Here is a 55,639-nt window from a genome sequence, read left to right as displayed (position 1 = left end):
CAGCGAGTGATCACCTGCCCGGCCCTTGGCAATGTCGTGGAGCAGCACGGCGAGATAGAGCACCCGGCGCGAGATGACTTCCTTGACCACCTGGCTGGCGATCGGCGCCTCATCCTTGAGCTCGCCGCTTTCGATGCGGGTCAAGATGCCGATGGCAAAGAGCGTATGCTCGTCGACCGTGTAGGAGTGGTACATGTCGTATTGCATCTGCGCCACGACACGGCCGAAATCGGGGATGAACCGCCCCAGTACGCCGACTTCGCTCAGGCGTCGCAAGGTCTGCTCGGGGCCTTTTTCAGATGTCAGCATATCGAGGAACAGGGCATTGGCTGCCGGATCGTCGCGGATCCGGTCCACCAGGCGCAGGGAATGTGACATCGCCGTCATCGCCGTGGGGTGAATCTCGACGTCGTGCCTTTGTGAAACGGCGAATATGCGCAGCAGGTCGCCGGGGTGTTGCGAGAAATGATCCGCACGCGGAATGGTCAGGCGCCCGCCCTCGATCGGAAATCCGCCCAGTTCCTTCTTCAGAATGCCCAGGGCCGGCAGGCGCAACATGGGCTTCTTGATGAATTGTGCCTCGATCGCGGCGCAGACATAGCGCGTCAGGCCACCCACTGATTTTGCGATGAGGAAATAATGCTTCATCAGTCGCTCGACACCCTTGGTGCCCGCGTGATCGGTATAGCCAAGGCGCCGAGCGATCTCGGGCTGCAGGTCGAAGGTCAGTCGCTCCTCACCGCGGCCGGTCAGATAGTGGAGGTGATAGCGCAGGGTCCAATAGAAATTGAGCGCCTTGTCGAATGTGGCGCGCTCGGCCGCGGTCAGCATGCCGCTCTTGACCAGATCCTGCATGCTGCTGGCGCCGCAGCAGAAGCGTGCCAGCCACAGCAATGTCTGCAGGTCGCGGAGGCCGCCTTTGCCTTCCTTGATATTGGGTTCCAGCGTATAGCGCGAGCCACCGTGCTTGTGGTGCCGCGCATTCCGTTCCGCGAGCTTCCCTTGGTAGAAGGGTTCGGCATGGCCCTTGACGATCTGTTTGGCAAAACGCTTCTGGAATTCGTCGTAGAGCCCCTGGTCACCCCAGATGTAGCGCGCCTCAAGAAGATTGGTCCGGATGGTGAGGTCCGAATCCGCCTGGCGCATGCATTCTTCGACCGATCGCGCCGCCTGGCCGACTTTCAGCCCCAAATCCCACAGGCGATAGAGCATGAACTCCACCACCTGTTCGCAATAGGGCGCCATCTTGTAGGGCAGCAGGAACAGGAGGTCGATGTCGGAATAGGGCGCCAGTTCACCGCGGCCGTAGCCGCCCACGGCAATGAGGGTCAGCCTCTCGGCGACCGTCGGGTTCCCCAGTGGAAAGGCTCTCTGGGTCGTGAAATCGAACAAGCCGCGCAGCAACTGGTCGACCAGAAAGCTCGCCTCATGCGCGCTGGTAAGCCCAGCCTGGGCGCCGCGACTGTTGCCAAGGAACCGGCGCTGGATCTGGTCGCGTCCCGCCTGAAGATGGCGCTTAAGAATCTCGACCAGCTCCGGCCCGGGATTGGACGGGTCGGAAACCCGCTCCGCCAGGGCATTGAGTTCCGCCATGAGGGCCCGGCGGTCGAGAATGGCCCGCTGATTGTCGATTTCGAACATGGTGCAATTTAGCAGGCGGCAGGCGGCGGCGAAAGCCAGCCGACCGCCGATCTGGGTTCAGGGGAAATCAATCAGCTTCAGGGCCTTATAGACTTGGTCGCGATTGCCGGTGCGGCTGCAGCCGAAACCGACGATATGACGGCGCCAGCCGCCCCATTGATCGCGCGAGGTATACTTCTGGAAACCCACGCAGGCCGACGGAACGGTCTTGTACTCGCTGTCGAATTCCGACGTGGTGAGGCCCTGTTCACCACTGCCGCCGCGCCAATGCTCAAAGGTCAACTCCGAGAACACGTCGCCCAAGGATTCGCGCAGGCCCCTTGTGTCGAAGATGTAGCCGTAATTCGTGTGGAGATCGGCGACGACCAAGAAATGGCTGCCATCGGTCGAATTTGCTTCGAGCGTTTCGATCGTTACGTCCGACACGGTTTCTTCACCGCAGATCGTGTCGAAGCCACCGTCCTGCATCTGGATCTTGATGGAATTGCATTCGACTTCGTTGTCGGCAGCCAGGCTCGCCCGTGTGCCGCTGAGCGTCAGCCCAAGGCCGATGACAGCCAAGGCGCCGAGGAAAAGCATCTGTCGCTGCGCGCCGGAGGCAAAGGCCAAAATCATTGAGGTTTTTCCCGATTCAGTTGCTGGTAGGACCCTCCCGACTTTGGCCGACGCCAGGGGGGCGCGTCAAATGCAGACTGCCAGCCGCTGTGGGTCAGGTGATCGGCCGCGATTTTTCTTGGCGATCCGCCGGAAAGTGGGGTTAACTCGTCGAAAGATTGGGCTAAGGCGGCTCTTTTCAAGATCAGCCGGCCCGCCAAAGCGACAGGGCAAGGGGGCTAAAATGGCGCAATTTGCGCTTCAGGTTGAGGATCTGCACAAGCGATTCGGCGAGCTCGAGGTTCTGAAAGGCGTCTCGGTAACCGCCCATACGGGTGATGTCATCGCCATGATCGGCTCGTCGGGATCTGGCAAGAGCACGCTTTTGCGCTGTATCAATCTGTTGGAGACGCCCGATTCCGGCAAAGTCACGGTGAGCGGTGAACTCATCCGCATGCGGGCACTCAAAAATGGGCATGCCACGCCAGAGGATTGGAAGCAGGTCGACCGCATTCGCTCGACCCTCGGCATGGTGTTCCAGAGTTTCAATCTGTGGTCGCACATGACGATCCTTGAGAACGTCATCGAGGCGCCGGTCCATGTGCTCAAGCTGCCGAAAAAGGAAGCGATCGAGCGCGCTGAAAAGCTTCTTGCCAAGGTCGGCATTGCCGACAAGCGCAACCACTATCCCAGCCACCTCTCCGGCGGCCAGCAACAGCGTGCGGCGATTGCGCGGGCGCTGGCGATGGAGCCCAAGGTGATGCTGTTCGACGAGCCGACTTCGGCGCTCGATCCGGAGCTGGTTGGCGAAGTGCTGCGCGTGATGCGGCAACTCGCCGAAGAAGGCCGCACGATGCTGGTCGTGACGCATGAAATGGGCTTCGCCCGTGAGGTTGCCAACAAGGTCATTTTCCTGCACCAGGGCCGGATCGAGGAAGAAGGCAACCCGCGCGAGGTCTTTGCCAATCCGCGTTCCGACCGCTTGCGGGGATTCCTGCAGACTGCGCATCACAAGTGATCGCATAGACGCAACCTAAGTTGTCCCAGTCGTTCGACAATCCCGTCTCGTGAAGGCTTTGTTAACCAATCTGCCGGACACTCGCCGCCGATAGGCGTGCGGTGGCTATGACAGCCGCTGCCGGGACAGCAGGGCAGTGAGCGGCCGCGTGACGCAAAGACCAAGGACAGGGGAAGACAGGGTACGGCCAGGCCGCGACCTTGGTGCGGCAATAGCCTTTGCGCTCAATCTAGGCGGTTTGCTTGTTGTTGGCTGCCTGTTCGCGCTGGAGCAGGGCAATTTGCGCGTTCTCAGCGCGATCGCCGGCCTGACACTGATCGCCAATCTTTTCTTTACGTGGCATGCGTGGCGTCGTCGTGCACGCGGCCCGGCCTATGCCGAGGCATTCATGTCGCTGGTCCTCGATTCCGTCGATGCCGCGATCACTGTCTATGATGCCAAGGGTCGCCTGCTGCGCGCCAACAAGGGTGCGGAGCAACTTTCCGGCTTCAGCGAAGCCGAACTGCTCGACCCGGCGACCTGGCGTCACATCCTGCCGGAAATGGACTATGACCGGGTCGTCGAGATCGTCAGTGGCCGCCGCGCCGATGAGTACCCGGTCATCAATGAGAACTACTGGGTGCATCGTTCCGGTGAGAAACGCCTGCTGCGCTGGTCCAATGTGGCGCTGAAGGACGCCAAGGGCCGCATCTCGCTCATCGTTTGCATCGGCTTCGACATCACCGAGCAGCGTCGCTTCGAAGGCGACTTGATTACCGCGAAAAACGATGCCGAGATCGCCAATCGCGCGAAATCGGAGTTCCTGGCCAATATGAGCCATGAACTGCGCACGCCGCTCAACGCCATTCTCGGTTTTGCGGAAGTCATCCGAGACCAGCGCCTGGCGACGGATCTGGAGGTGATGCGCCGTTACGCGACCGACATTTACGACAGCGGTCATCTGCTGTTGCAGCTCATCAACGATATTCTCGACATGGCCAAGCTCGAATCCGGTCGGATCGATTTGGAGGAACGGGAACTTGATGTTCCCGCCATCATCGCCAGCAGCCGCCGCTTGGTGGAACAGAAGGCAGTCGCAGGTGGTGTTGAATTGCAAACGGAGATCGCGCCAGGTCTGCCGCCATTGATGGGCGGCGAGCGCGCGTTGAAGCAGATCGTCCTCAATCTGCTGTCCAATGCGGTGAAGTTCACGCCGCAAAATGGGACGACGCGCATCACTGCAGGGCTCAATAAACAAGGCGGTATGGAGATCGCCGTCAGCGATAGCGGCATCGGCATTGCTGCGGCATCGCTAGAAAAGCTGTTCCAGCCCTTCTATCAGGTCGACGCGAAGGTTTCGCGTCGCTACGGCGGCACGGGACTGGGCCTCGCCATCACCAAGAAGCTGGTAGATGCACACAACGGCCAGATTGCCGTCAGTTCGTCTCCCAACCAGGGGACCAAGGTGACCGTCACATTCCCGCCGAGCCGCACGCTGCATGCATTGCGGGCAACGAGGGAATCCCAGCCGGAGCCAGGATCCCTAGCATTCTAAAGTTACGGACGCAATTACTCGGTCGCCGCCGGCGCAGGCGCGCTCGCCGGTGCCGGCGGCTGCGCCGGCTGCTGTGACTGCATCTGTTGCGCCTCGGATTCCGCCTGTTGCGCCTCCTGGGTCTTGAAAGTCGGCGCTGCCTCCAGCTGTTCTTCGGTGTAGTTCACCTGCAGCAGCTTAGGCTCCGGCTGGACGTCGACTTCATCCCAGGTGAGGCCGACGGATTTGGCGCCAAGGCCCATGATACCGCCAACCGACAGCACCAGTCCGGTCGCCTTGCCGCTGGTATCGAACAGGATATCCTTCACCACCCCGACCTTCTCCCCTTCGGGACTGAAGACGGTGGTCCCGATCAGGTTCTCGGCCCGCACCTCATTGGCGCGCTGCGCGGGAATGACGGCTTCGGCAGGTGGTGGGGCCGCCGCCGGTTCGGCAGCGATTGTGCCGACGCCTTCGCCGCTTGGCGTGGTCGGGGCGACGCCTTGATCGGTCGGTGCCGGTGGTAGTGTCGTTGCGTCATCGGCTATTGCGGGCAGGGTCAGGGCATACCCCATCGGCAGGGACGCCACGGTGGCCGCCAGCAGAATACGCTTCATCATGACCTCTCTCCTTGCTCAGTTTTAATTCGTCGTCGCGGGCATGCGTTGACGCATCCGCACATCATAAAAATGTGTGCAGAGAGGGATCGTTCCATGCTGTCGGTGACAAGGATGTGAGCGTCGATTTGACTTCTCACGATCATGTCACCAGTGGCGAAATGTCCGAAACATCGCTAGTGTCTGCGCGTCACCAATGTCGGAGGTTTGTCATGGGTTGGATTAGTTGGATCGTGTTCGGACTCGTTGCCGGCATCATTGCCAAATGGATCATGCCAGGACGTGACCCAGGCGGCTTCATCATCACGACGGTCATCGGCATCGTCGGCGCGATGCTTGGTGGCTGGCTAGCCACCATGTTCGGCCTCGGCGACATCACCGGCTTCGATATCAAGAGCTTCATCATCGCGGTCATCGGGTCGCTGTTGCTGCTCTTCATCTATCGTCGCATTCGCGCCTGAGGCCGAGGCCCTATGTCCCGCCCCAATATCCTGTTCGTTATGTTCGACCAGCTGGCAGCGCTCTCGCTGCCGGCCTACGGCCACAAGCTGGTCAAGACACCGCATATCGATGCCTTGGCGGCGCGCGGGACATTGTTCGAGAATGCCTATTGTGCGGCGCCGCTCTGCTCGCCGTCGCGTTTCGGTATGCTGAGCGGCCTGCTGCCCTCGCGCTTCGGCGCCTTCGACAATGCCAGTGAACTGCCATCCAGCATGCCAACTTTCCTGCATGTGCTGCGCCGTGCCGGCTATCGCACCTGCCTGTCGGGCAAGATGGATTTCACGGGCGCGGACCAGTTGCACGGTTATGAGGAGCGGCTTACGACCGATCTGTCGCCGTCCGATCTCGGCTGGACGCCGGATTGGGATCATGGCGGCGATGCTCAACCCTGGTACCACACGCTGCAAAGCGTCGCCGAGGCGGGTCCTTGCGATTATTCGCTGTCGCTGCAATATGACGAGGACGCGACCTTCAAGGCGCGGCAATGGCTCCATCAGCATGCCGGCGCCAAGGATGGCCGGCCCTTCATGCTGACGCTTTCGGTCATGCATCCGCACGACCCTTATCTCGCATTGCGCCCATTCTGGGATATGTACGCGCACGACGCGATAGATATGCCGGTGGTGCCACGACAGGACGATGCCGCCGGCCGGCGCATGTACCAGCTCTATGATCGCGGCGAGATTCCTCTCACCTCCGAACAGATCCGCCGCGCCCGCCATGCCTATTACGGCATGATCTCCTATTGCGATGCGCTGCTCGGCCGCCTCGTCGATACGCTGAAGTCGCTTGGCCAACTCGACAACACAATCGTCATTGTGACCTCGGATCACGGCGACATGCTGGGCGAGCGCGGCATGTGGTACAAGATGACGTTCTTCGACCGCGCGATCCGCGTGCCGCTGGTCTTTGCTGGCCCCGGTATCAAGGAGGGACAGCGCGTCGCGCCGCCGGTTTCGCATCTCGATCTCATGTCGACTTTCGCGGACATGGTGGGTGGTGGCCTGGATGGGCTTTTGCAGGACGGTCAATCCCTGCTGCCGGTGCTTGCCGGCAAAGCCCAGCCGCAAGGCAGGATCGCCGCCGAGTACATGGGCGAGGGTTACGAACAACCGGCGATCATGCTGCGGGTGGGATCGCTGAAATTCACCTATGCGCCCGACGACGGCCCGACGCTTTATGACCTTGCCGCCGATCCGCGCGAGCTCAAGAATCTCGCAGCCGATCCGGCCCACGCCGCTGACGTTGCCTCTTTCACCGAGGCCGCCAATGCGCGCTGGAACTTCGCTCATCTGCGTGACGCGGTCCTTGCCAGCCAGCGCCGCCGCCGCCTGGTGCATGACGCCCTGGTGAAGGGACGCCTGGCGCCGTGGGATTTCGAACCGCGTCAGGATGCGGCATCGACCTATTACCGAAATTGGGGCGTCGATCTTCCCGATCCAGACGCGGCGCTGCGACTGCCCCGCAGAGGTTGAGACCAGCCTCAGAGCCGGTCGCGCACGTCTTCCTTGCGCAATGAGACCGAGAGATAACATCCGAATTCATTCGGAAAATCGGCGCCGACCCGGGCATGCACCTTTCCCTGGCGACCGAAGAAGCGGAAGCTGTCATTCACCGGGCATAGCGCCTCGTGCCAGATGCCGGGATGTATGTAGAGCCCCGTGCCACCCTCCGAATAGAAGGCAACGAAGCTATCCGGCGTGATGTCGTCGCCCGGCAAGGCAAGCGTGGTGACAAAAGGTCCAGGCTCCAGCGGAAAGAACAGCTGGCCCCCATCGGGATGGTAATTGCAGCGCCACAACAGCAACGCGTCGCGGGGCGCCGTCTGGCGATCCTCCCGCGCCTGGCTGGGCTGGCAGGTCCAGCCCAATACGTAATCGTCGTCGACGGCTTCGTTGCGCGCGCGCAGAACGTCCCCGTGCCATTGGAAGCGGAACAGGCCCTCGGTCGTGCCGCCCTGGTCGCCGGTCCCCGGTTCAACCTGCCGCCAGCCCAGCGACGGCCAGCGCACGATCTCGACCTTCCTGGCGTCGGCTTGGGTGATGATCTCGCCATAACCTTGGAGGTTCTCCGGCGTCGCCTTGATGAGCGGGATGCGGTGCACGGGCTTGTCAGGCATCGCCGAGGCGAGCGGCTTCAGGTTGGGTGCGTTCTGGATCGGGGATGTAACAGTCACGGGTGAAACCCTCCGGCTGAAGGAAATGGCCCGTCAGTTTCCGCGTCCTGATGACATAAATCCAATTTGATATGCTGGCATATAATATTATTAAAACTTATACTGTCATCATGAGCTACAGCCAATTGCGGGCGTTTGATGCCGTGGCCCGATCCGGAAGTTTCTCGCGCGCCGCCGACATGCTGGGGGTGACGCAGCCTGCCGTTTCGCTGCAGGTGGCGGCCCTCGAACGGGCCTACCGTACCGATCTCCTGACGCGCAAAGGTGCGACGGTCAGCCTGACGGCGGATGGCGCTACGCTGTTCGGCCTGACGCGCCAGATGTTCGGGGTCGAGGCCGAGATCGAGGATTTCCTCGGCAGTTCCTTGAAGCTGCAGCGCGGCCATCTGCGCTTTGCCGCCGATGGGCCGCATCTCGCGCTTGACCTGCTCGCCGCCTTCCGCGCCAGTCACCCTGGCGTTACGGTCGAGCTCATTCTGGGAAATGCGACGGAGACATGGAATGCCTTGCTGCAATCAGCGGCGGACATTGCCATGTTGGCCAATCCGCCCGAGGATCCGCGCGTTGCAGCACTCCCGGTCGCCGTTCAGGACATGATGCTGCTGGTACCGCGCGGCCATGCGCTGGCAAAACGTGGCGAGGTTGCCTTGAAGGATATCGTTGCCGAAAAGGTCGTCTTCCGTGAGCACGGGTCCAATACCCAGCGCACGCTGGAGCGCGCCTTGCGCAAGCAACGCCTGCATCTTTTCCCTGTGCTCACCGTGGGCAGCCGCGAAGCGATGATCGAGGCTGTGTCGCGTCGCATTGGCGTTGGCTTTGTTTTTGATCGCGAGAAGAACGCTGATCCGCGCAGCGTCGCCGTGCCGATCCGCGAACTGAGGGGATCAAACCGCAACATGCTGGTCTATCTTAAGCCGCGCCGCCGGCGCCGCACCGTCGCCGCTCTGATCGAGATCGCGTCTAAGCAGCCAGTCGCTGCGCAATAAGGTCGCGGATGCGCGGGTCGTGGTAATCCTTCACCGCCACATGGGCGCCGTGACCCTGCATCGTTTCCGGCGGCAGCGAGGTGGCAAGCCCCACCAGCGTCAACCCGGCACCAAGCGCCGCCTGCATGCCGGAAGGTGAATCCTCGAAGGCGACAGATTTGCGGGCATCGGCTCCCAGTCGTTCCAGGCCAGTTAGGTAGGGCAGGGGATGGGGTTTCGCCTGTGCCAGTTCATCGCCGATCACCAGTGTCTCAAAGCGGTGGGCGAGACCGAGGCCCTCCAGCACCAGTTCGGCATTGGCGCGCGGCGCATTGGTGACGACGCCGCAGGGAATCCCTTCTGCCTTCACCCAGTCGAGCAGGTCGATGAGGCCGGCGATGGGCGTGAGATCCCGCACCATGCCGCGATAGGCTTCTTCCTTGCGCGACAGCAATGCCAGCGCCGCGTCGCGGCCCAGATGCGGCAGGAAGGTTTCGGCAATCCCCGCATTGGGCTGGCCCATGATCTTGGCGGTGTAGGTTGGCCGATCAACCTGGAAGCCGTGCTCGGCGAACAGGCGGTTGAAGGCGTCAAGGTGCAGGTGATCGGTGTCGACCAGGGTTCCATCGAGGTCGAACAGCAAGGCGGCTTTCATCGAAAATCCTGAAATGGGGGAAAAATGAGCCGGCCGCGGGGCGTTGCCGCCTCACCAGGCCCGTGAGAAATCGTCACTTGTCGTTCTACCCGAGGGCAGTCGACCATGGTGCCGTTATTTGCGGGCACCAGACCCGAGCGATTCGAATAACGGGGAAACTGTGACGCGAAAGGCACAGAAGGGGGCGGTGGCCCCGCGCCGCATGGATCTGACACCTGCATTGGTGGCTCGTGTTCATCGCGTGCTGGCCGACGAAGGGCCGGATCCGATGCTCTCCTACCACAGCGATGCCGACTATGCGGCGATCGCTGCGGAAATGCTGGCCGATCTCCAGCCCGGTACGCCCTGCTGGCTTTTCGCCTACGGCTCGCTCATCTGGAAGCCTGAGGTGCCGCATGTGGATGAGATGCGCGGCACGGCGCTGGGGTTCCACCGCGATTTCTGCTTCCGCGTTGTGCGCTTCCGCGGCACGCGCGCGACGCCGGGTCTGATGATGGCGCTCGATCGCGGCGGGCGGTGCACCGGCATGCTCTATCGTCTGCCGGATGACGGCCTTAGGGCACATGTCGAAAAGCTCTTCCGGCGTGAGTTCACCGTGAAGCCACCGAACTGTCGGCCTCGCTGGGTGAATGTTGCTATAGAAGGGGGCGCGCGGGTGAGGGCTATAGCCTTCGTCATGAACCGCAAGGCGCCGAGCTATATGGGAAAGCTGCCGCCGGACGAAATCGCCAATATCCTGGCCGAGGCCTGCGGTCACTGGGGATCCTGCGCCGAGTATCTCTATCAGACCGTGGCGCATCTCGAAGCCAAGGGAATCCACGACCGGCATCTGTGGCGTCTGCAGCAATTGGTGGCCGCACGTATCATGTCACGCCAGCCATAAAAGAAGAGCCCTGCCCGGTATGAACGGACAGGGCTCTTGGCGACGCCGACGTGCTATGGCGCGGCGGGGTTCGCGGCGCCGTTGTCCGGGCTACTTCCGTTGGGCTGCTGCAAGGTGTTGTTGTCATCGGGCGTCGTTTGCTCTGGGGGCGTCGTTTGCTCCGGCCCCGACTGGGTGTTGATATCGGAATCGTCCGGCTGTTCTGGCACCGTCGTATTCGGCTGATCTTGGCGCGGGCAGTTGGCTGGATCGCCGGGAAAGCCCGTGCAGGTGCCGCCACTAGGGGCGGTCGGATCGGTTGGCGTGTTTTGCTGTTCCTGCGCCAGGGCGGGGGCGGAACCGGCGACCATGGCAGCCAGGGCCACCATCGACAGGCTGAAGCGACGTGTCATCTCGCTCTCCTTATCTTCGGGGTGCACACTGCCAAGGAAATGGTTGCCGGCTCGCCCTGTTCCTCCGAATTGCCCCGTAATGGATGGGCGTCTTAGGAAATATGCGTATTAACAATAACTTAGATGTATCGCATCCGCATCAAGCCAATCGGAATCGGAGACTGGGCCTGTGACGGATCTCACATCTCCTCCGCTTTCCCTTGAACCCTTTCCGGTCCAGCCCACTTAGCAGAGCATCGCCGCGCCACGATGGCCCGCATCGAGCCCAACCGAGAAGCGACGGCATTTGACGGAGGCTTTCATGCCTGGTCCCGTAGATTACACAGACGTCCTGCAGCAAGCCGACGTCCATCACCACCCGATCAGCAGCGGCTGGACGTTCTTTGGCGCAATTGCGCTCCTGATCGTTGGCGCCTCGACGCTCGCACAGTTCTTCTAGGCAAGGCGAGGTTTGAGCCATCGCTTTCACAGGCGCGATTTGTTACCCCAGCAACTGCAAGCTCCCAAACGCCGCCAGCATGCTTGCTGACGGCGTTTGTCGAGTTGCCCGATCAGTCCTCGATTTCCTGGTACAGGATCAATTCCGCTTCGCGGTCCAGATCGCTGGGCAGCATGATGAAAGTCTCTCCCCAGCCGGCCAGCGTTTTGATCCACAAGAGATTGTTCCCGGCTTCGCCACGTGATGTCGTGGGGTCTAGTTGATAGGCGGAAATCACGGCGCCACGCGTATCGCAGGCAGCGCGGTTTTGTGATCGTATCGTCTCGGTAATCAGCCCATCATCGCCGGCACGATGCCGTTCCAGGCATGCCTTGATCCGGCTATCGAGTGCCGGTCGCTGTTCGATAGCGGTCAGCAACTCCGGCGAGATGAACAGATGGCCGGTGGGTATGGTTTTCTGGTTTGTAGACATCGGTAGCCCTTTCATGAAAACGAACACATGCCTCACTGCATGTGCTTTCCAGGGCTATCGATCGAAATGGCAAGCTTTGGTGGACCCGATCAGAATCGAACTGACGACCTCCTCATTGCGAACGAGGCGCTCTCCCAACTGAGCTACGGGCCCACCCGCTGGGGCATCCGGCGCATTGGCCGGAGCGGGCGGAATATGGTGGGGGGCGCGGGCGCTGTCAAGCCTGGGTTAATGCCTTGAATTCGGCGGAAAAAGAGCCATCTTCGACAGCGTTGGCGTAGGACGGGGCAGGGTGCGGGGCGAATCCCGCCGGTGTCAGCGTGATACGCTGGGTCGGGTGCTGCTTGATAGGCGGGTTGGGCTGGCTTAGCTTGCGGGTCGCTCAACGGGCAGCGTCGCCCGGCGGAATCGGGGCGGGACAACCAGCGGCGACGGATCAAACTATGCAATCCATTGGAATTCTGATCGATACGGTCATTTGGATCTTTACCTGGGTCCTCATCATCAACATTGCCCTGGGCTGGCTCATCCATTTCAACATCCTCAATCCGCGCCAGCAGCTGGTCCGCATGGTGGGCGAGGTGACCTACCGGGTTACCGAACCCGCCTTGCGGCCGATCCGTCGATACATCCCCAGTGTCGGCGGGCTCGATTTGTCGCCGATCGTCCTCATCTTGTTGCTGCAATTCCTGCGCAACCTGATGTGGGAATACGTCATCTATCGCTGATCTCCATCTGTGCTCCTGGGCCTGACATGCGCCGCACCTGTCACGAGGTGACGGCCGAGGGTATTCGCCTGCGCTTGCGGGTGACGCCTAAGTCGCGCCGCGAGGGGCCGCAGGGTTTCGTCGAGATGCCCGAGGGTGGCTGGGCCCTGAAGCTCGGCATCAATGCGGCTCCCGAGGATGGCAAGGCCAATGCCGCCATCGTGGCATTGCTCGCCAAGCATCTTCCTGTCGCAAAAGCGGCGATTTCGGTCGCCGCCGGGGCAAAAGACCGGCGCAAGCTGGTGGACATTCGGGGCCGGCCGCCGGAACTCGTGGCAGCGCTCGAGGCCTGGCTATCTCCCATTCTTGAATACGAGGCGTGAGGCATCATGAGCGAGCAGAAGATCATCGACGGCAAGGCCTTCGCCGAAAAGCTCCGCGGCAAGATCGCGGCCCAAGTTGCGACCCTGAAATCGAAGAACGGCTTCACGCCGGGTCTTGCGGTTGTGCTGGTCGGTGAAGATCCGGCCTCCAAAGTCTATGTGCGCAACAAGGGCGAGCAGACCAAGGCCTCGGGCATGAACAGCTTCGAGCACAAGCTCGATGCCTCGACCTCGCAGGAGACGCTGCTGAAGCTGATCGACCAGCTGAACAGAGATCCGCAGGTCAACGGCATCCTGGTGCAGCTACCGTTGCCCAAGCAGATCGATGCCCAGGCCGTCATCAACGCCATCGATCCCGATAAGGATGTCGACGGCTTTCATGTCGTGAATGCAGGCCGCTTGGCGACCGGCGGGCAAGGCCTGGTGCCCTGCACGCCCTATGGCTGCCTGCTGCTGCTCAAGGACCGACTGGGCGATCTTGCCGGCAAGCATGCCGTGGTCATCGGCCGCTCCAACATCGTTGGCAAGCCGATGGCGCAGTTGCTGCTCAATGAAAGCTGCACCGTCACCATCGCTCATTCGAAGACCAAGGATCTGCCGGCCGAAGTGCGCCGCGCCGACATCGTCATTGCCGCCGTCGGGCGGCCCGAAATGGTGAAGGGCGACTGGCTGAAGGATGGGGCCGTCGTTATCGATGTCGGCATCAACCGCATCGAGAAGGATGGCAAAGGCAAGTTGGTGGGCGACTGTGACTTCCAGTCCTGCCTGCCCAAGGCCTCGGCGATCACGCCGGTGCCGGGTGGCGTCGGGCCGATGACGATCGCCATGCTGCTTCATTCGACCCTGGTCGCCGCCTGCCGCCAGCATGGGGTCGCTCTGCCGGAATAGGCCCCGGATCGCCCCCTTCAGGGAGCAATCAGGGGCGCGCTGGCGTGGTGATCGATTACGGATGCATTTTTTGCTAGCTTCGGCGTCATGATCGAGATCACCAGCCGTATCCAACTCGACCCGCGAGAGATCCAGGAGAGCTTCATTCGCGCCTCCGGGCCGGGTGGACAGAATGTCAACAAGGTATCTTCTGCGGTCGAGCTACGCTTCGACGCGAAGAACTCACCCAGCCTGCCGGAAGGGGTGCGCGAGCGTTTGATGAAGCTCGCCGGGCGGCGGCTGACGCTGACCGGCGAGATTGTCATTACCGCCCAAAGCCACCGCAGCCAGGAGATGAACCGCGCCGACGCCCTGGAAAAGCTGGTCGACCTGATCCGCCAGGCGACTATTGTGCCCAAGGTGCGCCGCAAGACCAAGCCGACCCGGGCCTCCAAGGAAAAGCGCATGGACAGCAAATCGAAGCGCGGCAATGTCAAGAAGCTTCGCCAGGGAAAACCTGATTACTGAGTGTGGCGCATTACCGGTCCGGCTCGACTGTTTCCAGTGACGCCGCGGCAAGGTCGAGGACGACCTTGCCGACCTCTTCGAAATTGACCGTGACGCGGCTGCCCACAACGCTTTGGACCCGCCCCAGGCCCCATTCCGGACAGTTCGGGTTGCGCACGAAGCCGCCAGGGGCGAGAGTGGCCGGATCGGTAGATTCGCTCATGCCAGGGAACTTACATGAAAATTGACCTCGCCGTCCTCGAACTGACCTGCTCGCGCCTTTGCCACGACCTGATCAGCCCGATCGGCGCTGTCAATAACGGGTTGGAATTGCTGGAGGACGAGCAGGACCCGGAACTGGTGGCCGAGGCCCGGGCGCTGGCGGCAAGGTCTGCGCGGCGCGCTTCGATCCTGCTGCAGGCATATCGCTGTGCCCTGGGCAATGCCGGCAATCAGGCCAGTTTCGGCTTTGGCGAGGCCATAAAGCTCGCGCGCGACTACCTGGAGGGCGGGCGGGTGACGCTCTCGGGCGTGCCGGCCATGTCGCCCAGCGACTTGCCCGGCGGCTGGTCCAAACTGCTGCTGGTGGGGGTTATCCTGTTGTCCGAGACCCTGCCGCGGGGTGGCGACCTGGCCCTAAGCGTGACCGGCGAGGGGGAGGCCGCTCGCTTCACCATCACGGCCGAAGGTAGCCAGATCGTCTTTGCCGATGACGTGAAGATGCTGCTGTCCGGCGATTCGGGGGCGGCACCCCTCGATGCCCGCAATGTCCTGGCCTACCTCACCGGCCTGGTGGCGACCCGGCTGAAATTGAAGATCGAAGCCAGCCAGCACGGTGTCGGGCGTCTAGATTTCCGCATCCTCTAAAAGATCGGCCTCGATCGCCAGCGAGGTGTCGCTGTCGGACCCATCCAGGCGAAATTTGCCAATTTTTGGAAGAAGTTGCTGGTCGTTCGGTGGCTTCACGCAAAATTAATCCTTTTCGCCAAGGATTAGCTCGCGAAAACGGCTGCCAGGGTGATCCCACACTGGCCGCTCAATCGCTGGCCAAGATGATGGCAAACGGAGTGGGGCAGGCGCTATGGACGATCTGTTGAGCGAGTTTCTGACCGAAACCAACGAGAATCTCGCCGTACTCGATGTCGAGCTCGTGAAGCTCGAACAAAATCCCAACGATATCGACTTGCTGTCGAATATCTTCCGACTGGTGCATACGGTGAAAGGCACCTGCGGCTTCCTCGGCCTGCCGCGCCTCGAATCGGTGGCGCATGCGGGCGAGAACGTCCTCGGCAAGGTGCGCGATGGTGAGCTGGAAGTTACCGCCCAGGCGGTAACCCTCATTCTCGCCTGTCTGGACCGCATTCGCTCGATCATGGGTGATCTCGAAGCGACCGGCACCGAGCCGGAAGGCGATGACTCGGAACTGATCAAGAGCCTCAACGCCTTTGCCGACGGCAAGGCGGCAGCACCTGCCGCAGCAGCCGCGCCCGCCCCGGCGCCAGCAGCACCCGCAGCACCCGCCGCGGCGGAAGCCAAGTCCGGCGCGTCGATCTATGAGCAGATCGGCGGCATGGGCACGGTCGATGCCGTGGTCGAAGTGATGTTCAACCGCATCATGGGCGATCTCCGGCTGAAGACCGTGTTCGAAGGCGACAGCATCGATCACGTCCAAGGCTACATGCGCGACCACCTGGCACAGATGTGCGGTGGCCCAGCCACTACCGCGCCGCATCCAATCTCTGGCCGCGCCATGTCGGACGTGCAGTTTGATGCCCTCTGCGGCCATCTGCAGGCGGCGCTCAACACGCTGGAAGTGCCGCAACAGATCGCGGCGATGATCATGGGCATGGTCTATGCCATGCGCGAAGAAGCGACGGGCGTTGCCCCGGCCGCTGTCGAGGCGGCACCCGCCCCGGTCGAAGCCAAGCCCGTCAAGGCGGCTCCGGCCAAGAAGGAAACGGCCGATGCCGATACCAAGGAATCGGCGATCGCCAATCAAAGCATCCGCGTCAATGTCGAGTTGCTCGAGAATCTGATGACCATGGTCAGCGAACTTGTGCTGACCCGCAACCAGGTCCTGCAGATCTTGCGCAAGCACAAGGACAGCGAATTCGCGGCGCCATTGCAGCGCCTCAATCACGTAACGTCCGAGCTGCAGGAAGGCGTCATGAAGACGCGCATGCAGCCGATCGGCAATGCCTGGGCCAAGCTGCCGCGCATCATTCGCGACCTTAGCCACGAATTGAAGAAGAAGATCGACCTGGTCATGATCGGCCAGGAAACCGAACTCGACCGCCAGGTCCTTGAGATGATCAAGGATCCGCTCACCCACATGGTGCGCAATTCGGCCGACCACGCCATCGAGATTCCGGAAGAGCGCCGCCGCGCGGGCAAGCCGGAAACCGGCAAGATCACGCTCAACGCCTATCACGAAGGCGGCCACATCATCATCGAAGTGAATGATGACGGCAAAGGCCTCGCCCTCGACAAGATCAAGGCGAAGATTCTCCAGAACAACCTCGCTACCGAAGGCGAGCTGGAGAACATGTCGGATCAGCAGATCCAGCAGTATATCTTCAAGGCCGGCTTCTCGACTGCCGCTAAGGTGACCAGCGTCTCTGGTCGTGGCGTCGGCATGGATGTCGTGCGCACCAACATCGAAAAGATCGGCGGCACCATTGAGCTGCGCTCGGTCGAAGGCAAGGGCACCAGCTTCTCGATCAAGATTCCGCTGACCCTCGCGATCGTCTCGGCGCTGGTCGTCGAATGCGCCGCCGAGCGTTTCGCCATTCCGCAGATCAGCGTTGTCGAACTCGTCCGCGCATCGCCGACCGGCGAGCTGAAGGTCGAGCGCATCAACGACACGCCGATCCTGCGCCTTCGCAACAAGCTGTTGCCGCTGGTCTCGCTGCGCGAGAAATTGAAGCTGCAGGCGGAGACCGACCGCAGCAGCGACGATACTTTCATCGTCGTGACCCAGGTCGGCACCTATCAGTTCGGCATCATGGTCGACCGTGTGTTCGACACGGAAGAAATCGTTGTGAAGCCAGTGGCGCCGATCCTGCGCCATATCGAAGTGTTCTCCGGCAATACCATTCTGGGCGATGGCTCGGTCATCATGATCCTGGATCCGAACGGTATCGCTGCCGCATCGGGCCAGATCAGCATGGGCGATGCCGATGCCGCCGAGAAGCAGGCGCTGCGCAGCCGGGCGCATGGCGATGAAGCCGTGCCGCTGCTGTTGTTCCGTGCCGGCGAAGGTGCCCCAAAGGCCGTGCCATTGGCGCTGGTCGCGCGTCTCGAGGAAATCGAACGTACGGCGATCGAACGTTCGAACGATCGACTCGTCGTGCAGTATCGCGGCCAATTGATGCCGCTGGTGCCGCTCGAAGGCTATCCGGATATGAGTGGCAAGGAAGGCCGTCAGCCGGTCCTGGTCTTCTCTGACCGCGAGCATTCGATGGGGCTGATGGTCGATGAGATCGTCGACATCGTCGAAGCGAAGCTCAATGTCGATCTCGCCGCCGAGACTCCGGGCCGTATCGGTTCGGCGATCATCGCCGGCCAGGCCACCGACATCATCGATACCGGCTTCTTCCTGTCGCAGGCATTTGCCGATTGGTTCGGCTCGCGCCGCGAAGACTCGGTGGGCGACAAGGCGCGCCGCGTGCTGATGGTTGATGACAGTGCCTTCTTCCGCAATCTGCTGGCGCCGCAGCTGGCCGCGGCCGGTTTCTCGGTGACAGCGGTCGACAGCGGTGACAAGGCGATGGAACTGGCCGAAGCCGGTGAGGAATTCGATCTTATCATCTCGGACATCGAGATGCCGGGGATGGATGGCTTTGCCTTCTGCGAGGCCGTGAAGAAGAGCGGCCGCTGGCAGCAGACGCCGATCATCGCCCTGTCGTCCCATGCCAGCCCGAAAGAACTGGCCAAGGGCCGCGAAGTCGGGTTCGACGACTACGTCGCCAAGTATGATCGCGAAGGCCTGGTGCATATTCTCAACGAAGCTCTTTCTGAAGTGCGAGGTGCCGCATGAGCGGGATGACGAATGGCGCCGGGTCGGATTTCGGCGCAACTGTTTCGACCAACAATGGCGAACAGCGCGATTACGTGACCATGTCGATCGGCGACCAGATGTTCGGGATTCCGGTGCTGACCGTCCAGGACGTGCTCGGGCCACAGAACATCGCGCGTGTGCCGCTGGCGCCGCCCGAAGTGGCCGGCAGCCTCAATCTGCGCGGCCGCATCGTAACGGCGATCGACGTGCGACCGCGCCTTGGCCTGGCGACCCGCGAGGGCGGCAAGGCGGCGATGTCGGTGGTCGTCGAACACGACGGCGAACTCTACAGCCTGCTGGTCGACAGCGTCGGTGAGGTGTTGAGCCTCAATTCGCGCGACTACCAGCGCAACCCGCCGACCCTGAGCCCGCGCCTGCGCGAGTTCTCGGACGGAATCTATCGCCTCAACGGGTCGCTGCTGGTCGTCCTGAATGTCGGCTCCTTGCTGGACTTCGGTACGCGTTCGGACGTTGCCTAAGAAGAAAATCGCGAACCGGGGGGATTGTTCTTGGCCGAGAACGCCTTCCGCAAATAGATGAATTTCGGCTAAAAGTTCTGATACAGTAATTGACGGACCAAGCAGTTGCTGACTATTGCTAATGACGCGAAGGCACTGCCAGGCGTCGAAGTTTGGCAACGGTCCGGGTGCATACGTTCGGCGAACGGAGTTTCTGAATGAAGTCTTGCCTCGTGGTTGACGATTCCAAAGTCGTCCGCATGGTGGCCCGCAAGATTCTTGAGGGCCTCAACTTCCAGATCGTCGAAGCCGAAAACGGCAAACTCGCCATGGAAGAGTGCGTCAAGGAAATGCCTGACGCCATTCTGCTCGACTGGAACATGCCAGTCATGAGCGGGATCGAGTTCCTGCGCTTGCTGCGCAAGATGGATGGCGGCCAGACTCCTATCGTGGTGTTCTGCACGACGGAAAACGACATCCAGCACATCCAGGAGGCCATCACGGCGGGCGCCAACGAGTACATCATGAAGCCGTTCGACAGTGAGATCATCGAATCGAAGTTCTCCCAGGTCGGTTTGTTGTGAGCGAGGCAGCTGTGCGGCGACTTTCGAAAAGCCGCCCGCGCGGGCTGAATACTTAGACTGGGACAGGTTGGCGTAATGACACCCTTCAAAGCGGCAGCAGCGGGCGCCGGCGGTAAGGCCGGACCGTATCGCGTCATGGTGGTGGATGACTCCGCCGTCATTCGCGGCTTGCTGACCCGCGCATTGGAATCCGACCCGGCTATCAAAGTGGTCACCACGGTCGGCAACGGGCAGTTGGCCATCGACGCCCTGGCGCGCCCGGACAATGACATTGAAGTCATCGTGCTCGATATCGAGATGCCGGTGATGGATGGCCTGACGGCACTGCCGCGCCTGTTGCAAACGAAGCCTGGCGTCGCGGTGATCATGGCCTCGACGCTCACCCTCAAAGGGGCGTCGGTGTCGATGAAGGCGATGTCGCTGGGTGCTTCCGATTATGTGCCGAAGCCGACCACGACTGGCGCCATTTCTGCCGCCACCGATTTCAAGGCAGACCTCGTCGAGAAGGTGAAATCCTGGGCCCAGGCCGGCCGTCGCAAGCGCGGCATCGCGGCGCCTTCGCCGACAGGCGAGCCCGGGGCCGCGGCACCGACCGCACTGAAACGTCTTTACGGCTCGCAGCCGGTAAAACTGCGCGACATGCCGCCCTTGCTGAAGCCGGATTGCCTGGCTATCGGTTCATCAACAGGCGGCCCGCAGGCATTGTTCAAGGTGTTCCAGGCAGTCGGCAAGATCACGCATTTGCCGGTCTTTGTGACACAGCACATGCCGGCAACCTTTACCACCATTCTTGCTGAACATCTGGGCCAGGCGGCGGGCATGCCATCGGCTGAAGCCAAGGATGGCGAACCGGTTGTGGCAGGACGCATCTATGTGGCGCCCGGCGACTATCACATGGTTGTCGAAGGTACAGCGGTGCAGCGCGTCGTCCGACTTAACAAGAACCCACCTGAGAATTTCTGCCGCCCTGCGGTCGATCCCATGCTGCGTTCCATTGCCAAGGTTTACGGAGCCAAGACATTGTTTGTCATGCTCACGGGAATGGGGCAGGATGGTTTGAAGGGGGCACAGGAACTGACCAATGCTGGGGGAACTGTGATCGCCCAAGACGAACCAAGTTCTGTGGTGTGGGGTATGCCCGGCGCCGTGGCGACTGCGGGTCTTTGTTCAGCGGTTCTTCCGCTCGCCGATATCGGCCCATTCGTCAAAAAGACGATCTTCCGCAGCGGGACATGAGGCAACCGTCGATGACGATCACGGACTTCGACTTCATTTGCCAGATCCTGAAGACCCGGTCGGGCCTGTTGCTGACCAACGACAAGGCATATCTGTTGGAGAGCCGCCTGTTGCCGGTCGCGCGCAAGTGGAAGCTCGCAACCTTTGACGATCTCGTGCGTCTCATCCGGACCAAGAATGACGAAGCGGTCATCCGCGACGTGGTCGAGGCGATGACCACGAATGAGTCCTTCTTCTTCCGCGACACCAAGCCCTTCGATCAGTTCAAGCAGATTTGCCTGCCGGCGATGCTCAAGGCACGTGCCGCGCAGAAAACCCTTCGCATCTGGTCGGCTGCCTGCTCGTCGGGGCAGGAAGCCTATTCGCTGGCCATGATCCTGTCCGAGATGGGGGCGCAGCTCAATGGCTGGAAGATCGACATTGTTGGTACCGACCTGTCGCAGGAAATTCTCAACCGCGCCAAGGAAGGCATGTACTCTCAGTTCGAGGTGCAGCGCGGCCTGCCGATCACGCTGCTGGTGAAATATTTCCAGCAGACCGGCGATCGCTGGAAGCTTTCGGACACCATTCGCAACAAGGTGCAGTACCGCGAGTGGAACCTGCTCAATGACCCAGCGCCCTTGGGCAAGTTCGACATCGTCTATTGCCGCAACGTGCTGATCTATTTCGACCAGCCGACCAAGTCCAAGGTCCTTGCCGGTATCGCCAAGCAGATGCCCGATGATGGCTTTTTGTTTCTTGGCGGTGCCGAGACCGTGCTTGGCATCTCGGACAAGTTCCAGTTGCTGCCCGGCCAGCGCGGCATCTACGGGCTCACCGGCGGCATCAAGGCGCCGACCGCTTTCGGTGCGGCCCCGGCGACACCGCGGGCATAGCTTCCCTGCCACATGGCGGAAGGCGATGGCCGGGTCATGACCCGGCCGTTATCGTTTGGGGCTGCGGCTTCCCGCGCCGAAATGGAAAATGCCCGGGACTGGCCCGGGCATTCCTATGCAGCGATATGGCGCGAAAGCTCAGGCGCTCTCGGCCGTCTTGGCGGGCAGGGAGCTGTCTTCCGGGTCGCGTAGCACATAGCCGCGACCCCAGACCGTTTCGATATAGTTCTCGCCACCGGTCGCCGTGCTCAGCTTCTTCCTCAGCTTGCAGACGAAGACGTCGATGATCTTCAGTTCCGGCTCGTCCATGCCGCCATAGAGATGGTTGAGGAACATCTCCTTGGTCAGGGTCGTGCCCTTGCGCAGGGACAGCAGTTCGAGGATGCCGTATTCCTTGCCGGTCAGATGCAACGGTTGGCTCTCTACCTCGACGGTGCGGGTATCGAGATTAACCGTGAGGCGGCCGGTCTTGATGATTGAATCCGAGTGGCCTTTGGAGCGGCGCACGATCGCCTGCAGACGCGCGATCAGTTCGCGCCGGTCGAACGGCTTTGTCAGGTAATCGTCGGCACCGAAGCCCAGGCCCTTGATCTTGCTGTCGAGCTCGGAGAGGCCGGAAAGAATCAAGATCGGTGTGTTAATGCGCGCGGCGCGCAGCCGGCGCAAGACCTCGTAGCCGTCGATATCGGGCAACATCAGGTCAAGAATAATGATGTCGTAATCGTAGAGCTTACCGATCTCGAGTCCGTCTTCCCCGAGATTAGTTGTGTCAACGATATAGCCCTCGGCTTTCAGCATCAGCTCGATGCTTTGGGCGGTGTTGGAATCGTCTTCGACGACTAGCACGCGCATGGCAAGGACCTCATCCGGTTCTCGACCGTAGCCGATCGATCAATGAATCTTAACCATTAATAGCGGCCTGTGTAAAGCACTTGGCGTTAACTTTGATGACGGAGGGTGAGGAATTTTGGATCAGGAATAGGGGCCTAAATCCCAATAAGCCCAATGTCTTAACGACCGCGGCCCCGAATACTCGGCCATAAAGACTGCCTTAACCACTTATTTAATAGCCCCGCGTTAGGGTAACCTCAGGACCGGAGAACCACGTCGCGGTGGTCTCTGCAGTGTCCTCGGCATGAAAAGGAAGACCGCGGGGTGAGCGCCAAATTGCAGGATTTCGACGCGTTCTACCGCGAGCTCGCGCGCGTGCCCGAAATACGTATCTATGGGCGCGTCGCCGCCGTCGTCGGCATGCTGGTCGAGATCAGCGGCATGGAAAGCGCGCTTTCGATCGGCGCGCGTTGCGCGCTGGTGGACCGCAACCAGCGCCAGGTGCCGTGCGAAATCGTCGGCTTCCGCGAAGGCCTGGCACTCGCCATGACCTATGGCTCGCTGGAAGGCGTGGGACTGGGCAGCAAGGTTGTGTTGATCGACGGCGAGCCGGTCGTGCGTCCGACCCGTGCCTGGCTGGGCCGCGTGATCAATGCCTTCGGCGAACCGATCGATGGCAAGGGGCCTTTGCCGCAGGGGCCGGAACCCTGCCGGATCCGCAACCAACCGCCACCCGCCCATGCGCGTGTCCGTGTCGGGGGCAAGATCGACCTCGGCATCAAGGCCATCAACACCTTCACGAGCGTCTGCAAGGGGCAGCGCCTTGGCATCTTTGCGGCATCCGGCATCGGCAAGTCGGTGCTGATGTCGATGATGGCGCGCTATACCTCGCTCGACATCAACGTGATCGGGCTGATCGGTGAACGTGGCCGCGAAGTGCAGGAGTTCATCGAGGACGAATTGGGGCCGGAAGGCTTGGCCCGCAGCGTCGTCGTTGTCGCGACTTCGGATGAATCGCCGTTGCTCCGGCGCCAGGCGGCGCAGATGACGCTGGCACTGGCGGAACTCTTCCGCGATCAGGGCGAAGATGTTCTTTGCCTGATGGATTCCGTGACCCGCTTTGCCATGGCGATGCGCGAGATCGGCCTTTCGATCGGCGAGCCGCCTGCCTCCAAAGGCTACACACCATCGGTTTTTGCCGAGCTGCCGCGATTGTTGGAACGGGCAGGGCCTGGCGTGGCAGGATCCGGCTCGATCACCGGCCTCTTCACCGTGCTGGTCGAAGGCGACGATCATAACGAACCCATTGCCGATGCCTGCCGCGGAATCTTGGACGGGCATATCGTGCTGGAGCGCTCGATTGCCGAGCGCGGGCGCTATCCGGCAGTCAATATCCTGCGCTCGCTGTCGCGCACCATGCCCGGCTGCAACAACGAGTTCGAAAACAAGATCGTGCGTGAGGCGCGGCGCCATATGTCGGTCTATGAGGACATGGCCGAACTCATTCGCCTCGGCGCCTATAAACGCGGCACCGATCCGGCGGTCGACCAGGCATTGCTGCTATACCCGGAGATCGAACGGTTCCTTGGCCAGCGGCGCGAGGAGCAGTCGACGCTTGCCAGCGGCTACAGCACATTGGCAGGTATTCTAGGGCTTGTGGATGATACAGCCGTGACTGGCGACGAGGCTGCCAGCGAATGAATGGCCTCGACCAGCTGCTGCGTCTGCAGAAATGGACGCTCGACGAGAAGCGACGGCAGGCCGCAGATCTCACGGCGCTGATCGAGCGCTTGCAGGGTGATATTACGAAGCTCGATGCAGATGTCGCGCGCGAGATCGAGATCGCGCGCACTGACCTCGAAGCCAGCCGGCATTTGCCGGGCTATCGCGACATGATGTCCAAACGCCGCGAGCGGCTGGAGCAATCGGTTGCCGATGTCACCTTGGAGCTCGAGCGCGTGCGCGAGGAAATCGCCGAGACCTTCGGCGACATCAAGAAGACGGAGCAGACTATCCAGAACCGCCAGGAGCGTAAGCGCCAGGCGGCGGCACGGCGCGAGCAGATCGCGACCGATGAAATGGGCCTCGAACAGCATCGCCGCAAGATGAAGCGCGAGAGCTAGACCGTATAGGTTGGCCGGCCTTTTTTGAGGTCGTCGAGCGGGATCACTGGAAACTCATTGACCGTCTGAAATGCAATCGAGCCGGCAAAGCCGGTAAGGCCGCGCGTTTCCTCGTAGATGGCTTCGATCTCGCGGCGCATGCGCTCGGTCAGGCGCTGGCGGCTCCTGACCATGAGGTCAAAGCGCTGCGGGCGCATCAGGCCGTCGAGTTGGAATGGGCCAAGGCGCGAAAAGTCCGCCTCGACCACGAAACGCGTACCGCTGCCCCGTTCATTTGCCCCCGCCTCGCCTTTCTTTGAGCGACGATAGAAGAGGTTGATCTGGCTGATTTGGCCCTTGTCATCGATCACGGGCAGGAAAAGTGCGCGCCAATCCACCTCCGGCCGATCCTGCGCGAGTGCCGAAAGCTGCGCGAATTCGCCTTTGAGGCGCTTCACCAATTCTTCCTTGTCGCCGCCAATTCCTTTGCTGGCGAGCAGGGGCCCCAGTAGCTTGGCGAGGTCACCGCTGCGCAGCGCCGCCATGGCGCTCATGAGGCCAGCGCCGAGGCGAATGCCGGCATGCGGCAACATTGCCAGTGCCTGATGTGCCGTGTCCGCATCGATCGCAGCGCGCGTTGCCTCGGGGCTTGACCCCTGCAACAGGGCAACGAGATCAGCAAGCGTCGGCCAGCCTTGCGAGAGGGTGAGCAGTGCCTGTTGCGGTGTCTGCACGACAGGCGTCGGCAACGCCGGCGGACCGGCGCTTTCCAGCGTATCGATCGCAAGCGCCAGTTGTGCGCCCGGCACCAGGGCCGAACGGTGCTGCAGCATGATGTCGCCAATGGGCGTATGGATGACGGCATGCCCGGCCGGCGTCACGCTGACGACGCGACCAAAGATGACCTGACCCTGGGCGTCATGGGGATCGAGCGCGATGGGATCGAACGTTATCTGCTGCCCGGCCTGCATCTGGACTGCCAATACGCGCAGCTTCAATTCCGCGCCGAGCGGCAGTGGCTGACCGGGTGCGGTCGACCGCGTTCCGGCCGGCTTGATCTCGTCGACCGACAGATCCGGCATGGCGCCGGCCGCTGCAAATAACGCCAGGATGCGCTGCTTGGCACCGGCCGTGAGCGCGCTCTCAACCGGAATTCCGCCGATGGACGCCGCATTGGATTCAGGAAAGTCCGGCATGGGTGCCGCTGCCACGCCGTCACGCACTGCAACCTGCGACAATGATGCCGACGGGGCAGGGGTGCCGACGCTGGTGACGCTCGTCCGGTCCTTTTTCTCGGCACCCGCGGCAAGCAGTGCCGCTTGCACTGTCGCGGCGCTGGTCAACGTGGCTGCGGGTATGATCTCCACCAAGATGGGGCCGACGGGTATGCTCGGTGCTGGGGTGCCGCCGGCGGCGGCCAGGATCGGCGCCGACGGCAGCGTTACGTTGCCTCCGACAGGCAGTGGCAGCTCCCCACTCTGCCCTGTGGGAGGCGGCGCTGGCGGCAACGTTGTGGTTGTCGCGCCAGGTACGGGTATCCCAGCACCAGTTCCGCTTTGGGGCGGTGCAGTTGGTGGAATACCGGCTGGCGCAGCTGCCGGCGGCGAAGCCGGCGCAGGCGAAGGTGGTGTGGGTGTGGGCGCTGGCGGTGCCGGTGATGGTGCTTGCGGCGATTGCACCTGTGGAAATTGGGCCGGCGTAGATGGGGCCGGCGGAGATGGGGCTGGGGTTGACGGGACTGGTGCCGATTGAACTGGCGTAGATTGAGCTGGCGTAGATTGAGCCGGCGCGGGCCCTGGCTGCGGCGGTTGAACCGGGGGAGGTTGGACTGCCGCCGGTGAGGATGGGGGCGGCGCGGGCGGCACCTGCGGCAAGGCTGTTGCAGGCAAGGGTGAAGATGCAGCAGGGGCCGGCTCACGGACCACCACGGCGCGCAAATTGGACCCGACGAACTCGATGCTGGGCTCGACGCGTGGCGGCGGTGCCGGCGCTGGCGCGCTCGCCCCCGGACGCACATCGGTGCTGCCGGCCTGGGTGCCCCCCGCCGGCACAGGTGTCGCTGTGGGGGGGCTTGTTCCGGTGGTCTGGGCCGTGGTCGGTGGTGCCGGGCGCGCGAGCAAATCGTTCGACAGGATGAGGACCTGCAGGCGGTCACCGGCCGGTCGGACCTCAAGCGTCACATGGGCGCCTGCTGGCAGAGTGACGTTGGCGGCGACACGGACCGTACCCTTGTCGGTGGCGATGGCGGTAAGGCCGTCACTTTCCCGCCCGAGTACAACGCCCTTGATGATCGTGCCCGGGTCGACTTGGCGCAGGCCCCGCGGCGGATCGGCGACCGTCCCCAACACCGAGGTCGTCGCCACCGTGCCCGAAGGCCCGACGAAGCGGCCGCCCAGCGGGTTAAGGATGTCGCTCATGTGAGGTTGATGAGCGGGATCTGCCCGGCCAGCGCCTCCACATCCTGCGCGGCGATGCTGCCGGGATGGCGTGTGAGCAACGGCGCTTGGGCGCGGATCGCCTCCTTCACCTTTGGGTCGCGGCGGATGATGCCAAGGAGCGGCGGATCCAGCTTCAGGAAATTCTGGCAGGCCTTTGAAAGCGTGGCGTAGGTCTGCTGGCCCTGGATGGTGTCCTGCGCCGAATTGACGACCAGGCCCACCCGGCAGGGCGCCTGGTCGGAGGTCAACATCTTGATGAGCGCGTAGGCATCGGTGAGCGTGGTCGGCTCGTCATTGGCGACGACAAGCGCCGTCTCGCATTGCGCCGCGAGCAGGCGGACCGGTCGGTCGATGCCCGCACCAAGGTCGATGATGACGCGGTCATATTGTGTCGCCACGTCGCGCAACGCCGCGATCAGCGCAGAGAGTCGGTGCAAGGGCATGTTGGCGAGGCCGCCGGAGCCGGAGCGACCGGCAATCACATCAAATCCGGCCGCAGAGCGGGTGACGGCCCTGGCCAGCGGCAGTTGCCGTTCGATTGCCGTGCCGAGATCGATCGCCGGCGTCAGGCCAAGCTGAATATCCACATTGGCAAGGCCGAGATCGCCGTCGAACAGGACGACGCGCTCCCCATTGCGTGACAATGCCTGGGCGAGGGTGATGGAAAGCCAGGTCTTGCCGACACCGCCCTTGCCCGAGGCGATCGCGATCGCGCCGGGAATAACGGCACTATCGGATTTGACGGCGGCGATGCCGCGCTGTGCCTGCTCGTTCATGATCTCGTTCCAAATGCTTGACGGGGCAGTTCACGCTTTGGCGCGGCATCTGGCCGGCTCTGCAACAGCCATTCAGCCAACCGATCCGCGCCGACGATATCAAGCCCGGTTGCGATTTCGGGCGACACACCGAATTCCGCGAAAGCGAACCGACCAGCCTCAGCTGCCGACAGGATACCACCGTAGCGCCGCGCGGCGTCAATGCGGGTGGGGATAAGGCGGCTGGCCCCGGCTTCGGCAAATAGCTGGCCGAGTTCCCCGGATTCGACTGGGCAGCCGCCGGCCGCCATGACCAGAACCATTTCGGCTTTGACCGCCTGGGCGAGGTCGGTGAGATGAGCCAGATCGCCGGCCTCCAGTGGGTTGCAGCCGACGGTGTCGATGATGACCAGCGCATCGGCGGGTGCCTGGGCTACTGCTCGCTTCAACGTACCGGCATCGCCGGCCCGAAAGGCTTGCACCTGCAAAGCCTTGGCATAGGTGCCAAGCTGTTCAACGGCACCGGCCTTGACGACGTCGCAGGTGATGGCGACGCTCTGCCACTTGCGCAGTTTGGCGCGGGCGATCAACTTGGCAAGCGTTGCCGTTTTGCCGGCGCCCGGCAGGCCGACCAGCATGATCGGCCGGGCCGGGCGGCGCTCCGTCAGCGGCTGGCTCGGAAAGCGCAGGCGCAGCGCAGCCGCCAGGGCCTGGTGCGGGTTCTCGAGCAGTACCTGTGCCGCCTGCTGCGTCAGCCGATCGGCAAGCGTCGGTGCGACCCGGTGGAAGTCGAGTGCCTGGGCTATGGCGTCGAGCGGATCCTGGGCAGGGGCGGGCGGCTGAGCGAGGATCGCATCGCGATCGAGCGCTGCGGTGATTTTGACCACCTGCCCGATCTGTTCGACATTCAGAATGACTGCATCTTCGCCCAGCTCGGCCTTCACCGCGGCCATGGCGTCCTTCATGCTGGGCGCGTTGTAGGTGCGCAGGCGCATCAGATCTGCCCGAGAGTGCGAATCTTGGCCTTGGGATGAATTTCATTCTGCGACATCACGGTTGTCGCCGGGCGGAAGCGCTCGACGATCGACCGGACGAAGGGGCGGATCCCGGGGCTGGTCAGCAGGACCGGGCTATCGCCCATGATGGCGAAACGCTCGAAAGTCTGGCGGACGCTCTGGATGAATTGCTGCAGGTCGCTCGGCGCCATGACCAACTGCCGGTCCTCGCCATCACCGCGGACGGCGTTGGCGAAGGCCTGCTCCCATTCGGGCGACAACGTCACCAGCGGGATCACGCCGGAGCCGTCGCTGCTGGCATCCGATATCTGGCGGGCGAGGCGTGCGCGGACATGCTCGACGATGGCGTTGACGTTGCGGGAATAGCCGGCCGCTTCGGCGACCCCTTCGAGAATATTCGGCAGGTCGCGGATGGAGACGCGTTCCGACAGAAGCGCCTGCAGAACGCGCTGGACGCCGCCCACGGAAATCTGGCCGGGAATGAGATCGGCAACCAGCTTCTGGTTTTCCTTCGGCAGTTCGTCGAGCAGCTTCTGCGTTTCGGCATGCGACAGCAGCTCGGCCATGTTGTCCTTCACCAGCTCCGTCAAATGTGTCGTGATGACGGTCGCCGGATCGACAACGGTATAGCCGCGAAAGAGTGCCTCCTCACGGGCGCTGGGATCAACCCACATGGCGGGCAGGCCGAAGGTGGGCTCGGTGGTCTCCTCGCCGGACATGTTGATCTTGTCGCCGCGTGGATCCATCACCAGGATCATGTTGGGGCGCAAATCGCCACGCCCGGCCTCGATTTCCTTGATGCGGATCACATAGGAATTGGCCTGGATCTGCAAATTGTCCTGGATGCGGACGGCTGGCAGGATATAGCCCATTTCGCCGGCGAGCTGCCGGCGCAGCGCCTTGACCTGGTCGGTCAAGCGATGCCCGCGCTCCGTATTGATGAGGCCAAGAAGCCCGTAGCCGAGCTCGAGGCGGATGGCATCGAGCGACAACGCGGTCGAAATCGGCTCTTCGGCGACAGGCACATGGGATTGCTCGGCCACCTGCTGTTGCACCGCGACAACGGCGGCTTTCTTCTGATGGCGCATGACCAGATAGGCCATGAGGCCGGTCAGTCCCGCCAAGCTGAGAAAAGGCAGGGTTGGGATGCCCGGCATCAGCGACATGAGCGTCATCAGGAAGGCAGCAAGCCCCAACGCCGCCGGATAGCCGGACAACTGCTTGAAGAGCGCCTTGTCTGTCGAGCCGGAAACGCCTGCCTTGGTGACCAGCATGCCGGCGCCGGTCGAAACGATGAGCGCCGGAATCTGCGAAACCAGGCCGTCGCCGACCGTCAGCAAGGTGTAGGTCGAGGCCGCCTCGCTCATCGAGAGGCCCTCTTGCGCCACGCCGATGATGATGCCGCCAATGACGTTGATGAAGACGATGATGAGGCCGGCGATGGCGTCACCGCGAACGAACTTCGCCGCACCGTCCATGGAGCCGAAGAAGTTGCTTTCGTCTTCGAGGTTCTTGCGCCTTGCCTTGGCTTCCTTTTCGTCGATCAGGCCGGCCGACAGGTCGGCGTCGACCGCCATCTGCTTGCCGGGCATGGCGTCCAGGCTGAAGCGCGCCGACACTTCGGCGATACGGCCCGAACCCTTGGTGATGACGACGAAGTTTACCAGCACCAGGATGGCGAAGACGATGATGCCGATGACGTAGTTGCCACCCATGATGAAGCCGCCGAAGGCCTGGATGACGTGACCGGCGGCATCAGTGCCTTCATGGCCATGGGTAAGGATGAGGCGGGTTGAGGCGAGGTTGAGCGCCAAGCGCAGCATCGTTACCAGAAGGAGGACGGTCGGAAAGCTGGAGAAGTCGAGCGGCTTCTCGATGAACAGCACCGTCATCAGGATGAGGATTGAGATGGTGATCGAGAAGGCTAGCGAGATATCGAGCAGCCAAGCCGGCATCGGGAAGATGAGCACCGACAGCACAGACACGAGGCCCAGTGCCAGCGCAATCTCGCCGCGCTTGAGGAACTTGAGTGCGTGGCCGAGCGACTGCATGCCGCCGCCTGGAGTGCCATTGCCCGTCGCCGCATCGGTCATCGACCGCTATCCCCTTGTTTCAATCCGGCTTGCAAAAGTTCGAAATGTTCCGAGGGTCAGGCGCTCGCGGCTTCGCTCTCGCCATGGGCGGCCGGGACGGCAAAGCCTTCCTCGTTGTATTGCTTCAACTTGTTGCGCAGCGTGCGGATCGAGATACCGAGGATATTTGCCGCATGCGTGCGGTTGCCGAGGCAATGGCTGAGCGTATCGATGATGAGATCGCGCTCAACCGCCGCAACGGTGCGGCCGACCAGCGCTGTCGTCCCGGCCGCAGCGACCGCCGCCGCCTTGGCGACAGCACTGTCGGTCGGGCTGCTGGCGGCGATCATGCCGGCGCCGACGGTGGGCAGCCCGCGTCCGCCGGTCAGGAGGATGGCGTCCTTCTGGATGATCGGTCCCTGCGCCAGCAGCACGGCGCGATGCATCGTGTTCTCCAATTCGCGCACATTGCCGCGCCACTCATGGGCCCGCAACATGTCCATCACGTCCGGATCGATGGAGTCGATATGGACGCCGTTGGCGGCGGCGTATTTGTGGATGAAATGTTCGGCCAGCAGTGCAATGTCGCCCGGCCGCTCGCGCAGCGGCGGCAGTTCCAGCGACATGACATTGAGGCGGAAATAGAGATCCTCGCGGAACGTGCCTTTGCGCACTTCCTCCTGCATGTCGCGGTTCGATGTCGCGATGAGGCGGATATCCACCTTCACCGGCTGCGAGCCGCCGACGCGGTCGATCACCCGCTCCTGGACCGCGCGCAGGAGCTTGGCCTGCAGGCGCGGATGCATTTCGCTGATTTCATCAAGTAGCAACGTGCCGCCCGTCGCTTCCTCGAACTTGCCGATGCGGCGTGCGATGGCGCCGGTGAAGGCGCCTTTCTCATGGCCGAACAGCTCGGATTCCAGCAGGTTTTCCGGGATCGCCGCGCAATTGACCGAGACGAAGGACTTGGTGGCGCGCTTGGAATGGGCGTGAATATATCGCGCCATCACTTCTTTGCCGGTGCCGCTCTCGCCGGTCACCAGGATGCTGGCATCGGATGGCGCCACCTGATCGGCCAGTTTCAAGGTCGACTTCATGATCGGATCGTTGAAGATGAAGGCCGAGCTTTCCTCGGTGACGGCCGCGAGCACCGCGGCGATCAACTCGGCATCCGGCGGCAGGGGGATGTATTCCTTGGCGCCCGCCTTGATGGCGCGAACGGCGATCTCGGCGGACGTGCCGATGCCGCACGCGACGACCGGGATGCTAATCCGCTCGCGCTTCAGGCTGTCGATCATCTGGGTGATGTCGAGGCTGACATCGAACATGATCAATTCTGCGCCCTGGCCGTTGCGCAAGGCGTTCATCGCCTGATCGACATCATTGACATGGGCCACCTTGGCACCGCGGCTCAGCGCGATCTTGCCGGCAGCGGCGATGTGTCCATCAAGGGACCCGACGATCAGAAGTCGCATCGGTTAGTCTCCGTTAATCGAAATATTTGACGCGTTGGTTGGCCGGCAGGATGGTGTTCAGCACCAGCTCCAACCGCCGCGGATTTTCCTGGCGCGCAATCGACAGCGTGCCAAGGATGAAGATCTGGTTGATCAGCAACTCGATCGCCGAATTGCGCTCCAGCTTGCTGGCGATCGGCAGAAAGAAGACGTTGGCGAGAACCGCGCCGTAGAATGTTGTGAGCAACGCCACCGCCATGGCCGGGCCGATGCCCTCAGGCTGGTTCAGCGACCCCAGCATCTGCACCAGGCCGATCAGCGTGCCAATGAGGCCCATCGCCGGCGACACCTCGGCCGCACGCCGCAGGATGCCGGTTGAGCGCTGGTGGCGCTGCGCCATGGCGTGGGTCTCGAAGGTGAGGTTGCGCTCCACTTCCTCGATCGGCATGCCGTCGACCAGCATGGTCATGCCGCGCAGCAGGAAGGGCTCGTTCTTCAGGCTGTAGAGCTCGTTCTGCATGGCGAGCAACCCGCGGCGGCGGGCCCGCTCTGCCAGCTGCAGCACCTTGGCCGCCGCCTCGTTCGGCGTATGGCCGATCGAGAACAGCGTTCGGAACATCAGCGGCTGGGCCTGCATGATCTCGGTCATGGAATAGGAGACCGTGGTGATCGCAAACGTGCCGCAAACCACGATCAGGACCGAAGGGACATCGACGAAAGCCAGCCAATTGCCGCCGAGGAAGATCGCGATGACAATAAGTGCCAGCGCACCGATCAGGCCCAGAGCCGTCGCCATGTCGAAGCCATGGCGTGCTGGTTCGAGGCGCAAGGGCAGGTCACTCTTGGCCGTGAAGCTCTGGATCGGATCGTTGGCGGTATCGGACATGTGTCTGTTCCTGGCTCTCTGAGTGCCGTTATCAACCGCGATCGGATTTGATGATTTCCGTCATCGTGACACCCAGGCGATCTTCCACGACAACGACTTCACCGCGGGCGACCAGTCGGTTGTTGACGTAGATGTCGACGGCTTCGCCCACCTTGCGGTCAAGTTCGACAACGGCGCCGCGGCCGAGCTTGAGCAATTGGCTCACCTGCATTGTGGCACGCCCGAGCACCGCCGACACCTGGACCGGCACGTCATAGACGGCATCCAGCTCCTTCGCGTTGGTCGGCACGCGACTGGCATCGGTGGCAACGTCGGTGCCGCCTTGCTCTTCGAATTCCTGCAGCTGCAGGTTCTCCTCGTCACCCATTTCCCGCTCCTTGGTCAGTCGCCAGCTTGTGTGCTGCCGACAGTGTCGCCAGGCATGTCGGATGCCGGCTCCGTGGTTGTTTCATCAGCGACTGTGACCGCTTCGATACCCTGTGTGGTCAAGCAACGGTCGAGGGCTGCCGAGACATCGCGCCAGATCGCCTCGCCATTGCGCTCCAGGCCGCCATCGGCCCATTCGATCTGGCAGCTGGCCGGCTGCAATGCTGCATCGGCGATCAGATTGACGCGCCCTTCGAAATGCTTCTCGGCGGCGAGTTCGGCGATTTTCGCCTGCAATGCCGGCAGCAGATCGGCGGGTACGCGGATATTAAGGCGCTTTTCCCGGCGCTGGTCGATCAGGCAACGTTCGATGATGGCCTCGACTTCGACCAGGCCACCGCGTTGCGTGAATTCCGGCAGCATCTTGCGCATCATGGCCATTGCCAGACCTGCGGCCTCGCCCAGGATGACGCTGCGATCCTGCGCCAGGGCCGCCGTCATGGTGGCAATCTGGCTGCCGATATTGCCAAGGACATTGGCGATCTGCGCTTCGATCTGCGCCTGGGCGTCGGCTTTGCCTTTGGCTTGCCCGTCCTTCAGCGCTTTCGCCTTGGCTTCGGCGACGGCCGCAGCAAGTTCGGCCTCGCTGAAGGTCGGCTCCGGCGGCGGGGGAGGCGGCGGCGGCGGCGGCGGTTCAGCCGGCGCCTCAACCTTCTTGCGCACGACGTTTCGCGCCGGCATTTCGTTGCCGGCATCGAAATCGTTGTCGAAGAGGAATTTGCGCACGGGCTTCAAACCGGGTTTCTCCTGTTTCATCCGTCAGATCAATAAATCAGTTCGTCTTCGCCCTTGCTGTCGGCAAGGATCAGTTCGCCCTTTGCCGCCAACTCCTTTGCCAGATTGACCATCGACATCTGCGCTTCCTCGACGTCCTTCAGGCGGACCGGGCCCATCGCCGCCATGTCCTCCTTCAGCATCTTCGAGGCGCGTTCGGACATGTTGGACAGGAACAGGTCGCGGATCGTCTCCGATGCACCCTTGAGGGCGACCGGCAGCTTGGTCTTGTCGACGCCGCGCATCAGGGTCTGGACGCCGCCCGGGTCGAGCTTGCCGAGATCCTCGAAGGTGAACATCAGCGATTTCACCTTCTCGGCAGAATCGCGGTTGCGTTCTTCGAGGGCGGTGATGAAGCGTTGTTCGGTGGCGCGGTCCAGGTTGTTGAAGATTTCGGCGATCAATTCGTGTGCGTCGCGCTTCGACGAGCGGGCGAGGTTCGAGAGGAACTCGTTGCGCAGGGTGCGCTCGACATCGTCGATGACATCCTTCTGGATCGATTCCATGCGCAACATGCGCATCACCACTTCCATGGCGAAGGCTTCCGGCAGCAGCGCGACCACGCGCGAGGCGTGATCGGATTTGATCTTGGAGAGGACGACCGCAACCGTCTGCGGGTACTCGTTCTTCAAATAGTTGGCGAGCACGCTCTCGTTAACGTTCGAAAGCTTGTCCCACATCGTGCGGCCGGCAGGACCACGGATTTCCTCCATGATCTGGTCGACCTTCGACTTGTCGAGCACCTTCATCAGCAGGCGCTCGGTGGATTCGAAGGTGCCGGTCAACGAGCCGGTCGAGGAGATGCCGTCGGCGAATTCGACGAACAGGCGCTCGACCACCGTGGCGCTCACCGTGCCGAGATTGGCCATGGTCTGCGAAATCTCACGGATCTCGTCGTCATGCATCATGGCAAAAAGCTTCGAGGCGCTTTCCTCGCCCACCGACATGAGGAGGAGGGCGGCCTTTTGCGCACCGGTCAGCGACCTATAATCATCTTTTGTGCGCATCTTTAGGCTTCCTGATACATCCACTGACGCATGATATTCACCGCCTGTTCGGGATGCTGTTCAACCAGTTCGGCAATGCGCTTCAAGGACGAGGCGCGGACCCTGCCTTCGACCTGGTTGATGTCGATCATCTGCTCGATCTCGTTGGCGATGTTGGTGATTTCGCCCATCGAGGTCGGTTGGCCACTGGTCAATGCCGCCAGATCGCTGGGGGCACCGGGCAAAGCGAGTGCCGCAGCGGCGCCCGGCGGCAGTGCCGCGCCACCCGGACCGGCGATGGCGAATTGCTCAGGGGCGGCACCCGGAATGGCCAGGAGGCGGTTGAGCAGCGGACGCACGACCAGCAGCAGCACCAGAACAGCGACAAGCGACAGCACGACAAGTTCGGCAATCCGCATCAAGTCGGGCTTCTCTAGGCCAAGAACGCTGAAGCCCTGTTCGGTGACCTCGGGTGCGGCGAACTGCATGTTGATCACTTCGACCACATCGCCGCGCGGGGCGCTGAAGCCGACCGCCGATTTCACCAGCGTCGAGATCTGGTCGAGTTCGGCCTGGGGGCGGGCGGCATAGGTCTGTGTGCCGTCGGCGGCCGTGGTATAGGTGCCATCGACGAGGACCGCGACCGACAGCTTCTTCACGTCGCCGCTGTGTTTGACCTCGGTCTGGGTCTTCTTGGAAATTTCATAATTGACCGTTTCTTCGGTCCGCTGCGTGTTGCTGTTGCTGGTGTCGCCACCGGCATTCGCCGCCGCCGGGGGGTTCGGTACGTTGTTGGCGACCGAAACGTTGTTGTTGGAGCTCTTTTCCTGGCTCTGCTCGTTCTCGTCTACCGTTTGCGTCGAACGCACGACCTGACCGTCGGGATCGAAGCTCTCGGTATTGGTGGTGAGCTGGTTGAAGTCGAGCTCGGCATTCACTTCGGCGCGCACTTTGCCGGCGCCCAGTGTCTGGGCCAGCAAATCCTCGACTGCCTGCGTCAGGCGCAACTCATATCCGCGGCGCATTTCATCAGCGTTGGCGCTGCTGAGCTCATCTTCCGAGCCACCGCGGGCGAGGAGGTGCCCCTTGTCGTCGATGACCGAGACATTGGCTGTCTTCATGCCGGGAACGGAAGAGGCCACGAGGTGCTGGATGGCCGCGACCTGTTCCTTCTCCAGCTGGCCCTGCAGCGTCACAACAACCGAGGCCGTGGGTTCGGCCTTGTCGCGAGAGAACAACTCGCGCTTGGGCATCACCAGATGGACGCGGGCACCCTTGACTTGGCGCAACGCTCGGATCGTGCGGCCCAATTCGCCCTCAAGGGCGCGTAACTGATTGATCTGCTGGACGAAATTTGTTGTTCCTAGGGCATCGGCGCGATCAAAGATCTCGTATCCGATGGTGCCGCCATTGGGCAGGCCTTCGCCCGCCATGGCGAGGCGGATGCGGCCCACCTGATCGTCCGGCACATATATCTGAGAGCCGTCGCCCTTCACCTCGAACGGGACCTGGGTCTCCTCCAGTTTGGCGGCGATGGCGGCGGAATCGGTGGAATCCAGTCCGCCATAAAGGAGCGCCATGCCTGGCGTGGTGAGACGGCTGCCGATAAAGAAGAAGAAGGCGATTAACGCAAGGCCGACTGCGGCAAGGCTGGCAAGTCGCACAGGCCCCAGATTGCGCAACATCTGCGTAAAAGAGTTCACGTTCGCCACTCGCTCCAGATAGGCAGCTTTTGCCGACTCGGCCGCACTAATTCGTCTAAAATTTTATATACTAAAATTTTCGACGAATTGCTTGGGTTTGGTCCGGAAACTGCTGCGCGGATCAGGGGAGTGTAGGAGCGAGGGTTTAAAGAGAAGTTAATGGCGGTAAAAATTGCCTAGGGATGGAGAAAAACTTGCCCATCTAGCACATTGATATGGTTAATATATCTTCAGTAATCCACAGGCATTAAGGAATATTACCCGAAGCCATCACGATCGTGGGGATTCATCCTCAGGCTCGACCCGATCGATAGTTCGGTAGTCCTGAATTCGGGTCGTGCGGAGGCCGCGCAGGCCATGGCGATCGATGGCCCGCTGCCAAGATAGGAATTCTTCCACAGAGAGTGAGTAGCGTTTGCAGGCTTCTTCGATGCTGATCAGCCCGGCACGAACGCCCGCGACCACCTCCGCCTTGCGACGGATGACCCAGCGCCGCGTGCCCGGCGGGGGCAGATCATCAATGCTCTTCGGCGGAGCGTCGCCGATATTGCCTTGCATGGGTCGTATATCTGCCATGGCCATTCTGGGCATCCTCTGCAGGATTTCCCGTGATTCCGATCTTCGTTCGGACCATTCATACGCCAAGGCCATTTAAGAAAGTCCTAAACTGGTTACTGACAGAGCTGCCGAGCCACCGCCGTAAACGACTAAAATGTCTTTAAATACAGCTGCTTCGACTAGGCGTCGTCAGTCAGGCTCGCGGCCGCGGTTTTCGTAATATGCTGCACCTTGTCGAGCGGCACGCGGATGGTGCCGACATTCAGATAGACCGTGCCATCTTCGATATCGGCTGAATCGACCACACCGTAGCTGGTGACATCGGCGGTGTATTTCTTGCCGGCGGCGTCCTCATAGCTCACGGCAACGGTGTATTCGCCATCCGCTAACTGATTGCCGAAGACATCGGTGCCATCCCACTGGGCCGGATGAATACCAGCGCGCGGATCGGCGTCGGTGATCATGACGACCTGGTTATTCTTATCGCGAATGGTCATCGTCGCCTTGGTGGCGGCTTGGTCGATTGTGTAATCGAAGCGGGCGGCCTTGTTCTTCAGCATGACCTTGTCGCTATCGATGGCGACACTGGTGCCGATGAAGGCCACGGCCGAATAGGCGTTGGTCGAGGACTGCAGATTGATCAGTTTTTCCAGGTTCTTGTTCGACTGGATCTGCTGTTCGACGGTCGAGAAGGCGACCAATTGCTGCGTGAACTGGGCGGTATCCATCGGCGACAGCGGATCCTGGTTGCGCAACTGTGTGGTCAGCAAGGTCAGGAAGTTGTCGTAATTGTCCGACAGGTTGGCGGTCGCGTCCTTTGTGGTCGACGTGGCATTGGCAGCCGCAGCGGCGTTCCGCTCTGCGAGGGTCTGGCTGATGCTGGGAATGTCTGCCACGTTTGTCTCCACCTAATCTCGTCTAAACCTGCACATCGACCCAGCCATCGGCTGTATCGACGATTGCGGCCGCCACGGCCCCGGGCGCGTCCTCGGCGCCATCGCTGCCGGCGCCGCGTGCCGACCCGTTTGGCCCGCTTCCGCTGCCGGAACCGAACTCACGGGCAAAGGCTTCCGGGTCACCCCCTTGCAAACTGAAGGAAAGGTCGCCGGGACCGGCTTTCAGACCAGCCTCTTGCAAGGCCCGTTCCAACGCCTTCATGTCGCGCTGCAGCAGCTCGAGGGTCGCCGGGCGCTCGACCGTTACTGAGGCCTGGACGTTGTTTTCCTCGTCAATCTTGAGCTTCAGGTGGATGCGGCCGAGCTCGGCCGGTGACAGCTGCAGGGTGATATTGCCGCCGCCATCCTTCAATGACCGCTGAATGCTGAGCGCCACCTGCTCATGGGCCGGCAAATTTTGCAGGTGCTGGCGCAAATTGGCGACGAAATCGCCACGGCGGATGGCCGATCCCTGCGCGAGGTGGACGTTCCAGCCGGGCAGGCCGGCTGCATTACCAAGGCCGGTATCGAAACCGAGCGGGGCCACGCCACTCGCCGCTGATGCCGTACCCTGGGTGGCCGTGCTGGCAGCATGGGCCTCGGTCGCGGCGACTGCGGCCGCCGCCTGGTGAACTGTCGTGGCCTGAGCCCCGGTGGCCCCCGCGCCATTGCCCTGATTGCGGCGCGCATTGGCGTTGTTACGGCGAAAAGACGACCCTGCGTCTTCGAGCTGCTGCTCGTTGCGGCCGGTGATCGCGTTGGCCTGGCTTTCTGCTTCGGCCGCCATGTCATCGGCCGTATCGGTCAAGGCGAGGGTGGCCGAGAAGGTGATGCCCTGCTTGGCCGGTGCATCGCCAGTATCCTTTTCCGACTTGTCCAGATCGGCTTCAATTCCGTCACTGGCTGGTTCGGCGGTCGTGGCTGCCCCCTCCGGCAGGGCGGAAGTGGCGGTTGCGACCGCAGCTGCAGCAATCTCCTCGGGCGAGGCCTCGCTCTCGGCAACCTTGCCAGCGGGCTCGGCCGATCCGGCAGCGGCCGGCGCGACTGCCGCGGGCTCAAGCTCAGTGGTTGCCGGCATTTCCTCGGGGAGGGGCATCGGCGCAGCGCTGGAAATAACGGGCGTATCGGATTGCGTGGTGTCCTGGTCGGAATCCCCGGTGCCGCACTCGTCGCCGCCAATCATGGCGTCCCGATCCTCTTCCGTCACCTCGGTCTCGGTGACCGGATCGACGCCGCCATCGGTACCAACCTCGAGGGCATCCGCCGGCTGAGCTTCGCCGCCGTTCTGGCTTTGCACCGCGCGCCCCTGATGGACGACGTGTTCGGAGCGATCCTGCGGCCCGCGGCCGGGATTGACCGAGGCATCGTCCACGCTCCAGCGCGAGCGCGACTGACTGTTATCCACCCGGTGATCAATGTGGCTGCTGGCCCCGCTATGCGCGTCGAACTGCGATGTCGTGTAGTCGTCGAAGCGCCGTCGCGGCGTGTAGGTCTCCGTGGGCTTCACCTGCGACTGACCGATGCCGAAAGAACCCATCTTCTGAGTTGTGGCACCAAGCAGCATGTCGGCAAAGGCGCTGCCGCTCCCGCCATTCGCGGATTTGACCTGGGTGTTCTTGCTGGCCAGCGCAAAAGCGAGATCGATCCGATTTGTTTCCATTTCCAATCCTTCAGGCCAGAAAGTTCACGAGCGAGATCTGACTGGTCGTGCCCATCACCGCAAAGATTGCCTGCAACTGGGTTTGGGCCACATCCAGCTTTGCCGCGACCTCGTTCTTGTCGACACCCTCGATTTGTTCGGTGCCGTCGGTATAAAGATTGATCGACGTCTGGTGCGACAATGAGGTCGCCGTAATGACGGCGTCGTTCACGGTATTGTCGGCGTGCAGTGCGCGAATACCGGTAAGTGCATCGTTTGCCAGTTGCCGAGCGACATCGATCTTTTCCTGGTAGTGATCGAGGTCGTTCACGGCGGATTGGGCATAGCGCAATGCCAGCTGCAGCTTCTGGAACGCGGCCTCGTTGGCCGAGAACGTGCTGCGCAGCGTCAATTGGTCTGCAACTGTGATCTTACCGCGCTGCCAGGCATTGGCTGAATCGTTCGGCTCCTGGTGCTCGTTGTAGATGGGGGCGACCGGATCCGTGACCACGGTGGGCTGGACCACCTTCAGCGCAGTGTCGAGGACGACGCCTGGCGTATTCGACGTCAGCGTGAAGCTGCCGGTGCCGGTTGCGCCGGCATTGGCTGTTACCGACATGGCCGGGACGGCCGCGTTGACCAGCGCCACCAGATTGATGGCGATCGCGTCCATGTCGCGTTCGGCGCCGGTCGTCAGATAGCGCACGGTGCGGCCACCGACAGTCAATTCATAAGCGTCCCCCTTGCGACCGACGGGGCCGGAGAGGCTCACCGTATCGATCTGCGGCAACGGACCGGCCGGAATGTTGGCGATTGTGGTGGCCGTCGATGGCGCCGCGGTCACCTGCCCGACATCTGTCGTGAGGACCGCGGTATAGGTAAAGGCGGTGCCGGGCGTGTCGGAGCTGAGGACCAGTTTGCTGCCCTTGATGGCTGCCGTGACACCGAGGCCGGCGGCATTGATCAGGCCCGCAAATTTCTGGGCCACCGATTGCGCATCATCGACCGAGGTCGTTGTCACGGTGAACGGGCCGCCGGCGACTGGGGCGGTAAAGTTCATGGTATAGACGTCGCCGGCATCGCCGAACGGGCCGGGGAAGGTCACTTCGTCTTTCTGGGCGACCGGTACGACGGTGCGCTGGGTCGTGGCGATGGTCGGTTGGCTTTGCACGCCGCCATGAGATTCGAAGGCGGTCGTCGAGCTCAACTGAATCCGGCCGTTGCCTGGCGCGGTGACAGTGACCGTGAATGGCGGCTGGTACGAGTTGATCTTGTCGACCAGCTTGGTGACGATATCGTCAAGGCTCTTTTCGTCGCCCGTGGTCTGGTACGAGATGGTCACCGGTAACGTGTTGTTCGGCGGATCCATGATCGTCACGCTGAAGATCTCGTTGATTGTGCCGACCGGACCTGAAAGCTGCAGGGTATCGACCTGGGACGCGCCGATCGGGACATTGGGCTGCACGGTTGCAACGGTTGCCGGTGTCGGATCGGTACCCGTGATGACCGCGCTGAAGGCAGTGCCGGGGGTCGTCGCCGTGATGGTCAGTCCATTGGCGTCGACATCGCTGACCGTGACGACGCCTGTCAGGGGCACCGACCCGTTGATGGCGGTCCGCAACTGGTCGGCCAGTTCCTGGGCAGTCAACGGGCCGGTGAAGGTGAAGGCCTGGGCGTTGATGGTGAAGGTCTCGGTCTGCAGCGCACCGAGATAGTCGGTTGAAACGCGCACCTTCTGTACCGTCGTCCCTGTTGCCAATTGCTGTACGGTCGAGGACGTGATGGCGTTGGCACTGCCGCTCGGATCCGGGAGCTTGTGAAGATCGACCACCGGCAGCTTGTCATTGGCCGTCAAGCCACCGAAAAGAAACCGATCATTGATCTGTTCATTCAGCAGCGATTGCAGCTGGCTGAGGGAGCTGTCGATCTGCCCGACGATGGGGGAGACCTTGCCCTGCTGGAGCTGCGTGGTCGTCACCTTGTTCTCGGCACCACCGGCGACATTGGTGACGCTTGCCGTAACGTTGTAGGTGGCGCCGACTTCGATCGACGTAATCGTAATCTCGCCACTGACGGCCTTCGCCTTTACGCGCATGCCCGGTTCGGCATTGATTTGGTTGGCAAGGTTCCCTGCGATGTCGTCGAGGCTGCCTTCGATCCCGCCGGTCACATAGGAAAACAGCTTGCCGTCGACCGTTACCTTGTAGATGTCGCCCACGTCGCTGATATCGCCCTCGAGGACGATCTTGTCCTTCTGCGCTACGGGTGGGTCGCTCAACGGGCTAAGGAAGGCGCTGTACATGTTGCTCGTCAGCTTCTCCATGCTGTTGAAGACGTTGTCATAGGCCTTGATGTCCGGGGTGACGGCCTTGATCGCATCGAGATAGCCTTCGCGACGCTGAATATCGGCCCGCAGATCCAGAAGGCGCGAACCCTGGACGCCATATGTCGTCAGGTCGAGCGACTTCTTGCCGGTATTGAGCTGCTGGGTCAGCTGCGCCAGCGAAACCTGCAGGTTCTTTACCCCTGAGATATTGCTGAGGTAGTTGGCGTAGGAGCTATAGGCGTTGAGGCTCATGATATTCTCCTTGGCCGCTACCGGCTAACTGCGGCTTGCAGTGTGTCGAACAGCTGCTGCACGACCGTCAACAGGCGTGCCGAGGCAGCGTAGGCATTCTGCAGGACCTGGAGATTGGCGAGCTCTTCATCCAGATTGACGCCGACATCCGCCTGATAACGCTGTTCGGTTTGCTTAAGGCTTTCGGAATCGAACTTGGCCTGGTCGGCGATGCTCTTGGCATTGGCGACCGACGTGCCGACGATGTTGATCATCATCCCCTTGTAGGAGACGCCGCTGACGGTGAGCCCCGCCGCCACAAAGGTCCGGTCCGTGCTGTTGAGGGCCGTCACGACATCGGAGGCCGAGTTCTTCTTCAACTGCTGCGTGCCGTCGAGCAGGGATTCATTGACTGCGAAAGTAAAGCGGTCCGAGCCGATGAAGAAGCCACTCTTCAGTTCCGGCGGCTCCCCGTTGGCAAGCGTCTTGACGGAATAAGGGGTGTCGTTTGCCGTTCCGGAAAGCTGGATCGCACCGGCACCGGCGACGGCGGTGACGCCGAGCGTCGTATCGCCATTGATAAGACCCGCAAGCTTTCCAGCGATTGCATCCAACGTTGCGTCGTTGGCCTGGGCCGTATAGCTGAAGGTCCGGCCGTTGATATCAATCTCGAACACGTCACCTGGGCGCAGGTCACCGGTGAGGCCGACCGTCGTATATTGCGGAGACGCGGGCTGGGCGGCGACGGTGGTCTGGAAGCTCATCACCACCCGCAGCGATTGACCCGCGGCATCATAGGCCGAACTGAAGGTCGACCCGGTTGTTGATGTCATCGCCTTGGCGACCTGGTCGAGCTGGGAGCGGAGCTTGCGCAGCACCTCAGTCGCCGGATCGGTGCTGACCGGCACGGCCTTGGAGCTGTTGTCCAGCCGAAAATCGACAAGGGCGCGGATTTTTCCTTCCCGGAAGAGGCTTTCGATCGGCGTCTTCGGATCTTCGGCACGGAAAATGTTGGTCCCGTCGAAGGTGAAATTTGAGGGCGGACCGTCAACCAGGCTGAGGCCGGCGGGCGTAAACAATGCGATCGCGCCATTCTCCCGCTCGACCGTTCGCACATCGACATATTGGGCGACCTGGCGCACCAGATTGTCGCGTTGATCGATGAGGTCGGCGCGCTCGGCGCCGTTCTCGCTTGCCGAACGTAAGCGGACATTGAGCTCGAAGACTTGTTCCAGCAGGCCATTGAGGGCGTCGACTGATTGGGTCGTCTCGTCCTTGACTTCGCTGTCGAGGGAGTCGATGCCGGCTGCCACGCGATTGACCTCTTCGGTCAATTGCTGGCCATAGCGGATGACCGCTGTCTGCGCCGATTTCGACTCAGGCGTTGCCTGCAATGTCTGCCAGGCGGCCGTGAACTGCGACAGCAGGCTAGGGAGTGCCGCCTGGTCGGTGCTGGTGCCCAGCAGCTGCTGCACGCGCGACATCAGTTCGTTCTGAGCGCCGCTGGTACCGCTGCCGGCGATCAGGGTTTCCATCTGCTTGCGCAGGTTTTCGCTGACCGCGGTGGAATAGCCGGCGACGGCGACGCTGCCGACCTGGGAGTCACCCAGCACGATGGATTCGCGATTGAGCGTCTTCTTGGTGTAGTTCGGGTCGTTCACATGCGCGATGTTCGCGGACAGCACCGAGATGCTGGCCTGATTGACCCGAAGACTGGCGACGGCTGCGTTGAGGGCGCCTGTCAGCGACATGACTGCCTATCCCACTTCACTATTCAGCTTAACGCTTGATGTTGATGATATCCTGCAGCATCTCGTCGGCCGTGGTGATGACGCGGGTGTTGGCCGAGTAGGATCGCTGCGTGACGATCATCTTCGAGAATTCCTCGGCGATATCGACGTTCGAGCCTTCGACTGCAGAGCCACGCAACGTACCGGCGCCGTTTTCGCCCGCTCCCGACATGCGTGCTGAGCCACTGTCGAAGGTTTCGGTGAAGGCCTGGCCGCTTTCACGCTTCAAGGTATTGGCGTCGTAGAACTGGGCGATCGGCACCTTGAAGAAGATGCGGCTGCGGCCGTTGTCGTAGTTGAGCTCGACGTCGCCATTGTCGCGGATATTGAGATCCTTGAAGATGCCTTGCGGCACGCCGTCCTGGGTGAAGCGGCGGACGTCGATGGTGTTGCCGGAGAACTGCGTGACACCTTCGGTCGTCTGGAACTTGCCGAGGTTCAGCTCGATCGTCTGCGGACCGACACCGTAATCGACCTGGAAAGTTATAACGGCGTCGGCGCCAGAGTTCTGTGCCGTCGGGGTGACCGCATTGCCATTGATATTGTAGGCATTGCTGATGCCCACCAACTGACCGGCAGTTGCTGCCGTGGCGCCGAACTGGACGTCAATGAACGAGTTGGTCGACCCGTTCGATGCGGCGACCGTCGAGGTGAACGGTGTACCGGCATTGATCGCGGTCAGCTGGACGGTGCTGCCGAGCGCCGTTGCGGTGACGCCGAGCGACGAATTGGCATTTATCAGCGCCGCGATGCCAATGGCAACGTCATTGAGGCTCGTCTCGGTCCCATTGGCGATATAGGAAATCGTCTGCGAGCCGACATTGATGGTGTAGGTATCGCCGATTTCACCGGGGCCGACGGTGCCGGAGAGGGTGACGGTATCGACCTGCGCCGTCGGCAGACCGTTCGCCACCGTATTGACGGACGAAGCGCCGGTCGCGGTGCCGAGCGTCAGGGCGCCGACTGTCAGCGTATCCGACACGGCATTGGTGAAGGTGCCCTGCGCCGCGTCAGCGTTGATCAGAAGCGTATTCGTAGCGCCTGGCGATGCGGTGACCTGAGCGTTCACGGTCACATTGGCGTTGATGAGGGCAATGAGGCCGTCGCGCGCTGTCTGCGCGGTTTCGACACCAACGGCGGTATAGGTGATGAGCGTGCCGTTGATGGTGACGCTGATCGTGTCGCCGGCGGCAAGGCCGGTATTTGGGATCGTCACGGTATCTGTTTGGCCCGAACCGCTGCCGCCAAGGGTCAGCGAGAAGGGGGTGCCGCCGACATCCGCCGAGACGTCGAAGGTTGTGGCGGTGAGGTTGCCGGCTGTCACCTGGGCGGAAAGCCCGGGATTGCCGTTGATGGCGGCGATGAGCGCAGAGCCGACTGTGGACTGTGTGTAGCCGCCGACTGGCGCCGTGACAGTGACAGAATTCGAGCCGATCGTGAACGTCAATGACTGGCCGAAAGCCAATCCATCAGAGGGCAGGGTGATGGTATCGACCTGCGAGACCGCGGGCACGTTCGCCGTCGTGTTGGCGACTGCCATCGCCTGGTCGTTGACGCCGACCAGCGTACCCGAAACCGGGTCCAGCGTGCTATCGGCTGCCACGATATCGAGCTTCCACAGGTTGTCAGCGCGCTTGGCCCAGACCAATGACACGGTGTGGGGGTTGCCCAGGGCGTCATAGACCTTGATATTGGTCGGTGCCAGGGCGGGCGTCGGGTTGACTTTGGAAGATGCCGGCAGGTTGCCGACGAATTCGAGTTCGCTCGTCGGGGTCGGCTCGTCGATTGTCTGGGTGATGCGGATCGGCGCCAGTGTCGAGGTATCGGCGACACCGGTTTGCTCATCAACCGCCCAGCCGTTCAGGTAATAACCACCGTTGTTGACGAGATATCCGTCGCGATTGACTTCGAAATCGCCAGCGCGGGTGTAATAGGGCAGGTCGTTGAACAGCGTCTGGTTCGCCGTCTGTGATTCCGGGCGGCTGACGACGAAGAACCCCTGGCCACTGATTGCCATATTGGTGAGGGTCTGCGTCTGGTTGACGTTGCCCTGCAGAGAATTGGCATACGAAGGCGAGGCGACGACACCGCCCGGCTGATGCAGATTGGCATTCGAAACGGTGATCAGCGTTTCGAAGCGCGTATCCACCTTTTTGTAGCCGGTGGTCTGTGAGTTCGCGATGTTGTCTGAGATATGGCCGAGGGATTTCGACTGGGCGTTTACACCGCTGACCGCCGTAAACATTGCCCCGAGAATACTCATTTAGGCCTCGCCAGGTTCGAGAGAGTTTTGGTTTTCACTCCTAAAGCAAGTCTTGGGCCAACCTGCGGCGCCCCATTTCTACAATACAATTCAAATGCTTATGGACATGGGCCGGCACTCTAGGCAGAAATGGCGTCACCTTTTCTGCAGGGGCGCGGTAGCATCTGCCGCGTGCCGGAGTGGGCGGGAAGAGCGGGAGCAAGCATGGCCAACAGGCGTGTTTTGGTGACGGGTGGCGCGGGCTTCATCGGCTCGGCGCTGTGTCGCCATCTGATGAAGAGCGGCGGCTATGAGGTGCTCAATCTCGACAAGCTGACCTATGCGGCCGACCTCGCAGCCCTGGCTGACGTCGCCGCGCAGCCGAATTACGCCCTCGAAGTCGCCGATATCTGTGCGCGTGAGAAATTGGGTGAGATCTTCGCCAGGTTCCGTCCGGAGTGGGTCTTCCATCTCGCGGCGGAAACGCATGTCGATCGCTCAATCGACAGCCCGGATGCGTTCATCGAGACCAATGTTGTCGGCACACAGCGCCTGTTGGGGGCCGCCCTGGACTACTGGCGCAGCCTTGGCGCCGATGTCAGAACTGCCTTCCGCTTCATCCATGTATCGACCGACGAAGTCTATGGGACGCTGGGCGCCGCCGGCAGCTTTACCGAAGAAAGCCCCTACCGGCCGAATTCACCATACGCGGCAAGCAAGGCGTCTGCCGATCATCTGGCGCGGGCCTGGCAAGTGACCTATGGCCTGCCCGTCATTGTCAGCAATTGTTCCAATAACTACGGGCCTTACCAGTTTCCCGAAAAGCTGATCCCGCACATGATCATCCGGGCCCTCAAAGGCGAAAACCTGCCCGTCTACGGCACGGGCGAGAACGTGCGGGACTGGCTCTTTGTCGATGACCATGTCACCGCGTTGCTGGCGATCGCGCAAAAGGGCCGGCTCGGCGAGAAGTACAATGTCGGTGGCCATGGCGAGCGCCGAAACATCGACGTCGTGCGCACGATCTGCGGACATCTCGACCGCTTGCGGCCAAGAGCCCGCGGCAGCTATGCCGATCTCATCACCTTCGTCACCGATCGCCCCGGCCACGATCTGCGCTACGCCATCGATCCCGGCAAGACGGAACGCGAAATCGGCTGGCGCCAGACGACGGATCTCGATTCCGGCCTTGCCCAAACCATCGCCTGGTATGTCGCGAACGAGGCATGGTGGCAGGCAAAACTCGCCGGCGGCTACCGCGCGGAACGCCTCGGCGCCGGTGCTATTCGCTGACCTTGCCTTTGAGGTCGAAGAACAGAATGTCGCGCTGCTTGTTGGGGCCTTTCACCGGCTCGACACCATGAAAGCAGGCCTTGGTCTTCGGAAAAGAGGCCACGACATTCGGCGCATAAGGCACCGACATGACGTGATCGAAATCCTCAAACTCCAGATGCGGTCCGCCTTCACTGGTGAAGCTGCGATCCTTGGGCAGATAGAGTGCCGTGCCGAGCTCGGACGATGAATCGTCACCCGGTAGGTAAAACAGCATGGAAACCAGCTTCGCCACAGCGTCCGTATGCGGCCCCAAAGAATATGTTTCAAGATCACGCATAAGAAACGTCTCGTGCCACACTTTGAGACCGCGATTGGCTCCATCGGTTTTAAAGCGCTGTTCGATCCAGGGGCGAAAGCGGTCGAACACGCAGGCTGCGAATTCACCGTCGCCTAGCGTGTTGAAGACGTTGCGCCAGAAATCGCGTTGTGCCGGCGTGATATGGGCTTTGTCGAGATCGGATGGGAACAACGCCAGGCGCGCCCGTGAATAACCGGTGCCAACGCGCTTTGTGTCAACCAACGCGATGTAACCCTCGTTCGGCGGCAGGTTGCGCCGCAATTCCTGGTAAAATCCGTCCGGGAAGACGTCCTTCACGTAGATGTGCGGGAACGGAAAGTTGCGAACCTGGCAGTTGGCGATCTGATAGATCAGATGAAATTTAACGTCGGAAAACATACTCGCCCACTCCAGTGAAAGCGCCTTCGGTACGTGCGGCCTTAGCGACTTGCGCCGGATCGCACTGAAAACCAAGACCTGCCAGGATATCGATGATCTCGCGATGCTCGGCAAGATGGGGGTTGATCTCAATGATCAACGACCGCACGTCAGGCTTGCGCAAAGTCTCCATGCCGCCGGCGATGACCTTGTGTTCGAACCCGTCGACATCGAGCTTGACGTAGTGAGGAACCGGCATCACGCCATCCGCCACGAGTTGGTCGATGCGCGCGGAGAAACAGCCCTGGATGAAGGGGGACTCGCGTTGCTCCAGCTTGAAATCCACCGACTGGTCAAAGCTATGGCAAGAGCCGCCAATCGTGAACTGCGAAAGATGGATCATGCTGAACTTGGCTTCGTCGGACAGCGCGCAGCAGAAGGCGCTGACCCGATCCGAGATGTTGTTGCCCACCAAGTTGCGGCACAGCAGGCCGTAATTCTGCGATTCCGGTTCGAAGGCGAAAACGCGAGCGTCGCGCATGACGGCGGCAAAGACCGTATACATGCCGACATTCGCTCCAACATCAAGGAGGACCGCGCCGGGCTCGATCGATTCAAGCCACTCGATGGTGCATGGTTCTTTCGTGAAAAGGGTCTGGACGCGCCACAACGGCGTCTTCCCCGGCAGGGCGTAGCGCAGCTTCCTACCTCGGTAAGGAACGGCAATGACCGGCATGCCAGCCTCGTACTTCTTGACGGCATCCATGACACGCGGATCAATCTGCATATGCTGTGCCTTCGGCTCCGTATCGGCTCGCATCGGGAACATTTTCCGCTCCAACGGTAGGTGGCCATTAATGAAATGTCCAGGAATGTTGAGCAGAATCCGTGCCAATCGCGGCGTTAAGCCGCCATTCGAGACGCGGTGGCACAAAAACTGCTAGTATCTGCGCAGGCCAAAGCCACGAAATGGAGCGATGTCATGGCGACCCCAAGTGGACAGATCAGCGAAGAATACCGCCGCATGCAGGAAAAACTGCACGAGAACCCCAATTACGGCGTCGCGTCCGTGCAATATGCCCCGGTCGTTGCCAAGATCATGCAGCAGACCGGGACCAGCGAGCTTCTGGACTACGGTGCGGGGAAGGGCCGGCTGGGCGAGACCCTTCGTCAGCTCATCAGCACGCCGCTGAATATCCACCACTACGACCCGGCGCGGCCCGAATGGGCTGCCGAGCCGTCACCGTGCGGCTTCGTGTGCTGCATCGATGTTCTTGAACATATCGAGCCCGATTATCTGGACAGCGTGCTCGATCACCTGAAGCGGCTGGTAATGAAGCGCGGTTTCTTCACCGTTCATACCGGGCCGGCGATCAAGGTCTTGCCGGATGGCCGCAATGCCCACCTGATCCAGGAAGGACCAGCTTGGTGGTTGCCGAAGTTCATGGAGCGCTTCGATCTCACCGTCTTCCAGAAGATGCCGCAGGGCTTCTGGGTGCTGGTCGAACGGAAGCCGGAAAAGCCGATCCTGGTCGAGCCGGTCTAAGCGCCGGATTATCAAACAAAAAGGCCCGAACATTGTTCGGGCCTTTTTTTGGATCTCAAGGATCGTCAGGGCTGAAGAATTGCTTCTTTGTGAAGCTTGGCGACGCGCCGGCCGGATGCGGTCTTTGCCGAGTGAACCGAGCGTGCCATCAGGTCCTGCCAGCTCTGCGTCTGATTGGAGGCCTGATGCTCGGCCAGCCATTCCTGGGTGTATTCGCTGCCCTGAGTTTCCTCGAACACCGGCATGCCCTGAGTGTAATGCACGAGTTTGGCGTCTGTGCGGGGTTTGTCGTAACCGACCAGATGGTTCCATTCTCGCGGAAGGTCGCCGACCAATTGATCTGGCAGCCAGTCCAGCCCGTGCGGCGCCCGGGCCTGTTTGGGGTCTTCGACATAGTCGGGGGTCAGGATCCGGTTGGCCGGATGACCGCAATTGAACATGATCATCGACGCCCATTCGAACTTCTTCACATTCTTCGACACCATCGCTGCATACCGGTCGTCGCACAGGGCAAAGAGCTCGGCGAGATCCGCAAGGCAAAGATAGTCTGTGTCCATGAACATTGACCAACCCTGGTAGCCGGACAACCAGGGAGTCAAGAACCGACTGAAGGTGAAGGGGGTCAGCCCCTGACGGGTCATCGGCAAGGTGGGCAGCACCAGGGGCGTGATTGCGACGGGCTTTGAGCAGCGGCGCAAAATGCTGAATTGAAGGACGTTATAGGAAACAGCTTGACGGTGATCGTAGCCGATGAAGATGCGCAGTGGCTGTTCGTAGGTTTGGCCGGACATCGTTCTTTCCAGTTAGGACAAGGCGTCGTACATCGCGCCGGTCAGCTTGTCGGTGGCCGACGTGCCGATCGCGGGCAGGCTTGAAATGAAGCTCGATGCCGATGAAAGCCCGCTCATCAGGGCATCGTGACCGGCACCGAGGCTCAGCGGTTGGCCAAACGCATCCTGGTCTTCCGAAACACCTTTCTCGACAGTGTCGAAATCATTCCGGTAAACGCCTTGGCTCAACTGGATCACGTACTGGACCGCCTTTTCCGATCGCACATCCAGGCCTGGCAGGCGCGAAACCCGCACCAGGTAATCGCCCTTATCCAGCTCGAACGTGCCGGCCTGGAGTGCTTTGAAATTTTCGTAGGCGTCGCCGGATTTGGGATCCTGATCTGCAATCAAGGCACCGCTCGACTTGGAAAAGACCTGAACGCGCAGCAATTCCTTGGACTGCTCATCCGCCGCCAGCGTGCCGAGCTTGGTATTGGCCGTCGTCGTCACCCGGAACTTAAAAACATCAACCTTATCGCCCTCGGTCAGCGAACTGAACAGATTGAGGCGGCTGTCATTCTTACGCAGGATACCGATATCCCGCGCCGTCATGTTGTTGTCGATCTGAACGTCGTTGGTGTTTTTCTGGTATTCCTGCTTCCGGCCGGAATCGTCGATCTCTTTCTGATCGACCAGAACCTTCACTTGTTCGTTGATGGCAGCAAGGTCATCGGCGGCATTTGGTGCGGGCTTTACATTGCTGTCTTCGATGGCCTTGGCTGTGTCTTTCCGCGCCTGCGCCAGAATAGCGGCATTCTTGGCAATGAGTGCCGCTGCCTCTGCATTCGCTGCCTTGGTCCCTGCACCGACATAGTCAACCATATTCTTCGCCTCCGCAGATGAGCCGGTTCAGGCCGTCAAATTCATGAATGGTTGCGCATTCTTGCCCGTCACTGGCGCGGGATTGGCTGGAGCCGCAGGTGCCGCGCCGACATCGGTTGCCCGTTCCGGCTGGGCGGAAAGTCCTTCGGCAATGGAGCGGTTGATGTCGAGAATCGGTTGGATCTTGCTGCCATCGAGATCGCCGAGGCGCTGCATCAAGTGCCGATCGACGAGAATTGAAAGCGCCAGAACGTTGTCTCTGATGTCCTTTGGCAACTCGCAAGACGGGTCGATGAGCGAGGCCTGGAAGATCGACCATAAGCGCTGATTGAGGATCAGAGCGGTCCGCAGAGCCTCGCCATTGTCGTCGGTGATTCGGGCGGCAAGGACGAGACGACGGGATGCCTCGGCCAGCGCCCAGGCCTCGGTGCTGCGCGGATCCATCGCTCTCGGTTGACTTGCGTAACCAGTCGCCGGCTTCATTCCATTCCCTCCGTGGCGCCATCCAGCCGCTAATTCGGCGGGAAGGGCCGACTGCTTTGCCTTCCACTATACCCTAGAAGAGCTTCGCCGTCGCCTTGAGAGCCCGGTAGTAGTCACCGCTATGCACCAAGCGTGCCACTTCCGTAAGCGCAACAAGATCGTCGGACCGGTGTCGCATGGTTTCCGCTAGGATGGCCTCGAATTTCACAAGGTTTTCCTGCGCGTTCTCCGGAAACAGGTAAATAAGCTGGATAATAAGGTAGAGCTGCTTCTCGATCGTATCGGCGGCACCATCTTTCATGACCTCACGGCCACGCAGAAAATTCGCCTTGTTAAAGAGATAGAAGCTACCCGGCTCTTCACCACGTCCAATGACAGCACCATTAACGATCACTTTTTCGCCGGGACGAAGGGTAAATTTGAGCGGCAAGGCGGGCCTCCATGAGATCTCGGATACCCGTTAACGCGCCTAGTTCCCCTAAACCCCCGGTAGCTCTCCGGTGGTCAATCGAACCTTTGGGATGGACGGGCAGCGGCGACGCCGCTGCCCGATCCTACCCAAGCTCCTACGATTAGAACAATCGCAAGATCGCCTGCTGCGCCTGGTTGGCAAGAGAAAGCGAGATCGTACCCAACTGCTGCCTGGTCTGCAGGGTCAGGATGTTCGCACCTTCTTCGTTCTGATCGGCGGCAACCAGTTTACTGGCGCCTTCGGTCAGCACGTCCGAGAATTCCTTGGTGTAGTCCTCTCGGGTTTGGATGATGTTCAAGTTGGTACTGAGGTTCGACGATGCGGCTCGCAGCGAGAGCTTTGCGGCATCCAACTGCTTGATCGCATTGTCGATGTCGGATCGGTCATTCCATCCGTTCTGGGCGAAGTCGAGCCTCAATCCCTGTCCGTTGGTTTGCACGTTCTGACTGACGACCGTCACGTTGCTGGTGTTGGCTTCGTTCAGCTGCACCGCAAGGTTGTTGGCATCCGATGCGTCCGTTGCCTGTTTGGTCGACAGGACGGCCGTTCCGCCGGTATTGGCCTTGCGAACGTCGAAGGCGATCGGTCGCTCGGCGGTGAATTCACCGCGAACCTTGAAGTTCAATTCCTGACCAGTCGTTTGGAACAACGTATTGGCGGAAAGCGAGAGAACGAACACGGCACCGCTATTGAGACCGCCCTGAACGCTGAACGTCAGCGATGCCACGGCGATAGCTGCGGCGTTGGAGAAGCCAGAGAGCGTCACCGTCTTCGACGCCGTCCCACCGAACTCGTCGGTGTATTGGAAGGTCGCCGAGGTCGATGTCGCGGTGATCGTGATATTAACGCTGGTCACCGTGTTGTCGGCAAAGCTCTCGGCGCTGTGCACGGCCACCGCCCCGATGCTGAAGTCCACGCCGGTCAAGGTCGTGCTGACTTCGCTGGCTGCGGCGGCTGCGGCAGAGGCAGTGAACTTCAATTCACCATAGTTGAAGGCAATCGAGGCACCTTGACCGTCGACCAGGGCGGCAAAGTTGTTCTCGACCGAGTTGGTCGCGCCCACAGACACCACGACAGTGACGGTGGCAGATGTACTGCCAACGGCATGAGCCACGACGCTGAAGGTTTGGAAGTTGTTCTCGGTGTAGTTGAAGGACGTACCGACCACGGCGATCGACACGTTATAGTCGGCCGACACGGCGGTGATGGAGTTGATGTTGATCGACGCAATCGCGTTCGAGCCAGTACCATAGGCAGCGCCCACGGCAGCGTTGTACTTCGACGATTGCAGCAACTGGCGCTCGTCGACGGTGAGGCGGGCCGTGCCGGAATCGAAGGCGAAGGCGTTTTCACCATTCGCCAGCTTTCCCTGACCGAGCAGATTGAGCCCGTCACGCGTGATAATTTCACCGTTCTGGTTGGTCACTTGCAGCTGCAGGTTGACATTCTTTTCGATCACCGAGGTGCCGACGCCGGCGGTATCCGGGACGTCCTCAATGGCTTCGAAATCGATGTTGAAGCTGACCACGGTGCCGCTGGTGAACTTGGTCGAGAAGCGCAGATCGACACCATTGGATTTGGCGATCTGCCAATCCAAATTGGTGAAGGTCTGGGTAACCGTCTGATCGCCTTCCGACACGGTGAAGGTCTTGTCCTTGCCGGTACCGCCAGACAGCTTGACGATAACGGAGTCGTAGTTGGCATTGGTCGTAGAAGCAAAACCGTTGATCTCGAGGTTCGAGATGCCACGATCGGTCTGTGCCCGGGCGATATCGGCGCTGGAGCCGGAGATCGCACCATCACCTGTAACAGCGATCTTGTATTTGTCGGCCGAAACGACGTTGGTCGTGATGGCATTGCCGATGCCTGAGAGGGCATTGACCGCCGCCTTGGACGACGAGGTTGCATCGATCGTAAGACCCGAGCCAATCAGCAGGTTTTTGCCCTGGTAGCCTGAGTCGGCCGCGAGGCGATCGATCTGGCGAAGCAGGGTGTTGTACTGGTTGGCGAGACTGTTACGCAGCGACACGGACGACGCGTCGGTGCCCAACGAGCCGAGAGCCTGGGTGGTGAGACCGCGGGCCTGCTCGACCAGCTTTTCAATGTTCGTGATGCCGGTATCTGCCGATTTGATCGTGCTGATCGCCTGGCCGATACCGTCTTTGAGGCTGTTCAAGTCGCCAGCGCGCTGGTTGAGACCCTTAGCCGCGAAGAACTGGGCCGGACCTTCCAGAGCAGAGTTGATCTTGTTGCCGGTCGCCAGGCGGAGCTGGGTCCGCTCCAACTTGGTTGTCGTGTTTTGCAGCAGCAGGAGGTTGCTGCGTGTGCCAGCGGCAAGCTGGACTTCGTTCTGTGCCATAAGAATGCTCCCTTTGGAGTCGACGTTATGTCGAGGCTTTGCCCCAACAGCCGCAGGCAGAATGCAGGCGGCTCAGACAGGGAAGCAATTTCCCTGCCAAGTGGAAATTTTTGCCGAAAGTCCAGGGAGTTGGCCGTTTTTCGCAGGGCCAAACAGTTGTATGCTGGGTAAATTCTGCCGCTTTCGGCAATTATTGCCTAGGCGAAATTGTCCTAAGGGAAAAAGCTGCCCAGTTTGCAATGGTTTAGCGCTAACAGAATGTTAATATCCTGCCTAGGCGCTGGTACGAAAAATGCAGGGAGTCTGAGAAAATCATGCCCGGTGAGGAGCGGAGTGTCGTGGACACCATGTTGGACGTGATCGATTTCACCGGGCGCGGAATTGCACCGGAGTTGAAAGCACAGGCGAAGCTGCCGACGACCGGTCCTCT

Annotated in this window: 55 protein-coding genes and 1 tRNA gene (2 of these 56 only partly in view); 23 read left to right on the top strand and 33 right to left on the bottom strand. The window is 61.3% G+C overall.

Annotated features, from left to right (window positions below):
* Together SMD31_RS01635 and SMD31_RS01630 are read right to left on the bottom strand one after the other, a co-directional pair.
* Positions 1-1,641 carry the 5' portion of a [protein-PII] uridylyltransferase gene (locus tag SMD31_RS01635; RefSeq protein ID WP_320498882.1) on the bottom strand. Its footprint begins 1,176 nt before the window's first position, so the window shows 1,641 of its 2,817 coding nt (coding positions 1-1,641); the start codon lies at positions 1,639-1,641; its stop codon lies off the left edge, out of view.
* 57 nt (positions 1,642-1,698) lie between these two features.
* Positions 1,699-2,256 (bottom strand): hypothetical protein, encoded by a 558-nt coding sequence (locus SMD31_RS01630; RefSeq protein ID WP_320498879.1) that lies wholly within the window; start codon positions 2,254-2,256, stop codon positions 1,699-1,701.
* 223 nt (positions 2,257-2,479) lie between these two features.
* On the opposite strand from SMD31_RS01630, the gene SMD31_RS01625 reads away from it, so the two are divergent.
* Complete coding sequence (locus SMD31_RS01625; RefSeq protein ID WP_320498878.1) at positions 2,480-3,253, top strand: ABC transporter ATP-binding protein; 774 nt, start codon at positions 2,480-2,482, stop codon at positions 3,251-3,253.
* 280 nt (positions 3,254-3,533) lie between these two features.
* Complete coding sequence (locus tag SMD31_RS01620) at positions 3,534-4,787, top strand: sensor histidine kinase (protein WP_320498876.1); 1,254 nt, start codon at positions 3,534-3,536, stop codon at positions 4,785-4,787.
* Positions 4,788-4,801: 14 nt separating this feature from the next.
* Here the strand turns inward: SMD31_RS01620 and SMD31_RS01615 are convergent, their stop codons facing one another.
* Positions 4,802-5,386, bottom strand: a complete 585-nt coding sequence (locus tag SMD31_RS01615) for a PRC-barrel domain-containing protein (RefSeq protein ID WP_320498875.1) — start codon at positions 5,384-5,386, stop codon at positions 4,802-4,804.
* Between the two features lie 209 nt (positions 5,387-5,595).
* Between SMD31_RS01615 and SMD31_RS01610 the strand changes: the two genes are divergently transcribed.
* Together SMD31_RS01610 and betC are read left to right on the top strand one after the other, a co-directional pair.
* Positions 5,596-5,844 (top strand): GlsB/YeaQ/YmgE family stress response membrane protein, encoded by a 249-nt coding sequence (locus tag SMD31_RS01610; RefSeq protein ID WP_320498874.1) that lies wholly within the window; start codon positions 5,596-5,598, stop codon positions 5,842-5,844.
* Between the two features lie 12 nt (positions 5,845-5,856).
* Positions 5,857-7,359 carry a choline-sulfatase gene (gene betC / locus SMD31_RS01605; RefSeq protein ID WP_320498872.1) on the top strand — a complete coding sequence of 501 codons (1,503 nt, stop codon included), beginning with the start codon at positions 5,857-5,859 and terminating at the stop codon, positions 7,357-7,359.
* 8 nt (positions 7,360-7,367) lie between these two features.
* On the opposite strand, the gene SMD31_RS01600 is transcribed toward betC, so the two are convergent.
* Positions 7,368-8,060: an ureidoglycolate lyase gene (locus SMD31_RS01600; RefSeq protein ID WP_320498871.1), complete on the bottom strand. Its 693-nt coding sequence runs from the start codon at positions 8,058-8,060 to the stop codon at positions 7,368-7,370.
* Positions 8,061-8,131: 71 nt separating this feature from the next.
* Between SMD31_RS01600 and SMD31_RS01595 the strand changes: the two genes are divergently transcribed.
* On the top strand, positions 8,132-9,046 hold the full coding sequence (locus SMD31_RS01595; protein WP_320498870.1) for a LysR family transcriptional regulator: 915 nt from the start codon (positions 8,132-8,134) through the stop codon (positions 9,044-9,046).
* Here SMD31_RS01595 and SMD31_RS01590 read toward each other — a convergent pair.
* A complete protein-coding gene (locus tag SMD31_RS01590; protein WP_320498868.1) occupies positions 9,021-9,680 on the bottom strand; it encodes an HAD family hydrolase in 660 nt (219 codons plus the stop codon). The genes SMD31_RS01595 and SMD31_RS01590 overlap by 26 nt on opposite strands.
* Before the next feature lie 160 nt (positions 9,681-9,840).
* On the opposite strand from SMD31_RS01590, the gene SMD31_RS01585 reads away from it, so the two are divergent.
* On the top strand, positions 9,841-10,563 hold the full coding sequence (locus SMD31_RS01585; RefSeq protein ID WP_320498865.1) for a gamma-glutamylcyclotransferase: 723 nt from the start codon (positions 9,841-9,843) through the stop codon (positions 10,561-10,563).
* A 53-nt stretch (positions 10,564-10,616) separates the two neighbouring features.
* Here the strand turns inward: SMD31_RS01585 and SMD31_RS01580 are convergent, their stop codons facing one another.
* Positions 10,617-10,955, bottom strand: coding sequence for a hypothetical protein (locus tag SMD31_RS01580; RefSeq protein ID WP_320498864.1), 339 nt, complete (start codon positions 10,953-10,955; stop codon positions 10,617-10,619).
* Between the two features lie 301 nt (positions 10,956-11,256).
* On the opposite strand from SMD31_RS01580, the gene SMD31_RS01575 reads away from it, so the two are divergent.
* The gene (locus SMD31_RS01575; RefSeq protein ID WP_320498862.1) at positions 11,257-11,394 is read left to right on the top strand and encodes a hypothetical protein; all 138 of its coding nucleotides are present in this window, start codon (positions 11,257-11,259) and stop codon (positions 11,392-11,394) included.
* A gap of 112 nt (positions 11,395-11,506) precedes the next feature.
* On the opposite strand, the gene SMD31_RS01570 is transcribed toward SMD31_RS01575, so the two are convergent.
* Complete coding sequence (locus tag SMD31_RS01570; protein ID WP_320498861.1) at positions 11,507-11,866, bottom strand: hypothetical protein; 360 nt, start codon at positions 11,864-11,866, stop codon at positions 11,507-11,509.
* Between the two features lie 77 nt (positions 11,867-11,943).
* Positions 11,944-12,019 (bottom strand) — tRNA-Ala (locus SMD31_RS01565).
* 290 nt (positions 12,020-12,309) lie between these two features.
* Between SMD31_RS01565 and SMD31_RS01560 the strand changes: the two genes are divergently transcribed.
* The 4 genes from SMD31_RS01560 to arfB all read left to right on the top strand — a co-directional run bounded on the left by SMD31_RS01560 (position 12,310) and on the right by arfB (position 14,351).
* Positions 12,310-12,594 (top strand): YggT family protein, encoded by a 285-nt coding sequence (locus SMD31_RS01560; RefSeq protein WP_320498860.1) that lies wholly within the window; start codon positions 12,310-12,312, stop codon positions 12,592-12,594.
* Positions 12,595-12,620: 26 nt separating this feature from the next.
* Positions 12,621-12,956, top strand: coding sequence for a DUF167 domain-containing protein (locus SMD31_RS01555; protein WP_320498858.1), 336 nt, complete (start codon positions 12,621-12,623; stop codon positions 12,954-12,956).
* Between the two features lie 6 nt (positions 12,957-12,962).
* On the top strand, positions 12,963-13,844 hold the full coding sequence (gene folD / locus SMD31_RS01550) for a bifunctional methylenetetrahydrofolate dehydrogenase/methenyltetrahydrofolate cyclohydrolase FolD (RefSeq protein WP_320498857.1): 882 nt from the start codon (positions 12,963-12,965) through the stop codon (positions 13,842-13,844).
* 87 nt (positions 13,845-13,931) lie between these two features.
* Positions 13,932-14,351 carry an alternative ribosome rescue aminoacyl-tRNA hydrolase ArfB gene (gene arfB / locus SMD31_RS01545; protein WP_320498856.1) on the top strand — a complete coding sequence of 140 codons (420 nt, stop codon included), beginning with the start codon at positions 13,932-13,934 and terminating at the stop codon, positions 14,349-14,351.
* A gap of 10 nt (positions 14,352-14,361) precedes the next feature.
* On the opposite strand, the gene SMD31_RS01540 is transcribed toward arfB, so the two are convergent.
* A complete protein-coding gene (locus SMD31_RS01540) occupies positions 14,362-14,553 on the bottom strand; it encodes a DUF3553 domain-containing protein (RefSeq protein WP_320498855.1) in 192 nt (63 codons plus the stop codon).
* 14 nt (positions 14,554-14,567) lie between these two features.
* Here SMD31_RS01540 and SMD31_RS01535 point away from each other — a divergent pair, with 14 nt between their 5' ends.
* The 6 genes from SMD31_RS01535 to SMD31_RS01510 all read left to right on the top strand — a co-directional run bounded on the left by SMD31_RS01535 (position 14,568) and on the right by SMD31_RS01510 (position 21,543).
* A complete protein-coding gene (locus SMD31_RS01535) occupies positions 14,568-15,197 on the top strand; it encodes a histidine phosphotransferase family protein (RefSeq protein ID WP_320498854.1) in 630 nt (209 codons plus the stop codon).
* A 214-nt stretch (positions 15,198-15,411) separates the two neighbouring features.
* Complete coding sequence (locus SMD31_RS01530) at positions 15,412-18,369, top strand: chemotaxis protein CheW (RefSeq protein WP_320498853.1); 2,958 nt, start codon at positions 15,412-15,414, stop codon at positions 18,367-18,369.
* Positions 18,370-18,374: 5 nt separating this feature from the next.
* Positions 18,375-18,869 (top strand): chemotaxis protein CheW, encoded by a 495-nt coding sequence (locus SMD31_RS01525; RefSeq protein WP_320500992.1) that lies wholly within the window; start codon positions 18,375-18,377, stop codon positions 18,867-18,869.
* Between the two features lie 197 nt (positions 18,870-19,066).
* Entirely contained in the window at positions 19,067-19,432 is a 366-nt protein-coding gene (locus SMD31_RS01520) for a response regulator (protein ID WP_320498851.1), read from the top strand.
* Between the two features lie 75 nt (positions 19,433-19,507).
* Positions 19,508-20,668 (top strand): protein-glutamate methylesterase/protein-glutamine glutaminase, encoded by a 1,161-nt coding sequence (locus tag SMD31_RS01515; RefSeq protein WP_320498850.1) that lies wholly within the window; start codon positions 19,508-19,510, stop codon positions 20,666-20,668.
* 11 nt (positions 20,669-20,679) lie between these two features.
* Positions 20,680-21,543 (top strand): CheR family methyltransferase, encoded by an 864-nt coding sequence (locus SMD31_RS01510; protein ID WP_320498849.1) that lies wholly within the window; start codon positions 20,680-20,682, stop codon positions 21,541-21,543.
* A gap of 138 nt (positions 21,544-21,681) precedes the next feature.
* Here the strand turns inward: SMD31_RS01510 and ctrA are convergent, their stop codons facing one another.
* A complete protein-coding gene (gene ctrA / locus SMD31_RS01505) occupies positions 21,682-22,395 on the bottom strand; it encodes a response regulator transcription factor CtrA (protein WP_320498848.1) in 714 nt (237 codons plus the stop codon).
* Positions 22,396-22,698: 303 nt separating this feature from the next.
* Here ctrA and fliI point away from each other — a divergent pair, with 303 nt between their 5' ends.
* The gene (fliI, locus tag SMD31_RS01500; protein WP_320498846.1) at positions 22,699-24,075 is read left to right on the top strand and encodes a flagellar protein export ATPase FliI; all 1,377 of its coding nucleotides are present in this window, start codon (positions 22,699-22,701) and stop codon (positions 24,073-24,075) included.
* Entirely contained in the window at positions 24,072-24,497 is a 426-nt protein-coding gene (locus SMD31_RS01495; protein ID WP_320498844.1) for a hypothetical protein, read from the top strand. Before fliI ends, SMD31_RS01495 begins: the two co-directional genes overlap by 4 nt.
* Here SMD31_RS01495 and SMD31_RS01490 read toward each other — a convergent pair.
* Entirely contained in the window at positions 24,494-25,843 is a 1,350-nt protein-coding gene (locus SMD31_RS01490) for a hypothetical protein (protein WP_320498842.1), read from the bottom strand. The two genes, SMD31_RS01495 and SMD31_RS01490, sit on opposite strands and share 4 nt — an antisense overlap.
* A 143-nt stretch (positions 25,844-25,986) precedes the next feature.
* On the opposite strand from SMD31_RS01490, the gene SMD31_RS01485 reads away from it, so the two are divergent.
* Positions 25,987-26,178 (top strand): hypothetical protein, encoded by a 192-nt coding sequence (locus SMD31_RS01485; protein ID WP_320498840.1) that lies wholly within the window; start codon positions 25,987-25,989, stop codon positions 26,176-26,178.
* 711 nt (positions 26,179-26,889) lie between these two features.
* Here the strand turns inward: SMD31_RS01485 and SMD31_RS01480 are convergent.
* From SMD31_RS01480 to SMD31_RS01410, 15 genes are all read right to left on the bottom strand, one after another.
* Positions 26,890-27,690 (bottom strand): MinD/ParA family protein, encoded by an 801-nt coding sequence (locus tag SMD31_RS01480; RefSeq protein WP_320498839.1) that lies wholly within the window; start codon positions 27,688-27,690, stop codon positions 26,890-26,892.
* On the bottom strand, positions 27,687-28,664 hold the full coding sequence (locus tag SMD31_RS01475; protein ID WP_320498838.1) for a flagellar biosynthesis protein FlhF: 978 nt from the start codon (positions 28,662-28,664) through the stop codon (positions 27,687-27,689). The genes SMD31_RS01480 and SMD31_RS01475 overlap by 4 nt, the downstream gene beginning before the upstream one ends.
* Complete coding sequence (gene flhA / locus SMD31_RS01470; RefSeq protein ID WP_407652067.1) at positions 28,664-30,778, bottom strand: flagellar biosynthesis protein FlhA; 2,115 nt, start codon at positions 30,776-30,778, stop codon at positions 28,664-28,666. Before flhA ends, SMD31_RS01475 begins: the two co-directional genes overlap by 1 nt.
* A 56-nt stretch (positions 30,779-30,834) precedes the next feature.
* Positions 30,835-32,232 carry a sigma-54-dependent transcriptional regulator FlbD gene (flbD, locus tag SMD31_RS01465; RefSeq protein ID WP_320498837.1) on the bottom strand — a complete coding sequence of 466 codons (1,398 nt, stop codon included), beginning with the start codon at positions 32,230-32,232 and terminating at the stop codon, positions 30,835-30,837.
* A gap of 13 nt (positions 32,233-32,245) precedes the next feature.
* Positions 32,246-33,097, bottom strand: coding sequence for a motility protein A (locus SMD31_RS01460; RefSeq protein ID WP_320498836.1), 852 nt, complete (start codon positions 33,095-33,097; stop codon positions 32,246-32,248).
* A 31-nt stretch (positions 33,098-33,128) separates the two neighbouring features.
* Positions 33,129-33,464, bottom strand: a complete 336-nt coding sequence (gene fliN, locus SMD31_RS01455) for a flagellar motor switch protein FliN (RefSeq protein WP_320498835.1) — start codon at positions 33,462-33,464, stop codon at positions 33,129-33,131.
* Between the two features lie 14 nt (positions 33,465-33,478).
* Positions 33,479-34,279 carry a FliH/SctL family protein gene (locus SMD31_RS01450; RefSeq protein ID WP_320498834.1) on the bottom strand — a complete coding sequence of 267 codons (801 nt, stop codon included), beginning with the start codon at positions 34,277-34,279 and terminating at the stop codon, positions 33,479-33,481.
* Between the two features lie 8 nt (positions 34,280-34,287).
* Entirely contained in the window at positions 34,288-35,304 is a 1,017-nt protein-coding gene (gene fliG, locus SMD31_RS01445) for a flagellar motor switch protein FliG (RefSeq protein WP_320498833.1), read from the bottom strand.
* Between the two features lie 2 nt (positions 35,305-35,306).
* Positions 35,307-36,986 carry a flagellar basal-body MS-ring/collar protein FliF gene (gene fliF / locus SMD31_RS01440; RefSeq protein ID WP_320498832.1) on the bottom strand — a complete coding sequence of 560 codons (1,680 nt, stop codon included), beginning with the start codon at positions 36,984-36,986 and terminating at the stop codon, positions 35,307-35,309.
* Positions 36,987-37,256: 270 nt separating this feature from the next.
* Entirely contained in the window at positions 37,257-37,568 is a 312-nt protein-coding gene (gene sciP / locus SMD31_RS01435; RefSeq protein WP_456077522.1) for a CtrA inhibitor SciP, read from the bottom strand.
* A 155-nt stretch (positions 37,569-37,723) separates the two neighbouring features.
* Positions 37,724-38,440: a flagellar hook assembly protein FlgD gene (locus SMD31_RS01430; protein WP_320498831.1), complete on the bottom strand. Its 717-nt coding sequence runs from the start codon at positions 38,438-38,440 to the stop codon at positions 37,724-37,726.
* Between the two features lie 22 nt (positions 38,441-38,462).
* Entirely contained in the window at positions 38,463-40,139 is a 1,677-nt protein-coding gene (locus SMD31_RS01425) for a flagellar hook-length control protein FliK (RefSeq protein ID WP_320498829.1), read from the bottom strand.
* A gap of 10 nt (positions 40,140-40,149) precedes the next feature.
* Positions 40,150-42,696: a hypothetical protein gene (locus SMD31_RS01420; protein ID WP_320498827.1), complete on the bottom strand. Its 2,547-nt coding sequence runs from the start codon at positions 42,694-42,696 to the stop codon at positions 40,150-40,152.
* 17 nt (positions 42,697-42,713) lie between these two features.
* The gene (gene flgK, locus SMD31_RS01415; RefSeq protein ID WP_320498826.1) at positions 42,714-44,426 is read right to left on the bottom strand and encodes a flagellar hook-associated protein FlgK; all 1,713 of its coding nucleotides are present in this window, start codon (positions 44,424-44,426) and stop codon (positions 42,714-42,716) included.
* A gap of 28 nt (positions 44,427-44,454) precedes the next feature.
* Positions 44,455-46,728, bottom strand: coding sequence for a flagellar hook-basal body complex protein (locus tag SMD31_RS01410; RefSeq protein ID WP_320498825.1), 2,274 nt, complete (start codon positions 46,726-46,728; stop codon positions 44,455-44,457).
* 204 nt (positions 46,729-46,932) lie between these two features.
* On the opposite strand from SMD31_RS01410, the gene rfbB reads away from it, so the two are divergent.
* Positions 46,933-48,000, top strand: a complete 1,068-nt coding sequence (gene rfbB / locus SMD31_RS01405; protein WP_320498824.1) for a dTDP-glucose 4,6-dehydratase — start codon at positions 46,933-46,935, stop codon at positions 47,998-48,000.
* Here rfbB and SMD31_RS01400 read toward each other — a convergent pair.
* On the bottom strand, positions 47,990-48,718 hold the full coding sequence (locus tag SMD31_RS01400; protein WP_320498823.1) for a hypothetical protein: 729 nt from the start codon (positions 48,716-48,718) through the stop codon (positions 47,990-47,992). The two genes, rfbB and SMD31_RS01400, sit on opposite strands and share 11 nt — an antisense overlap.
* Entirely contained in the window at positions 48,702-49,526 is an 825-nt protein-coding gene (locus SMD31_RS01395) for an FkbM family methyltransferase (protein ID WP_320498822.1), read from the bottom strand. Before SMD31_RS01395 ends, SMD31_RS01400 begins: the two co-directional genes overlap by 17 nt.
* Before the next feature lie 153 nt (positions 49,527-49,679).
* Here SMD31_RS01395 and SMD31_RS01390 point away from each other — a divergent pair, with 153 nt between their 5' ends.
* Complete coding sequence (locus tag SMD31_RS01390; RefSeq protein WP_320498820.1) at positions 49,680-50,243, top strand: methyltransferase domain-containing protein; 564 nt, start codon at positions 49,680-49,682, stop codon at positions 50,241-50,243.
* Positions 50,244-50,308: 65 nt separating this feature from the next.
* On the opposite strand, the gene SMD31_RS01385 is transcribed toward SMD31_RS01390, so the two are convergent.
* The 5 genes from SMD31_RS01385 to SMD31_RS01365 all read right to left on the bottom strand — a co-directional run bounded on the left by SMD31_RS01385 (position 50,309) and on the right by SMD31_RS01365 (position 55,209).
* A complete protein-coding gene (locus SMD31_RS01385; RefSeq protein ID WP_320498818.1) occupies positions 50,309-51,034 on the bottom strand; it encodes a hypothetical protein in 726 nt (241 codons plus the stop codon).
* Between the two features lie 12 nt (positions 51,035-51,046).
* Positions 51,047-51,895, bottom strand: a complete 849-nt coding sequence (locus SMD31_RS01380) for a hypothetical protein (RefSeq protein ID WP_320498817.1) — start codon at positions 51,893-51,895, stop codon at positions 51,047-51,049.
* Positions 51,896-51,922: 27 nt separating this feature from the next.
* Positions 51,923-52,378, bottom strand: a complete 456-nt coding sequence (locus SMD31_RS01375; protein ID WP_407652066.1) for a flagellar biosynthesis regulator FlaF — start codon at positions 52,376-52,378, stop codon at positions 51,923-51,925.
* 73 nt (positions 52,379-52,451) lie between these two features.
* Positions 52,452-52,808 (bottom strand): flagellar biosynthesis repressor FlbT, encoded by a 357-nt coding sequence (locus SMD31_RS01370; protein WP_320498815.1) that lies wholly within the window; start codon positions 52,806-52,808, stop codon positions 52,452-52,454.
* 142 nt (positions 52,809-52,950) lie between these two features.
* Positions 52,951-55,209 carry a flagellin N-terminal helical domain-containing protein gene (locus tag SMD31_RS01365; protein WP_320498814.1) on the bottom strand — a complete coding sequence of 753 codons (2,259 nt, stop codon included), beginning with the start codon at positions 55,207-55,209 and terminating at the stop codon, positions 52,951-52,953.
* 347 nt (positions 55,210-55,556) lie between these two features.
* On the opposite strand from SMD31_RS01365, the gene SMD31_RS01360 reads away from it, so the two are divergent.
* Positions 55,557-55,639, top strand: partial view of a tetratricopeptide repeat protein gene (locus tag SMD31_RS01360; RefSeq protein ID WP_320500989.1) — the beginning only. Its footprint extends 3,325 nt past the window's final position; only the first 83 of its 3,408 coding nucleotides appear in the window; its start codon is at positions 55,557-55,559; its stop codon lies off the right edge, out of view.

It is taken from the genome of Dongia rigui (genome assembly GCF_034044635.1).
Classification (GTDB): domain Bacteria; phylum Pseudomonadota; class Alphaproteobacteria; order Dongiales; family Dongiaceae; genus Dongia; species Dongia rigui.
Note: the sequence above shows the minus strand (reverse complement) of the source record. Positions and strands in the feature narration are given on the sequence as shown.

What these genes read in the sequence shown, in the direction of transcription:
- SMD31_RS01630 (WP_320498879.1), bottom strand. Translation starts at nt 2,256, where the DNA reads ATGATTTTGGCCTTTGCCTCCGGCGCGCAGCGACAGATGCTTTTCCTC.
- SMD31_RS01625 (WP_320498878.1), top strand. Translation starts at nt 2,480, where the DNA reads ATGGCGCAATTTGCGCTTCAGGTTGAGGATCTGCACAAGCGATTCGGC.
- SMD31_RS01615 (WP_320498875.1), bottom strand. Translation starts at nt 5,386, where the DNA reads ATGATGAAGCGTATTCTGCTGGCGGCCACCGTGGCGTCCCTGCCGATG.
- SMD31_RS01610 (WP_320498874.1), top strand. Translation starts at nt 5,596, where the DNA reads ATGGGTTGGATTAGTTGGATCGTGTTCGGACTCGTTGCCGGCATCATT.
- betC (WP_320498872.1), top strand. Translation starts at nt 5,857, where the DNA reads ATGTCCCGCCCCAATATCCTGTTCGTTATGTTCGACCAGCTGGCAGCG.
- SMD31_RS01595 (WP_320498870.1), top strand. Translation starts at nt 8,132, where the DNA reads ATGCTGGCATATAATATTATTAAAACTTATACTGTCATCATGAGCTAC.
- SMD31_RS01590 (WP_320498868.1), bottom strand. Translation starts at nt 9,680, where the DNA reads ATGAAAGCCGCCTTGCTGTTCGACCTCGATGGAACCCTGGTCGACACC.
- SMD31_RS01580 (WP_320498864.1), bottom strand. Translation starts at nt 10,955, where the DNA reads ATGACACGTCGCTTCAGCCTGTCGATGGTGGCCCTGGCTGCCATGGTC.
- SMD31_RS01575 (WP_320498862.1), top strand. Translation starts at nt 11,257, where the DNA reads ATGCCTGGTCCCGTAGATTACACAGACGTCCTGCAGCAAGCCGACGTC.
- SMD31_RS01570 (WP_320498861.1), bottom strand. Translation starts at nt 11,866, where the DNA reads ATGTCTACAAACCAGAAAACCATACCCACCGGCCATCTGTTCATCTCG.
- SMD31_RS01560 (WP_320498860.1), top strand. Translation starts at nt 12,310, where the DNA reads ATGCAATCCATTGGAATTCTGATCGATACGGTCATTTGGATCTTTACC.
- SMD31_RS01555 (WP_320498858.1), top strand. Translation starts at nt 12,621, where the DNA reads ATGCGCCGCACCTGTCACGAGGTGACGGCCGAGGGTATTCGCCTGCGC.
- folD (WP_320498857.1), top strand. Translation starts at nt 12,963, where the DNA reads ATGAGCGAGCAGAAGATCATCGACGGCAAGGCCTTCGCCGAAAAGCTC.
- arfB (WP_320498856.1), top strand. Translation starts at nt 13,932, where the DNA reads ATGATCGAGATCACCAGCCGTATCCAACTCGACCCGCGAGAGATCCAG.
- SMD31_RS01540 (WP_320498855.1), bottom strand. Translation starts at nt 14,553, where the DNA reads ATGAGCGAATCTACCGATCCGGCCACTCTCGCCCCTGGCGGCTTCGTG.
- SMD31_RS01535 (WP_320498854.1), top strand. Translation starts at nt 14,568, where the DNA reads ATGAAAATTGACCTCGCCGTCCTCGAACTGACCTGCTCGCGCCTTTGC.
- SMD31_RS01530 (WP_320498853.1), top strand. Translation starts at nt 15,412, where the DNA reads ATGGACGATCTGTTGAGCGAGTTTCTGACCGAAACCAACGAGAATCTC.
- SMD31_RS01525 (WP_320500992.1), top strand. Translation starts at nt 18,375, where the DNA reads ATGACGAATGGCGCCGGGTCGGATTTCGGCGCAACTGTTTCGACCAAC.
- SMD31_RS01520 (WP_320498851.1), top strand. Translation starts at nt 19,067, where the DNA reads ATGAAGTCTTGCCTCGTGGTTGACGATTCCAAAGTCGTCCGCATGGTG.
- SMD31_RS01515 (WP_320498850.1), top strand. Translation starts at nt 19,508, where the DNA reads ATGACACCCTTCAAAGCGGCAGCAGCGGGCGCCGGCGGTAAGGCCGGA.
- SMD31_RS01510 (WP_320498849.1), top strand. Translation starts at nt 20,680, where the DNA reads ATGACGATCACGGACTTCGACTTCATTTGCCAGATCCTGAAGACCCGG.
- ctrA (WP_320498848.1), bottom strand. Translation starts at nt 22,395, where the DNA reads ATGCGCGTGCTAGTCGTCGAAGACGATTCCAACACCGCCCAAAGCATC.
- SMD31_RS01495 (WP_320498844.1), top strand. Translation starts at nt 24,072, where the DNA reads ATGAATGGCCTCGACCAGCTGCTGCGTCTGCAGAAATGGACGCTCGAC.
- SMD31_RS01480 (WP_320498839.1), bottom strand. Translation starts at nt 27,690, where the DNA reads ATGAACGAGCAGGCACAGCGCGGCATCGCCGCCGTCAAATCCGATAGT.
- SMD31_RS01475 (WP_320498838.1), bottom strand. Translation starts at nt 28,664, where the DNA reads ATGCGCCTGCGCACCTACAACGCGCCCAGCATGAAGGACGCCATGGCC.
- flhA (WP_407652067.1), bottom strand. Translation starts at nt 30,778, where the DNA reads ATGACCGATGCGGCGACGGGCAATGGCACTCCAGGCGGCGGCATGCAG.
- flbD (WP_320498837.1), bottom strand. Translation starts at nt 32,232, where the DNA reads ATGCGACTTCTGATCGTCGGGTCCCTTGATGGACACATCGCCGCTGCC.
- SMD31_RS01460 (WP_320498836.1), bottom strand. Translation starts at nt 33,097, where the DNA reads ATGTCCGATACCGCCAACGATCCGATCCAGAGCTTCACGGCCAAGAGT.
- fliN (WP_320498835.1), bottom strand. Translation starts at nt 33,464, where the DNA reads ATGGGTGACGAGGAGAACCTGCAGCTGCAGGAATTCGAAGAGCAAGGC.
- SMD31_RS01450 (WP_320498834.1), bottom strand. Translation starts at nt 34,279, where the DNA reads ATGAAACAGGAGAAACCCGGTTTGAAGCCCGTGCGCAAATTCCTCTTC.
- fliG (WP_320498833.1), bottom strand. Translation starts at nt 35,304, where the DNA reads ATGCGCACAAAAGATGATTATAGGTCGCTGACCGGTGCGCAAAAGGCC.
- sciP (WP_456077522.1), bottom strand. Translation starts at nt 37,568, where the DNA reads ATGGCCATGGCAGATATACGACCCATGCAAGGCAATATCGGCGACGCT.
- SMD31_RS01425 (WP_320498829.1), bottom strand. Translation starts at nt 40,139, where the DNA reads ATGGAAACAAATCGGATCGATCTCGCTTTTGCGCTGGCCAGCAAGAAC.
- SMD31_RS01420 (WP_320498827.1), bottom strand. Translation starts at nt 42,696, where the DNA reads ATGAGCCTCAACGCCTATAGCTCCTACGCCAACTACCTCAGCAATATC.
- flgK (WP_320498826.1), bottom strand. Translation starts at nt 44,426, where the DNA reads ATGTCGCTGACAGGCGCCCTCAACGCAGCCGTCGCCAGTCTTCGGGTC.
- SMD31_RS01410 (WP_320498825.1), bottom strand. Translation starts at nt 46,728, where the DNA reads ATGAGTATTCTCGGGGCAATGTTTACGGCGGTCAGCGGTGTAAACGCC.
- rfbB (WP_320498824.1), top strand. Translation starts at nt 46,933, where the DNA reads ATGGCCAACAGGCGTGTTTTGGTGACGGGTGGCGCGGGCTTCATCGGC.
- SMD31_RS01400 (WP_320498823.1), bottom strand. Translation starts at nt 48,718, where the DNA reads ATGTTTTCCGACGTTAAATTTCATCTGATCTATCAGATCGCCAACTGC.
- SMD31_RS01395 (WP_320498822.1), bottom strand. Translation starts at nt 49,526, where the DNA reads ATGTTCCCGATGCGAGCCGATACGGAGCCGAAGGCACAGCATATGCAG.
- SMD31_RS01390 (WP_320498820.1), top strand. Translation starts at nt 49,680, where the DNA reads ATGGCGACCCCAAGTGGACAGATCAGCGAAGAATACCGCCGCATGCAG.
- SMD31_RS01385 (WP_320498818.1), bottom strand. Translation starts at nt 51,034, where the DNA reads ATGTCCGGCCAAACCTACGAACAGCCACTGCGCATCTTCATCGGCTAC.
- SMD31_RS01380 (WP_320498817.1), bottom strand. Translation starts at nt 51,895, where the DNA reads ATGGTTGACTATGTCGGTGCAGGGACCAAGGCAGCGAATGCAGAGGCA.
- SMD31_RS01375 (WP_407652066.1), bottom strand. Translation starts at nt 52,378, where the DNA reads ATGAAGCCGGCGACTGGTTACGCAAGTCAACCGAGAGCGATGGATCCG.
- SMD31_RS01365 (WP_320498814.1), bottom strand. Translation starts at nt 55,209, where the DNA reads ATGGCACAGAACGAAGTCCAGCTTGCCGCTGGCACACGCAGCAACCTC.